The sequence below is a fragment of the Myxococcus sp. AM009 genome (assembly GCF_013372605.1).
In the GTDB taxonomy this organism is placed as follows: Bacteria; Myxococcota; Myxococcia; order Myxococcales; family Myxococcaceae; genus Myxococcus; species Myxococcus vastator.
This window is the reverse complement of the sequence record NZ_JABXEP010000001.1, coordinates 115,047-172,559: the sequence shown is the minus strand read 5'-3', so window position 1 is coordinate 172,559 and position 57,513 is coordinate 115,047. Positions and strand designations below refer to the sequence as shown.

Below are 57,513 nucleotides of genomic sequence, written 5' to 3'. Positions count from 1 at the left end.
CCCCTGTCTTTCCAGCACGGCGTCGAGATGCGAGCCTGCGCGTGAATGCCCATGCTCACGCCGTTGGAGAATCCCGTTGATGCCCTCTGTTGGGTGGCGCCGCCCGCGGAGAACCCCGAGCTGACCTCCGAAGACCCGCTCGCGCTCGACTATGTCTCGCAGCAGGTGGGGCTCTGGGGGTTGCCCACGCTGACGACGCGCTCCAGCAGGGCCCAGGCCTACGCCATGGTGCTCTATGGATTGCAACTCGTGGAGCGGGCCATCGAGCACCATTCCTACCCCGCGACGGACGAGGTGCGGCGCGAGCTCTTCGAGCGCTGGGAGCGCTTCTGGGCCCTGGCCACGCTGGAGTTCAGAGAAGGCCAGCTTCCTCGGGGCGATTGGGATTCCATGCGGGGCGTGCGAGGTGCCCGCAATGCGTGGCGCTCCGGAGCGTCGAGCCTGCCACTCGACTTCCAGCTCATCTCCCGTCAGCAGGAGCTGGGAAACCTGGGTGCCTACCTGGCGCCGCTGCGGCGCTCCGGGCTCGTCATCGAGGGCTCCCTGCGGCCGGGCCCGGGCGCGCTGGCGCTCATCGATGCGTTCTGGGACGAGCCCTCGGAGAACAGACACTGGGGACGATACGAGGAGTACGCGCTGCAGGCGTTGGACAGGAAGTCGCCGCACATCGCGCGGACCCATGGGCGGCTGACGCTGGCTCAAGTGGGGCGGTTCAGCCGTCTGACCTCCCTGGTCGAGCGGGAGCGCACCGCGCAGCAGCACCGGTTGTTCGAGGCCCTCTTTGTACATGCACGGGACCCGCACTCGTTCGCGATGAGCAAGTTGGTCGAGTCGGCCGCGAAGGCCGGGCTCTCTGCTCCGCGAGACATCCTTGATGCGGCGCTGGCGGGCCGGTTGGGGCAGCTCTCAGATGAGATCCTGGCGCTCCTGCTGACGGCGCGTCGCTTCGGTGAGGTGATGCAGGAGCTCGTCGGGGCCTTCGACCGGGTCTATGCCTGTCTGGATGGCGCCGGCTGGGTCGCCCCCCGCGAGCGCATCGGGCGCGAGGCCCTCGATGCGCGGACGCTCGAGTCGCTGAAGGGCGCATGCGCGGCGCTGCTGTCCTCACCGAGCGTCGGCGCGATCCGGCGCCTGCCCATGCATGGCGCCGCCTTTCTGAGATTGGTCGAGGCGCTGGTGGAGGGGGATTCGCTCGCGGCGCTCGACCTGCTGCTGGCCTATCACTCCGATGTCCAGCGCGAGCGGCGCCGCGGCGAAGGCTGGATTCGCAACGAGGCCGGCAAGCTCGTGCTCGTCGTCACGTCGTACACCGCGCGTCCGGAGGCGGCCCGCTTCCCGGCGTTCAAGCTGGATGTGGTCCGCACGTTGCTGACTGACCTGGGACGGCTGCCCATGAACCGGGAGCTGGATGCTCCGGAAGGTGCCTCATGATGCTCGAATCCCGGAGGCTCATCGAGCAGGTCCTCGTCTCCGAGCAGCCCTGCCTGGGAGCCGTCTTCTGCTCCTACACGTTCGACCCTTCCTACTTCGAGGACCGCATCCTGCGTGCGTTGCTGCGCTTGCAAGGGGACCCGGAGGAGGAGGCTGTCCGCTACCACGAAGAGGCCCGCGCGGCGCTCCGCGAGACACCGGTGGCCTGCTTCGTCGACGCCCATGTCCGCCGGGGTGGCCGTCGCCTGCCGTATGACCTCCAGCTCATCCGGGAGCGGACTTTCCACCCAAAGGTCATCCTGGTGCTGTACGACAAGGAGGCGCGCGTCGCCGTGGGCTCGGGCAATGCCACCAGGCCGGGCCACGAGCAGAACGCCGAGCTCTTCTTCACGCGCACGTTGCGCTACGACGTCCCCGTCGACGCGGCGTTCCTCCGGACGGTGGACGGGTTCCTCCGGAGCTGCGCGGCGCTCGCGACCCACCCGGGGACCCAGTTGACGCTGGTCCGCTCCGCGCTCGTGTCGAGAATCGCCGGCACGCCGCCCCCCAGCGGCCACGCGCCGACGGAGGCGCTCTTCGTGGACACCTTCAGCGCGTCCATGCTGGACCAGTTGGGCGAGGCGCTCCCCGAGGACGCGCGAGTCACTCGCGTGGGCATCCTGTCCCCGTTCTTCGAACAGGATGACCTCGACATCGCGAATGACACGAAGGGGCTTTCGTCGGTGCTCTCCAAGCTGCTCGCGCTTCGCCCAGGGAGTCCGCCTCCGCTGGACCTTGGCGTGCCCTGGGAGGACGCACCCCTCGCCCCTCCCATTCGCGGGGCACTGCCCGTGCTCGCGGAGGGCGAAGGGCGGCTGTGGGCCTCGCGCTATCGCGAGGAGGTCGACGGCGAGCGCATCGAGCGCCTGGAGTACTTCGGGCTCAAGCGCGTCACGGCGAAACGTGTGGAGGTCCAGCTCGGCTCCGGGCGGCCCGGGCGGCACGAGCGCGAGGCGTTCGAGCATGAAATCGCCGAGGGGCGAATGTGGCCCGTGGAGCCCCCGACGGTCCATGCGCCGAGGCGAATCCTCGAGCGCATCGTCCGCGAGCACGAGGTCCACCTCTGGCTCCATCCGACGGCGACGCTGACACCCTCCGGGCGCGCGAGCCGCCGCCCCCTGCATGCCAAGCTCTTCCTTCTCACGGTGACGAGCGCAGGCAGGACGCTGACCTATGCGCTCGTCGGGTCCGCCAACGCCTCCGACGCCGCGCTCTCGTCTGGGGTGGAGCAGGGGGGCAATGTCGAGGCGGGCGTCCTGCTCTGCCTGGACGGAGAGGTGCGCCTGCCGGAGCTGCTGCCTTCGCTGGTGTGCGCGCCCTTCGAGTCGGCGCGCTTCGAGGAGCGCGAGGCGCCCGCGGCCGACATCGACTTCTCGGCGTGGCTCGAGGACGTCGTCCATGACGCGGCCGCCCGCACGTTGACCGTCACCTGGAGTCAGCAGGGGCCAGCGGGCCTGGGGGCCTGGTCCTGGTGGTACCTGGACCGGGAGCTCGCGAAGGGCGTGGGGCCGGGCGCGGCTCCGGTGGTGCTCTCCGACTTCGACCTGGCCGCGGCGGGCGCCGAGCTGGAGTTCCGCGCGGCGGGGCGGAAGTGGCTGGTCCCCATCCGCGTCGCGGACCTCGCGATGCTGCCCACGAGTGCCCACCTGGCGGGACTGGGCGTCCGGGAGTTGCTGGCGCTGCTGGGCCGGCGCGTGGGCGCGGAGCGGCTGTCGACCCTGCGCGAACAGCGAGGCGTGGCGGGAGTCGACTCCGTCCTGGACACGGTGTTTGGCGAGGGCTTTGGCCCCACGGATGTCTTCAAGGCCTGGTGGGGGCTGAAGGAGGACCTGCTCGCCGCGACGACGGTCTCCGCGTTCCGTTATCGGCTGCTGGGACCGACGGGGGCCCGGACGCTCTGGGAGCGCCTGCGCGACCTGCCTCGGGACTCCGTGTCCGATGACGAGATCTGGGTCTACGGCTGCGAGCTGCTGCGCGAGCTGGAGCAGTTCGTGTTGCCAGAGAGCGCCGATTTGGAGTCGAAGCAGGCGCTGCTCGCGGAGCTGCGGACCCTGCTGCGCGCGGACCTGACGCGGTTGCGGCCGCGAGGTGCCGGGTGGCTGGACGGTGTGGTGCGGTTCTACGGGCTCGAGGGCACCCATGGAAAGACGTGAGCGGACCTGGTTGCGGGGCTTCCTTCGCCTGGATGCAAGGGCCGATTCAACGGTGCCCCTGCGTGACATCGAGCGACAGGAGGACACCGTCCTCCGCGCGCTGGAGCTGTTCGACGACCAGCCAGGCGTCGTGCTCGCGGACGAAGTGGGGATGGGGAAGACGTATGAGGCGCTCGGCGTCCTGGCGGCCCGGCTGCATCTGATGCCGGAGGCCCGGGCGCTGATTCTCACCCCGGGGCCCGACCTCAATATGAAGTGGGCCAAGGAGCTGCGCGCCTTCAGTGACGTCAGCCGCCCCATGTACCGGGGCTTCGCCGGGCAATCCAAGGCCGCGAGCACCCTGGCCGAGCTCGTCGCGACCGCCCGCGAGACGCGAATCACCATCGCGCCCGTGAACATCTTCGCGGGGAGTCGCTCCCTGGCGGACCAGGCCTGGCTGCTGTCGTTGTGGGCGGATGCACAGGGCCTCGCCGGCAATCAGGTGGCGGCCATCTTCCGTCGCTACCGGGAGGGCGCGGTGGCGCGTGTGGACATCGAGCAGCAGCCGTTCCTCGATACCTTCGAGTGGTCGGTCATCAGGCCCCATGTCCGGGCGACGCTGAGACGGCACAGACAGGGGGCGGGAGACGGCTCACTCGACGCGCTCTGGAAGCGCGAGGCCTACGATGGCTTCGCGAACCAGCGGCGGGTTGATGACGCGCTGATGGACCTGCGCTTCCGTCTGGTGGGGCAGCTCATCCCCGACTTCGACCTGCTCATCGTCGACGAGGCCCACAGGCTGAAGAACGTGGACTCCGTGCGGGCCACCGGGGTGCGCACCATCTTCGAGGGGCGCTTCGACAAGGCCTTGTTCCTCACTGCCACGCCGTTCCAACTCGCCGTCGACGAGCTGAAGCAGGTGCTCTCACTCTTCGCCCTGGCCCGGTCCGCGCCTGCCGACCTGCTGGAGCAGGCCCAGCGCTTGTTGGACGACGTGGGGGACTACAAGCAGGCCTATGGCGAACTCGAGCGTGTCTGGTCGCAAGCGGACGAGGCCGCCATCTCGGACTTCGGCGCGTTGTTCTCCAGGGACCCTCGGCTCGAGGAGGAGCCGGCGGATGCCTCGCTGCGGGCGGTGGTGCGGTGCGCGCGCCGGCTCTTGGCCCTGAAGTCGGAGCGCATCGAGCCAGGCTTCCGGCGATGGATGATTCGGAGCCTCCGGGAGGACAAGCGCGTCTACCGCAGGAGCCACCGCCCCAGGCTGCGCGCCCAGGGAGGGGAGGGCGTTCCCTTCATGCTCTACGAGCGGTTCATCGCGGAGCTCTTCCGGGAGAAGAGCCGCACCCACAAGGCGGCGGTGCAGATCAACATGGTCTCTTCCTATGGGGCCGCGCGTGAGGGGGCGCTGCTCTCCGGGGAGCGGCAGGCACTGCTCGGCGGCGACACCGAGGCCTACCGCGGCCTCTTGCGGAGCGTGTTGGGGGCGCTGAGCGGGGAGCAGGGGGGCCACCCGAAGGTGGACCACGTCGTGCAGGACGCGCTGGAGGCCGTCGCCCGCGACGAGAAGACGCTCATCTTCTGCGCCCGCATCGAGACGCTCCACGAGCTGAAGCGGAGAATCGAGGCGGAGTGGGAGAAGCTGCTGCTGGAGCGATGGAGGAAGGTGTATCCGGCCGCGAGCCACGGCGACATCTTCGAGCACGAGGTGGACGGCAAGCGGGTGGATGGGCATCACTCGCGCCTGCGAGACCGGTTCGGCCGCGCCCAGGATGCGCTCTATCTCGCGCTGCGGGAGCGGTACGTCGGAACGCTGTTGGAGGGCGTGTCGGTAGAGGGGGCCCACCTCGAGCGCGTCATCGCGCGGGCGAACGAGCTTCTGCGCCAGCAGCGCGTCTCGAAGACGCAAGCGGAGCGGATGGACTGGTCCCTGGTCAAGCGCTGTGTCGAGCAGGCCGTGGCCCTCTTCGTGCGAGACGGCGTGTTGGCGGGGGATGTCGACCCGGAGGTGCTGCGGCGCCTGACGGACGCGCGCTTCGTGGCGCTCGGCTTCGACCTGGTCGCCGACGACGTCGAGGACTCCGCCGAGGGAGACAGGACGCCGTCCTGGTCGATTGGCGCCGGGGACGCGGCGCTCGTGCTTCGCCGCGAGCATCTCTGGTCCTATCTCAAGGCCCCCTTGCTCGAGGTGCCTCCCGAGCTGCGGGTCCGCACCGTTGAGCGGCTCGCCAGCTATCTCGTCGCGCGCAACGTCCCGTTCCTCCCGGACCTGCTGGCCTTCGCCAGGGAGCAGGGCGTTGACGTGGAGGCGGTGGAGTCCCGGGCGCTGTCGCCAGTGGTGGACCGCTTCTGGACCACGCCTCGGGGACGGCCCTGGTTCGAGTTGCTGAAGCGCTTCCTGGCCTATGCGGGGAAGCTCGACGAGGAGCGGCGGCGCGAGGTGCTCGATGACGCTGTTCGCGCGGGTGCGCTTGTCCGTCACACCGTGGAGGGTGTGAGCCGGGAGCGGCTCCGTGAGGCGTTCAACACGCCCCTGTACCCGATGGTGCTCGTGGCCAACGAGGTCATGCAGGAGGGGCTGGACCTGCATCACCATTGCCGCCGGGTGGTTCACCACGACCTGGCGTGGAACCCCGCGCAGCTCGAGCAGCGCGTGGGGCGCGTCGACCGGCTGGGATCGCTCGTCCAGCGGTTGCGGGCGCGACAGCCGGACACCACCCTGGATGTTCACCTGCCGTTGATTGCCAACACCATCGACGAGCGTCTTGAGCGAACAGTCCGGCTGCGTGAGCGCTGGCTGGAGTTCCTCCTGGGCTCGGCGCCCCGCATCGAGGAATACGGTCTGGCGGACGAGCCACCGAAGCCGTTGCCAGAGGCCTTCGCGCAGGCGCTCCGCGTGGAGCTGGGGCCCGTCGCGAAGGCTCGTCCTCCAAGCGCGGGCTGATTCAAGGCGGAGCCTTTCCTGTGGACGCCGCGAGGGCCTGCCGGAGCCCTCGCGCGCCCCCTACCTGACGGCGCTGAGGTTCCTGATCTGCGTGTTGATCCAAGGGATGTAATTGGAGACCCGCGCATAGATGCCGGGCAGCCCCGGCCTCGCGCAGCCCACGCCAAAGCTCACGATTCCCTGGAGCACGTACCCTTGGGGGCCCGGTACGACGAGCGGTCCTCCGCTGTCCCCTTGGCATGCGTCCTTGCCTCCTGCCGCGTACCCAGCCCCGAGCATCGCCTGCTCGTTGATGGAGATTCCATGGGGGCGGTAGTAATTGGCCACGGACCGATGATTGAGGGTGGGGACGTTCACCTGCATCAAGAGAGGGGAGACATTCCCTTCCTCCTGTGTCAGGCCCCAGCCCGCGACAGTCGTTGCCGTGTTGTCTGGAACCCGCTCCCCGCTGGCAGGGAGGCAGACAGGTGCGCGTTTGCCTCCAGAGGCGTACTTCGGGGCCTGACTGGGGCGCATGGTGGATGACTGACCGCAGGCACCGGCAACGGCCTGGTTGAACTTGATGGGCTGTTCGAGCTTGAGAACGGCGATGTCGTTCATCGTCGTGTCTGGATTGTACCGTGGGTGGTAGACAGCCCGCTCCACCCGGACCGTGACGTGTCCCGTGCTGGGACGGCCCAGGTCATGAGCCCCTGCGACGGCGGTGGCGCCGGACAGCCCGTCGTAGACACAATGGGCAGCGGTGAGAACGATATCGCTCTCTTCCTTGGCGCCGACCCGCACGAGGGCGCCACCACAGAAGTGGCTGTTGAATTGCTGCAAGCTGACAATCCAGGGGTGGGAGTGAGGCCGAGCCTCGATTCCTCCCACAATCTCCTGGTCCCGGCGGCCGACCGCATCGACCGGGTCCCGCTCCAGCTCCGGACCACCGCACCCCAGAAGACCCACCGTGACGACCGCTCCGCTCATGAATCGCAATGCATCCTCCGCTTCAAGTGCGGAGGGCATCAGCAAGTCACGTACCGGGTGGCTGCCCAACCGAGTCAAGGCCTTAGCCGCGCGACAGCAGGCCTGGCGCGCGTCCTGACACGTCAAGTGGAGGCGCTTGACGCGTCAGTCACGCCGTCTTGAAGAGCGTGGGGCGGGATAGGATGCCGCGCCATGGGAATGAACATCATCGGCGGCTTCATCGTGATGCTCGCCGCGCTCGTCGTGGGATGCACCGGGGATGCGCCAAAGCCAGGTCCAAAGCCAGACGCCGGCGCCGAGGTGCCCGACGCCGGCGTCATCACAACGAAGAGTTCGAAGCGGGGAATCGCCTTCGACCTCTCGACGCCCGAGGACCTGGCGGCCGTCGCTCCCGGCGTGAGCTGGTGGTACAACTGGAGCCCCACGCCGCATCCGGGCGTGCCCGCGGATTTCCAGACGCGCTACGGCATGGACTTCATTCCCATGCTCTGGAACGGGAACTTCGACGCGGCGCACATCGAGTCCATCCTCCGGGCGAACCCGCGCATCCAGTACCTGCTGCTGCTCAACGAGCCCAACCTCACCGACCAGGCCAACATGTCGCCGCGGGCCGCGGCGGAGCTGTGGCCCCGGTATGAGCGTGTCGCCCAGAACACCGGCGTGAAGCTGGTAGGGCCGGCGATGAACTGGGGCACCATGCCGGGCCATGGAGACCCTGTCGTCTGGCTGGACGCCTTCTATTCCGCCTATCGCGCAGCCAACGGGAACCGCGACCCGCACATCGATTACCTCGGGTTCCACTGGTACGACTATGGCCTGGAGCACCACCTGGACCGGCTCACGAAGTACGGCAAGCCGTTCTGGGTCACCGAGTTCGCCAACTGCCACAGCCAGCCGGATGGCGCGCAGATTGACTCGGTCGCCAAGCAGCGGGTGCAGATGACGGAGATGGTGGCCGTCTGCGAGCGGCGCGAGGACGTGTTCCGCTACGCGTGGTTCACGGGGCGGTGGACGAATGACCCGTGCTTCGCGAGCCTGCTCGGCGCCGCGGGCACTTTGACCGAGCTGGGTGAGCACTACGTGTCACTGCCCACCAGCGCGCCATAGGGCCACGTTCGGGGTTGTTCCGCGCCCACCGAGGGGAGAGAGTGGGCGCCGCGATGAGTGAATCCCCTGATGTGTTCCTGCTCGGCATGTTCCAGAAGTCGGGTCTGGCCTTCGGCTCCGTGGACGAGGCCTGGCAACGCTCCGAGCACCTCTATCCCTTGCTGGGCTGGCTGACGGCGCGGTTTCCCGAGCCCACGGCCTTTCAGGTCTGCACGGAGTGGCTGCGACAGGCCGCGACGCGCGTCGAGGGAAGTGCCGCCGCCGCGGACCTCTTCGCCCAGGCCCGCGGTGAGGCACCGCGCCAGGGGCACGTCATCGCGGGGAGGCTGGGGGACCTGCGCAACGCGTCCATCCTCGAACGGAAGCCGGCCGTCGCCGCGTTCGCGGACGCCGCCAGCCACCTGTGTGAAGTCTGGGCCGCGGTGACGACGAACGAAGGGGACACGGAGACGAATCCCTGGGCTCGCGCCAAGGCCGCCGCGGGCGCCATGGTGACGGCCCTGTTGGAGCAGCGAGGTGAGGCCGCGGAGGACCCGGCGGCGAAGGCGCGGGCGCGTGTCGAGCTCACCGAGCTCCTGCGCACGGCCCGGGCCGCCATCACCGCTCGCTGAGGCCTCCGTCAACCCGGCGGCGCGGGTGTTGCCCCGCGGGACCGGTTCTCCCGGCCCCCGAATCCCCCTAGCTTGAGTGCGCCGATTCCTGGAAGCCCAGCTCGGATGCACCCCCACCAGCCGTGTCGCGCCCTCCAGGTCTGGCGCGCGCGGCTGCTTCGCACTCATGCCCATGACACGAACCACTCCATTCCACCCGGAAGACGCCGCGATGCCCGCGGCCGCGCTGCACCCGCTGCGAGACTTCGCCGAGAAGCTCGGGCGTGAGCTGCGCTTCGAGGACCTCCGTTCGGGCGCGTGGCACGCCCGCCTGCTGACCGCCTATGTGCGGCACTACGAGGCGCGGCGCGCCGGTACCTCGTCCACCGTCCGTGCCTCCGAGACGGAGGCCCTCATCCGGCGCGCCAGCAATGAAGCGGCGCTGGTGGGGGCGAGCGCCGCGGGGATCTCCACCAGCGCCGCCGTGTTCACCCTGGACACCGGCTTCGTGGGTGCGCTCGTGGCCGTTCCCGTGGCCGGAGCCGCCATGGGGCTGGACACGATGCTGCGCTCGCTCATCCAGGCCCGGATGATGTGTGACGTGGCGTCCGCGTTCGGCGTGCGCATCGATCCGGATGACCCGTGGGATCTGCTCCACCTGCACGCCATCACCTCGGGCTCGGAGGTGCGGGAGGACGCGGACCGCGGCGGTGCGGGGCTCGTGGGCCGGATGCTGACCGAGGACACGGAGGCGGCGGAGCGGAAGTTGGGCAACCGCTTGATGGGGGAGAGCGTGCTGCGAAACCTCCTTCCCTTCGCCAGCGTCGTCACCTCCTCTGTCACCAGCTGGCGGCGCACCCGGCAGCTCGGACATGCGGCGGTGGAGTACGCACGCTACCGCCGCGCCGTGGACGATGCGTTCTCCGCCGTCCGGGCCGTGGACGCGCGGTGCCTGGAGCTGCTCATCGAAGGCGCCTGGTGCCTGTTTGGAACGGATGGGGTGCTGCGAGCCGAGGAGACGGTCATGCTGGCGCACCTGCTGCGCAGCAGCCCGTCTGCGGCGCGCAAGCGGGTCCTGGAGCGCCTGGGAGAAGATGAGGCGCAGTGGGTCGAGCGTCTCCACGAGGTGCCCGAGGCCGCGCGGGATGCCTTCCTGCACGCGCTGGAGGTGCTTGTCGCGGTGGACCTGTCCATGTCGAACGCGGAGTGGCTGCTGCTGCGGCAGGCCGCCGCCGCGCTCAACCGCCCGCCGCGTCGCGAGCGGGTGCAGGCCCTGCTGAAGCAGCTCCGGGCCCATGGTGTCGTGCTTGCGCCGTGGGGCGACCTGGCCGAGTCCCGCGACGAGCGGATGCCGGTGTCCCGTGGTGCCGGGCTGGGCGCTGACGCCCACGGCGCTCCGGGGGCCCTATGAAGACGACGGTGGCCTTCCTGGCGGGCGTGGCCACCGGCTGGATGGCCCGGAGCACCGTCGACAACTCGCGCGGCGCGGTCGTCACCGTGGCGACGGCGGCGTTCGACCTGGTGGGATGGACGCGGCGGGTCATCGCCACCGAGCGCGAGTTCCTCTCCGACCTGCTGGCGGAGGCGCGCTCGCGAGCGAACCTCCATCAGGCCCATGGCCGGCGTGCGGCGGACAGTGGGGCGCGGCCCGTCGCGGACAGCCGGGAGGGGCACGCATGAGGCTCGACCCGGACTCGGGCGCCATTGAAGGGGAGTGGTTGTTGCTCGTGCACCACTCCCCCGGCCGGCTTCGTGTACGCGCGCGCTGCTTCCAAGCGGACTCGGCCCTCGCGGACCGCGTGCGCGGTGAGCTGGGGGAGACGCAAGGGGTGTTCAGCACCGTCCATTCTCCACTCACGGGCAGCTTGCTCATCGAATACAGCCCGGAAGCGGCCGACGTGGAGTCGCTGCTGGCGGCCATCGTCGACACGGCGGACCTGGACGGCATCGTCGACGCCAAGTTCATGGCGAAGTCGCGCAAAGCCCCCGCCGAGCATGTGGTGAGTGGCGCCCGGTGGCTGGACGGACTGGCCCGTGAGGTGACGGGGGCGAGCCTCTACGAGCTGATTCCCGTGGTGCTGACGGCCACGGGCCTCTACTCGCTGGTGGTGAACCCGTCGCAGAAGGGCTGGCTGCCGCGCTGGGACAACGCGCTGTACTGGGCCTACAGCGTGTTCCGTGACGGCGTCCGAGAGCAGGAACTGGAAGACGCCGCGCGCGTCAGTGGGACGGTGGCCTTCCGGCCCCACGCGTGAGGCCGCGGTGGCACTGCATTCAGCTCGGGGGGGCGTTCATGCGGGCGGAGGTGGAGTTCCTGAGTGGCATGGCGCGCGGCTTCAAGGGGCGCGCGCACGAGGCCCTGGATGGGCATCAGCGGCCCGTGTCGGTCCACGTCACGGACGTGGCTCCGGGCCGGCTCCTTATCCGGGGCGCGGCGGAGGACTCCAAGACGCTGCGCCAGGTGCTCGGCTGGTTGGAGTCCCGCCCCGAAGTCCAGGTGGCCACGTGTCAGCGCAGCACGGGCCTGGTCAAGGTGCACTACCAGGAGGCGTCGCGCCTTCCGGGCGCGTTCGCGCTGCGGGTGCGGGACTTCGTCTTCACGTTGCACCAGCATCCGCTCAAGCCGTTCCAGGTGGAGGTGCAACACGCGCTGCCCGGACGCGTGCGGCTGCGCGCCAGAGGGCTGGAGGACGACGACATCCTCAAGCTGGCGGCCTGGGCCGCGACGCTGCCGGGCGTGCACAAGGCGAGCGCGTCGCCGGCCATCCATTCGCTGGTGGTGAGCTTCGACCCGGAGATGCTCAGCGCCAGCCAGTTGATGGCGGCCCTGCGCACGAGCGAGCCGTCCACCTGGCCCGCCGCGCCCGAGCCGCCCCGGCGGGAGTGGGCCGCCACCGCCTTCAATTCGGCGGTGCTCGCCGCGTGCGTGGTGAACGCGGCGCCCATGCCCATGTTGACCGCGGGCGTCGCGTTGACGAGCCTGCCGCTGGCCCAGCGCGCCTTCCAGGCCGTCGCGGAGCGGCGCATCACCGTGGACCTGCTCGACCTGGTGGCGGTGGGCGTGTCCCTGGCCACGGGGCAGGTGCGGACGGCGGCGCTCATCACCTCCCTGCTGGGCATTGGTGACTTGCTGATTGAGCGCAGCGCGGACCGCGCCCGGTCCGCCATCTCCCGGTTGATGCGGTTGGAGGTGCTGTACGCCTGGCGGCTGCGGGTGGACGGAGAGGTGGAGCAGGTCCGGGCGGACCGGCTCAAGGAGGGCGACCTCATCGTCGTGCACACGGGGGAGAGCGTGCCCGCCGACGGGACGGTGCTTTCTGGCACCGCATGGGTGGATGAGAAGGCGCTCACGGGCGAGTCGGAGCCCCGCGTGCGCGAGGCGGGAGACCGCGTGCTGGCCGCGTCCGTGGTGGGCGAGGGCAGCCTCCGGGTGCGCGTGGTGCGCGCGGGCGTGGAGACCACGGCGGCCAAGATTCTCCACATCCTGGAAGGGGCGGGCGCCAAGCCCATGACGCTGCAGGCGAAGGTGGACTCGGTGGCGAATGGCGTCGTGCTGCCGACCTTCGGGCTCGCCGCGGCGACGGGGCTGTGGACGCGCGAGGCGTCACGGCCCATCAGCATCCTCATCACGGATTTCGGGACGGGGGTCCGCATCGTCGTGCCCGCGAGCGCGCTGGTGGCGATGACGCTCGCGGCGCGTCAGGGCATCCTCATCAAGGGGGCCCAGTACCTGGAGCGGCTGGCCCAGGCGGACACCATCGTCTTCGACAAGACGGGCACGCTGACGTTGGGGGTCCCGGAGGTGGTGGACGTCATCCCCGCGCGGGGCTGGGATGCGCGCCAGGTGTTGTCGCTGAGCGCCGCGGCCGAGCTGCGCCAGTCCCACCCCGTGGCGGAGGCGGTGCGCCGGCATGCCCAGGCGCAGGGCGTGGAGGTGCCGCGGCCCGAGGCGGGCCTGGAGGAGGTCGTCCTGGGGCGAGGCGTCTGCGCCCAGGTGAACGGGCGCCGCGTCTGTGTGGGCAGCGCGCGTTGGATGCAGCAGCAAGGTGTGGACGTGACGGACGCGGGCGCGGCGCTGGTCCGGTCCGTGCCGCGCGAGGTCTCCAGCCTGTGGGTCACCGTGGATGGGGCGCTGGCCGGGTGCATCCGCTACGTGGAGACGCTGCGGCCGGAGAGCGCGGGCGTGGTCCATGCCCTGAAGGAGAACGGGCGTCGGCGCATCGTGCTGCTGTCCGGGGACGCTCCGGCCCGGGTGGCGGAGGTCGGGAGCCGGCTGGGCGTGGACGAGGCCATCGCGGAGCTGCTCCCCGAGGACAAGGCCACGCATGTGCGCGCGCTCCGGCGCCAGGGACGCATCGTGGCCATGGTGGGGGACGGCATCAATGACGCCCCGGCGCTCGCGCTCGCTGACGTCGGCATCTCCCTGCGGGGCGCGACGGACGTGGCGTTGGAGACGGCGGACGTGGTGCTGCTGCGTGGCAGCCTCGAGGACCTGTTGCTGGCGTTCGACGCGGGCCGCGACACCCTGGCCCGCGTGCACCGGGGGCTCGGGCTGGTGCTGGTGCCCAACGCCGTGGCCATGGTGCTCGCGGCGCTGGGGTGGCTGCCGCCTGTCGCCGCCGCCGTGGTCAACAACGGCTCCACGGTGGTGGCGGGCTTCGCCGCGCTGGCGCCGCTGTTCCGCCAGGCGCGCGAAGCCCGGCGCGAGGACGCCAACACCCACTGAGCCTCAGGGCAGCTGGGGAGCGGCCGCCTGGGGCCTGGGCTTCACGTCCGTGTTCTGGCCGGCCAGGATTTGCCACTGCCCGTTCGCGTGCTTCATCACGTAGCGCATCTGAGTGCGCAGCACGCCGGGCTCGGTGTCCTGGACGCCAGGGGGCAGGCCGGGGTGGCCCGTCACCGCGTGCGTGGCGTCGACAATCGCCAGGTCCTCCCGGATGAACTGGACCTTGCGCACCGTGACCTGGCTCTGGCTCCCTTTGAAGATGCTGGCGAAGATGCCCGCGTGGCGCTGCTGGATTTCATCGCGGCCCTCGAAGACGGTGCCCACGATGTTGATGAAGGAGGCGTCCGGGGCGAAGTCCTTGGACCAGGCCACCGCGTCCTGACGGTTCCAGGCCTCCGTCTGGTCACTCACGAGCTGGAGGATGTCCGCCTCCGCTGGCGCCGTGCCGGTGGTCGCGCACGCGGACGCCAGCAGGAGGAGGGTGGCCAGCGAGGGCAGGGGAAGGGCACGGCGCATCATTCGGTAGCCTTCTTTCGGGAAAAGCCGGTTGTCGTGCCCAATCCCATACCACGGCCGGCTTCTCCCGAACGCCTCAGGCGTCTGGCTTGGTGTGTTCGCCGCCCTTCTTCAGCTTCTCCCGGAGGCTCAGCCTCGAGCTCCACATCGCTGGCGTCACCACCACGATGAGGAGGGTCAGCACCACGGTTCCCAGCATCAGCTCCCAGAACATGTCCACGTCGTGACTCCTGTCGTCATTGATTTGAGAAAACAGCGCATTCGGCATGGGGCTCGACGGCGGACGTGTCCCGTTGGCGCGCGCGCTTCGCGCGGGCGGTGCAAGGACAGCCGACATCGAGCGTCAACGCGGAGGCGCTCGGCTCAAATCAGCAACGTGCGGATGCGGAGGAAGACGGGGGGGCCCTGACCTTGAGGTGCGTCCCTGCGCGCGAGGGAAGGCTGTGGCCCGCTCAGGAGCGGCGGGTTGGGCAGCCAGGCGGCGGGGACGAGGATGGCAGGAGCTTGGATGAAGGGGGCGTGAGGGGCGGAGCCCGCTTCGGTGGGCGCGGGCAAATCCCAGTGAGGCGCGTCGCAGCAGTGCGCGTGCAGCACCGGCAGTCCCGGGTCCGCCTCCTCTGAGTGCACGGCCCCGTGGGGGCACTTGCACTTGGAGGCCCGCGACTGGACCTGCTTCTCGCAGTAATGCCCGAGCCCGGCCGCGCCGCTGGCGACAGCCTGCCAGAGGAGCAACAGCGCGAGCGCGAGGATCCGCGAGAGTCCAGACACGATGCCCTGTGTATATGCCGCGGCCGTGCGTGTCGCAATGCGCGGAAGCCTCTCGGCGGCGCTCGCCACTCGGGGCGCGGGTGCCAGGACGCTTCCAGGCGGCTGTTGGCCGTGCTGCGTCGATTCGCCGGGCTCACCCGACGGGGGCCCACGAGGCCCCCCGGGTTGCCCACCGACGCGGCTCAGGCCTTCGCCTTCTCACTGCGTTCGCCGCCGCCAACCTTGATGCGCTTGGGCTGCTCCTCGGACTTCTTGGGGATGCGCACGTTGAGGACGCCGCTCTTGAATTCCGCCTGAACGTCGTCCGTATTCACACCTCGGGGGAGCGTGAAGGTGCGGTTGAACGAGCCATAATCGCGCTCGTAGGCGTAGTAGCGGTCACCCTCCTCGCGGCGCTCCTCTTCCCGCTTGCCGCTGATGGTCAGCCGGTTCTCCGCGAGGGTGATTTCCAGGTCCTTCTCCTCCACGCCTGGGACATCGGCCTTGAAGATGAAGGCGTCCTGGGTCTCCTTCACCTCGAAGTCGGGCGCGAAGCCGCCCTCCCGTGCGCCCTGGGGGCCGAGCATCCGGCCGAGGTCGAAGCCCAACAGCTCCTGCATGCGCTCGAAGGGGTCCCAGCCGCGCGGGGCTCCGAGCATGCCTCCACCTCTACGGGCAGGTAGGTCCGCCATGATTCCGTCTCCTTTCCACCGCGCCCCGTTCGTCGAGGCAGGGGGTCTGAGATTCACGGTAGGGAGACGGCGGCGGAAGGGGAGGCACCGGGAAGCCTGCCGGTGCCTCGTCACGCGCCTGGGGTGGGCGCCCGGCGCCCTGCCTCAGGTCCCTTCGGCGTAGAGGCGGCGGTGGTCGCGAAGCTCCGTCAGCCGGAAGGCACCGGGCGCCGGGGCCACGGCCTCGGGCGCATCCGCCGGCAGCTTCATCAGGCGCTCGTACTCCTCGATGGAGACGCGCTCGCGCCGGGCCAGCACCTCCTCCAGGTCCGCCTTCGCCATCCGCTCAGCGGCCTTCTCGCCCACCGTGCCGGAATAGAATTCGGCCGCGCAGCCGCTGCCGTAGGACAGCAGGCCCATGCGCTGTCCCGCCAGCGCGCCGGCCTCGCGGTGCAGCAGCCCCGCCAGCGCCAGGTAGAGGGACGCGGTGTACACGTTTCCGATGCGCGAGTTGAGTCCCAGGGATGTCGCCACCTGGGCGTCATAGCTGGCGGCCGACTTCGCCTGCGCCTCCCGCGACTCCGCCGTCGAAGCCGCGGCGCCCGCCGCATCCTCCAGGTCGCAGAGGCGCAGCTGGGTGTGCGCCTTCCGGGCCATCTTGCAGAACGGCACGTGGTAGGCGATGCGCGCCAGTTGCTCGCCGGGCAGCGTGTCCGACCAGCGGACCAGTCCCGCCGCCAGGGCCTTCTCGCGCCAGCCCCGGTAGGCGCCGGACAGGGCCTCAAGGTAGCAGGTGATGGAGTAGTGCCCGTCCACCAGCGCCTCCCGCCGGCCCACGGGCCGCCAGAAGTCATACACGTCCATGGTGCACACGCCATTGAGGCCCACGTCCATGGCGAGCAGGTCGGGCTGCTCGGAGACCAGCAGCGCCACCGCGCCGCCGCCCTGGGTGGGCTCGCCCGCGGTGTTCAGCCCGTAGCGCGCGATGTCCGAGCACACCACCACGGCCACCTTGCCCGCGCCCGCGCCGGACGCAATCCACTCCACCGCCGCCATCAACCCGGCGGTGCCGCCGTAACACGCGTGCTGCGTGTCATAGGTCCGCATGGCGCGCGGCAGCTTCAGCAGGCCCTGCACGTGCGAGGCGACGGGCTTCGAGTGGTCGATGCCCGTCTCCGTGCCCACCACCAGCATGCCGATGCGAGAGGGGTCCACGTCCTGCTGACGGATGAGGCGGGCCGCCGCGGTGGCCGCCAGGGCCACGGTGTCCTCGCCGGGGTCGTTGACGGCCATCTCCCTGGCGCCCAGGCCCGCCGTGTACTTGGCCGGGTCCACGCCTCGGGCCCGGGCCAGGTCTTCGATGTCCACGTACCGGGCCGGCACCGCGACCGCCAACGCTTCGATTCCCACGCGCTTCTTCATACGACTCCTCGATTCCTTGTCGTGCTCTGGATTCCAGCCGCCGCTTCGCTCACGCCTCGGGGGGCACCAGCACCAGCCGGCCCGCCACCTCGCGGTTCTCCAGCCTGAAGTGGGCCTTCGCGGCCTCGGCCAGGGGCACCGCGTCCGTCACGAACTGCCGCACGCCGCCGGTGGCCGTCAGGCGCAGGGCTTCGTCCAGCTCCGCCTGCGTGGTGGCGTAGGCCCCCAATATCTCCAGCTCCTTGACGATGACGAGCCCTGGGTTGAGCTGCACCATCCCCGACTCCAGGTTGCCCACCACCACCACACGGCCTCCGGGCGCCATGGACTTCAGCGTCTGGTCGAACGTGGCGCTGCCGACGATTTCGACGGCCACGTCCACGCCCGCGCCCTGAGTGCGCTCGCGGACGGCCGAGCCGAAGTCCAGCCCGCGCGACACGATGACCTCGTCCGCGCCCGCCTCCTTCAGCGCCCGCACCTTCAGCTCGCTGGACGTCACCGCGATGACGCGCGCGCCGTCCAGCCGCGCGAGCTGAACTGCGGACAGGCCCACGCCGCCGCTGGCGCCGGTGATGAGCACCGTCTCGCCCGGGCGCACCTTGCCGCGCGTGCGCACCGTGTGGACCGCCGTGCCCGTGGTGCAGCACACCGTGGCCGCCTCGTTCCAGGGCAGCGACGCGGGCACCCGGCCCAGGCCGCCGACGGGGGCCACCATGAACTGGGCGTAGCCCCCGGGCAGCTCCTCGCCGAAGAAGCGGTTGTCCGTCTTGCAGAGGCTGTTGCGCCCGCCGCGGCACAGGGCGCAGTCGCCACACGACATGCGCTGGAGCGTCGCGGCGCGGTCTCCCGTCTTCCAGCCCGGCGTGTCCGGGCCGACTTCAATGACTTCACCGGCGGCCTCGTGGCCGAGGATCGCGGGCACGCTGGTGCGGGGCAGGTTGCCGCGGCGGTTGATGACGTCGTGGTAGCAGACGCCACAGGCATGCACGCGCAGGAGGACCTCGCCGCGCCCGGGGCGGGGCATGGGGACGCTCTCCATCTTCAGGTTGCCCGCTTCACCAAAGCTGCGCAGTACGACGGCTTTCATCTGGGTGCCTCCGTGCATCTGGATTCGTGGAAGGGGAAGGGCCCGGCTCAGGCGCCGACGAGCGCGTCGCGGTAGCCGCGCGGGTCGATGGCGCGAATGGCCGCCACCGTGCGGGCATCCGGCAGCGGGGTGACGGGCAGCGCTTCGGGGACCTGGAAGGCGAAGCCCGTGCGCTCCGCGATGTGCGCTTCCGAGGCCCACGGGTGCCGCGCGAGCAGCCGCGCGCCGGACGCGCCCAGCTCGAACACGCCCAGGTCGGAGATGAGCGTCACCGGCCGGCGCGGGTCTCTCGTGGTGGCGACCTGCACCTGGGGCACCAGGTTGCGGCGCGACTGGCGCGGCACCAGCAGCACCGGCCGGCGCACCCACTGCCGCAGCGTCGCGGCGCCCGCCACGCCAGGGAACTTCGTCCGCGGCGTGTCCAGGCTGCCGCTGGCCGTCATGTTGGTGCGGCCCTCGGCATCCACCTCGGCCGCGCCGAAGAAGACGGTGTCCACCCGGCCGCGCCGCGCGTGGTCGAACAGGTCCGGAATGGTGATCTCCGCGGACCGGCCAGCCAGGTAGCCCAGGTCCTCGGAGGAGGGCAGCAGCGTGGGAAGCTCCGGGTCCAACGCGCCCACGCAGGCCAGGTACGTCAGGTCCGGCGCATGCGTCGCGCGCGCCACGGCGATGGCCAGGATGGCCAGCGGTGACGCCACGCCCGTGGCCACCACGCCGCCATCCTCAATCTGCCGCGCCAGCAGGGCGACCACGGTCTCCGCCGGGGTGATGTCCAGCGCCGCGCTCATGCCGCCCTCCGTGACAGCAGCGTCTCCAGGAACTCCGCCTCGCGGCCCGTCTCCGCCAGCGACAGGTAGCGGGCCAGCATCGCGTCGTCGTGCGGGTAGAGCCCGGCGCAGCCGGTGGGCAGGGCGCCGCCGGGTGCCAGGATGATGCGGTCCACCTGGAAGCCGGGCAGGGTGGCGCGAGGCAGCTTCGCCACCCGCTCCTCCACCGTGGCAATCACCCGCTTCGCCGCGCCCGCCACCAGCAGGTCCGTGGTCGGGTCTTCCATGTAGAGGTTGCCGCGCTCGTCCGCGGCGCGCGCGTGGATCAGCGCCACGTCCGGATAGAAGGCGGGCTCCACCGCCACGCGCAGGCCGGTGAAGGGGTCCTCCACCATGGGAGGCGGCTCCGCCTGCGCCAGCCCGGACACGTCCGCGTCTGGCGCGGGGATGAAGGGCAGGCCCATGGACGCGGCGCGCAGCCGCTGGACGACGCGGTAGCCGTCATGCTCGCGCCAGGCGAGCGTGCCCTGCTCCATGGCCCGCTTGAGGCAGGGCATGGGACGCACGCGGCCCTGGAGGCTCAGCGCGCCGAAGGCAAGCTCCAGCTTGCCCAGACAGCCGCCCGCCACGAGGAGCTCCGCGGGCAGCGGGTTGGGGAGGGAGATGAGGCCCAGGTCGCGCTTGCCCTGGGCGATGAGCTCCATCACCAGCGCCATGGGGGCGCGGCCCAGCATGAAGCCGCCGGTGGCCAGCGACGCGCCATCCGGAATGGAGGCCACCGCCTCCTCCAGCGAGCACCAGCGCGCCGTCTTCATGCGTCCTCCGAATCCGTGCCGGTGGCCGGCACGCCCGGCACCATGCGCAGCGGCGAGGGCCCGGCCTGTCCGGCGGTGTCACCCGCGGCGGCGAAGGGCGGGAACAGCATGTCCACCATGCCGTCGGCGATCTGCTCGTCCGTGAGGCGCCCGTCCGGCTTGAACCACTTGTAGATCCACAGCACCATTCCCAGGAACGAGAAGGCGCCCACCGTCGGGTCCACGGGGCGGATGAGGCCCTGCTGCGAGGCCTGCGCGAAGGCCTCCTCCAGGAAGGCCACGTACTTCTTCTTCCGGGCGTCGATGAAGGCGCGCGTCTCGCCGGTGAGCGTGGCGTGCTCGTGGAGGATGATGATGACCTCCTTGCTCCACCCCCGCGTCACCAGCAGGATGTTGTGGCGCATGCACGCCCGGAGCCGCTCCAGTGGATTCGCGATGTCCTGCACTCGCGAGAGGACCTGCTCCTCGAACAGGTCCATCCCGTAGTTCATGATGGCGAAGAGCAGCTGCTCCTTGTTCTGGATGTGGTGGTAGAGGCCCGCCTTCGTCATCCGGCACGCGGCGGCGATCTCCTGCATCGACGTGCCCTCGTACCCCCGGTCACAGATGAGCCGCGCCGCCGTTTCCAGGATGGCGCGGTAGCGCTCGCCCTCGTCCGGCTTCCGTCCTCCGGTGTTCGTCACGTCTGCTCCCTCCTTGAGACCTACCGACCGGTAGGTAGCAGCGCACGACGCGGGGTGTCAATCGCCAAAGCAGGCCCCCAGGCCGATGGCCCTCTTGGTTCCCCTGCTATTTCAAGGGGTTGGGGAGGGGCTGGCGGTTAGACTCGGCGGGCCATGCGGTACGCGCTCGTCCCCATCCTGCTGCTCTGTGTCGCCCTCACGACGGTGGGGGTGGGGGTGTTCACCCTGTTGGAGCGCAACCGGGAGGCCCAGTGGCACCAGTTCGCGGTGGAGCGCCAGGCCCAGTTGGATGAGGCCACGCGCGGGGTGGCGGAGACGCTGGAGGACGTGGCGGAGGACCTGCGCTTCGCCGGGGAGCTGATGTCCCAGCCCGGCACGCTGGCGGAGCACCGGCGGGAGATGCGCGCCCTGTTGGAGGCGGTGGGCCAGTACAAGGTCCTCATCGCCTACGACGCCAGCGGCAAGGAGTGGCTGCGCATGTTGGACCGGCGCTTGGGCAAGCAGGTGGCGCGAGCCCCCGTGCTGGCGCAGATGGCGGAGGCGGGACGGCGGGCCCTGCTGCGGCCGCCGGGGGACGTCACGCTGTCACCTCCCATGGAGGATGGCGGCTTTGACTCGCTGCGGGTCATGGCCACGGCGCTGCCCGTGGATGAGCAAGGCCGGCCCGAAGGCGCGGTGGCGGTGCTGGTCGACACGACGTCCTTCTTCACGCCGCTGCGCATCGTGACGTCAGACCCGGACGCGCGGCTGCTGCTCCTGGGCACGTATGGCCAGCCGACCTCCGCGAGCGACCCCACGCTGGCGGACTGGTTCCGGCGGCTGGAGACAGAGGGCTCATGGGTGCCGGGCTTCATGGCGCTGGCGGCGCGGATGCGCGAGGGCGAGCGCGGCGCGTTGCCGCTTCGCGCGGAGGAGGCCGAGCGCTTGGGGCTGGGCCGCTCGGAGGCCATCGCCGTCTTCACCCCCATCCGCGTCCGCGGCGGCAGCCACTGGGCCGCGGCCACGTTGGTGTCCACCGCGACGCTGCGCTCGCATCAGCAGGCGCTCATCTGGCGGCTCATGGCCGCGGCGTTGCTGGTGGCGCTCTTCCTGGTGACGTTCGCCGTGTACGTGGTGCTGGCGCAGCGCCGCGCGGCCGCCTTGCGTGAGAGCCGTCAGCACGCGGACCAGCTGGCGCACCTGCAAGACAAGACGCAGAAGATTCTCGACCACATTCCTTCCGGCGTGCTGGCGCTCACGGTGGATGGGCGCATCAGCGCGGTGAACCAGGTGCTTCGCGAGCGCATGCCGCCGGACGCCATTGGCGCGCCGTTGGAGACGGCGTTCCCCCAGGCGCCGGCGCCGGTGGTGTCCCGGATTCGCGCCCTGGTGGCGGCCGCCGTGAGCGAGTCGCGCGCCCACGGCATCCTGGGAGAGACGCTGGTGCTCTTCGGCGAGGAGGGCCGGTTCAACCTCCACGCGGTGCCGCTGGAGGCGCGCCACCCGGAGGTCCACACGCTGCTGGTGGTGGAGGACCTGAGCAACGTGCGCGCGCTGGAGACGCAGTTGCTGCGCGCGGAGAAGCTGGCCACGGTGGGCGTGCTGGCCGCCGGCATCGCGCACGAGATTGGCACGCCGCTGGGCGTGGTGCGCGGGCGCGCGGAGTACGTGCTGGGCAAGCTGGGCAAGGAGCATCCGCAGGGTCCCGGCGTCGCCGTCATCATCGAGCAGATTGACCGGGTGAGCCGCACGCTGCGGCAGCTCCTGGACTTCTCGCGCCTCCAGCCCACGGCGGTGCGGCCGGTGCCGCTCAGCTCCCTGCTCCACGACGTTCAGGAGCTGCTGCGCATGGAAGTGGAGCGGCGCGGGGTGCGCTTCGAGGTGACGGTGCCGCAGACGCTGCCTCCGCTGGCGGCGGACCCGGACCAGCTCCAGCAGGTGCTGGTGAACCTGGCGCTCAATGCCTGCCACGCGTGTGGTGAGGGCGGACAGGTGACGTTGACCGCGGCGGTGCCGGAGGCGGAGCCGTGGGGGCTGGTGGCGCTCACCCTCCGCGATGACGGCTGCGGCATTCCGCGGGAGCACCTCAACCAGGTCTTCGACCCCTTCTTCACCACCAAGAAGCGGGGACAGGGCACGGGGCTGGGCCTGACGATGGTGGCCCACGTCGTGCGCAATCATGGTGGCCGGTTGGAGCTGGAGAGTGAGGAGGGCCGGGGCACCTGCGTCACCGTGCTCTGGCCCATCGCGAAGCCCAGCGCGGAGGAGCGGTATGTCGGTTGAGGGACGCATCCTGGTCGTCGATGACCACGTGGACATGGGCCTCATGCTGCGGGAGCCCCTCACGGACGCGGGCTACGCCGTGGACCTGGCCACGGGCGGCGAAGAGGCCATCCAGATGGCGCGCGCGCGGGCCTACGACGCGGTGCTGTGTGACTTGCGCATGGAAGGGGTGGACGGCCTGGACGTGCTGGAGGCCGTGCGGGCGCTCGACGCGGACATCCCCGTGTTGATGATGACGGCCTTCGGCGGCGTGGAGAGCGCGGTGGAGGCGATGAAGCGTGGCGCGTACCACTACTTCACCAAGCCCTTTCGCCTGGATGAGGTGCTGCTCTTCCTCGAGCGGGCCCTGAAGGAGCGCCGGCTCCAGGTGGAGAACCGGGCACTGCGGCGCGCCGCCGCCGAGCGCAGCGGGCTGGGCGCGTTGGTGGGCCGCAGCGCGGCGATGCGAAACCTCTACGAGCTCATCGACCGCGTGGCCCATGCCCAGGCGGCGGTGCTGCTGCGGGGCCCGAGCGGCACGGGCAAGGAGCTGGTCGCCCGCGCGCTGCACTTCCAGGGGCCTCGCGCCTCCGGGCCCTTCGTGGCCGTCAACTGCACGGCGCTGCCGCATGACTTGCTGGAGAGCGAGCTGTTCGGTCACCTCAAGGGCGCCTTCACCGGCGCCACCCACGCCCGTCGCGGCCTCTTCGTGGAGGCGGATGGGGGCACGCTGTTCCTGGACGAGATTGGCGACATGCCGCTGGAGCTCCAGGCCCGCCTGCTGCGCGTGCTGGAGGACGGCGAGGTGCGCGCGGTGGGCGCCGACGGCAGCCGCACCGTGGACGTGCGCATCATCGCCGCCACGCACCAGGACCTGGACGCCCGCGTTCGCGAGGCCCGCTTCCGCGCGGACCTGTTCTACCGGCTCAATGTCGTGAGCCTGCTGTTGCCGCCGCTGTCGGAGCGGCGGGAGGACATCCCCTTGCTGGTGGAGCACTTCACGGCTCGCGCCCGCGCGCGCAACCCTCGCTCCCGGATGCAGTCCTTGTCTCCGGAGGCGGTGGCCGCGCTCGCGACCTTGCCCTGGCCGGGGAACGTGCGTGAGCTGGAGAACCTCATCGAGCGGCTGGCGGTGATGGTGGCGAGCGAGGTCGTGAGTCTGGAGGACTTGCGCCCACACCTGCCACCCGAGGCGCCGGAGGTGCAGCCATTGGTGATGGCGCAGCACGCGCTGTGGCCCCTGCGGCGGCTGGAGGGGGAGTACATCGCGTGGATGGTGACACGCTGCGGCGGGAACAAGACGCGCGCCGCGGAGGTGCTCGGCATCGACGTGTCCACCATCCATCGTCGCGAGCGGGAGCGCGGGTAGGGGCGCGCGGGACACCGTGGTAATCCGCCAGGGGCGTCTGGCGTGATGCAACGGTTCGCCCGCATGTCGCCTGGGCGCTCGGGGCGGGGACAGCGGGCATGGGCATTGCTTGATGTCGCAACGTGAAGTCTTCGTCCATCGCCCGTGCCCTCCTGCTCGGAGGGGATGCGTCGCTCAGCTCGCTCCTGAGGGACGTGCTGGCGGAGCTGGGCATCGCGCTGGAGTCGGGCGCGCCGGCCGGTGGGTGTCCGGACCTCGTGCTCGTCCACGTCGAGCGGGGTGAGAGTCTCCAGCGCCGGCTTCAGCGCGCCCGGGAGCTTTCGCCTCAGCGGCCCATCATCGTGCTGGTGCCCTTCGCCGATGAGCGGCTGATGGGACTCGCCCTGCGGCTGGGCGCCCGCGACTGTTTCGCGCTGGGCCGTCCGCTCGGTGAGCTGCGCCGGGTGTTGCTGGCCCACGTTCCAGGTCACCGGAGCTCCGTATTCATCTCTCCCGGCGGGGCCGTGCCGCCGTCGACCGAGTCGCCCCATGATTGAGCCTCTCGCCGTGTCCTTGGTGCCCGCCACTCCCGCGTTTCCGGACCGCCCGCTCGTCGCGCCGTCCGCTCCTTCCGAAGTGCCGCTCTTCCAGGACGCCGGTCTGCGCGTGACGACCGAGCGGGTCGTCGCCCGGGGCAGGACGCTGCTGCTCGCGGACGTCCAGCGGGTGGAGACGGTGCGGCGCACGCCTCGCATGGTTCCCGTGCTGGCCACGCTGGCGCTGTGCATGAGCGTGGGGCTGCCGGCGCTGTCCGCGCTGTCCGTGTCCAGCAGCACGGCGAAGGGTGTCTACGAGGCGGCGCTGGTCGCCGTCGTCATGGTCATCTTCGGGTGCATTGCGCGGCTCGTCCTGGCCGAGGAGTCGTACCGGCTGGTGCTGCATACCCGCGCCGGCTCGTGGCGCGTGCGCGCGAGCAAGGATCCGAAGTCCCTCATGCTGCTCGCCGGGCTCATCCATGACGCCGTTGTGGCGCGACGGAGGCACTGAGCGGGCCGCAGGCGGCGCTGGCCCGGGAGCGCCGGGCGCGCGTGTCTCGCGGCGCTAAAGCCCGCCATCCCCGCGCTGGCGTTCGGCTTCCAGCGCGTCGTGGATGGGACGGCCCCACTGCTCCGCCAGGGCTCGTCCCTGCGATGAGACGCGGCGAGCCTTCTCCTCCGCGTCGTCCTCGAAGGGCAGCACGGGGTTCTTCGCGTTCCGCTCCAGGACGTCGCGCAGGCGCGGGGCGTCCTCCGTCGTCGGCTCCAGGCCGAACAGCTCGGTGAGCACGCGCGGGCCCTCCGGCTGCAACTGCCGGTAGTCCATCAGCCGCGCCTGGCCTGTCCGCGCGCGGTAGCCTCGCAGGCCCGCGTCGCAGATGGCCGCGAGGACGCGCGCGCCGTATTCATCCAGGGGCATGCCTTCCACTTGCCCGGGCTCCAGGTCCAGGTGCGCGGGGGCCAGCAGTCCCGGCAGCATGTGCGCGCCCCGGTGGTTCTGATGCGACGCCATCACCTCCACCGGGTCCCGGTAGAGGAACAGCCACGGCACGCCAGGGAAGGCGCGCTGGAGCAGCGGAAGCTCCAGGACGTGCCACGCGTCCAGCTTGAGGAACACCGCGCGCTCCTCTGGATGGCGCTGCTGTCCCAGGGCGCCCACCACCGCGCGCAGCCATTCGATGCGCTGCGCGTCCGTGACGCCTGGCAGGCGTTGATGCGCGCGCAGCACCGTGTCCACGGGGCCGGCTTCGGACAGCACGATGTGGCGCGGCAGCGCGGCCAGCAGCTGCGCCACCAGCGTGGAGCCGCAGCGGGACATGTGGAAGACGAGCCCGCGCACTGGCAGGCCGGGCTTCTCAGCGTGTCGTGCCACCAGCGCGTCCATGGACGTCTGATGCCGGAAGAACAGGGCGAACGGGTGTCGGAGCCGCCGCTCAAGCGTCTCGTCGAAGAACGGGTCCGTGAAGCGCTGGCCCCCCAGGTGGCACCAGTCCACGCGCGGCTGCCCGTCGTCCACATGGATGCGCGCGGGCACCCAGCCCTCCAGGTCCGGTGTCATATCCATCGCTCCCGCCAGACCCGGCGAGCGGCGCGCAGGGCCTCGTGGACGTCGTCGGCGGTGAAGTGGCAGTCGTGCGCGGCGCCCAGTTCGACCGCGCGTGCCACGAAGGCCGCGGTGTCCGGCGTCTCCCGCAGCGCGTCCTGAAGCGTGACGTCCTCCAGGACGCGGAGACGGAAGCGCTCTAAGGCCTCAGCGGCCATTCACGGCTCCCGTGAAGATGTCTCTCAGCCAGTCATTCACGTCGCAGTCCAGCACCAGGTGGACGCGGTCGGTGTCGCTGGGGTTGTCCACCCGGTGGGGACGGTTGAAGTCCAGGTACCAGCACTCACCGGGCTGGAGGACGACGCGCTCGCCTCCGAGGAAGAAGGCCACGTCGGGGTGCGTGGTGATGGGGACGTGGAGCCGCACCTCGCCGTCCGCGTAGCCCAGGTTGTAGTCCGTGTGCTCGCGGATGCGCGCGCCCGCCGCGAGCTTCAGCAGCCGCGCGGCGCCAATGGGACACTGAAACGTGGCGAGCACGGCGCGCAGCGCGGGGCAGCGCGCGAGCAGCGGCGTGTCGGCGTAGCGCTCGCGCCCCGTGGGGTCCGGATAGATGCGGCCTTCCATTCCGCCAATGGAGCGCAGGGGCACGCCGCTCCACTCGCCCTCGTATTCGCGCTTATTGAAGTGGGGAACCCACGCCTCGGCGGGCAGGGTCGCGAGCTCTCCCTGGAGCGGCGCGGCGTCGAAGTGGAAGGGCAGGCGGAGGCGGTCGGGCACGGGCGTCGACATGCGGTGCTCCTCGTCGCGGTGATGGGTTCCAGCGTGGCTCATGCCAGCCGCGGAGGCCGGTGCGCCGTCTTGGCTCTGATGAGCGCTGCCTGGGCGCGGGCCAGCGTCCCCTGCGGGTCCTCCTCACCCTCGACAGTCACGGTCGCCGATACCACAGCGGGCGCGCCCGAGGTGTCGTGCAGCTTCTGGCGCCGCGCTTCGGCCCGCGTCGCGTCCACGCCAGGGAGGGCCAGGAGGAACGTCCCGCCTTCCCAGCGCACCGCGAAGCCTCCAGGGACGCTCAGGGCTTCGGTGATGCGGGCGCCGTCTCGCAGCGCGGCGTCTCCCGCGTCGAAGCCCTGCGCCGCGTTGATGTGCCCCAGTCCCACCAGGTCCGCGAGCAGCACGCTGAAGGGCTTGCCATCCCTGCGGCAGCGGCCAATCTCGCGCAGCACCCGTTCTTCGCCCACGCGCCGCGAGTCCAGCCCCGTCAGCGCGTCCACCCGGTACTGTCGCTCCCGCTCCTCACGGGCTGGCCGGGTGTGGCCGCTGTCGGCGAGCGCCAGCATCTGCGCCATGCCGCCAGGGATGGGGAAGGGCCGGGCCACCCAGCGCAGCCGGCGCGGCTGGGGACGCTCCAGGACGAGCGTCAGGCGGAGGCCTCGGGAAGACTCGGAGGCCAGGTCGAGCTGCCGCAGCGTGCTCGCCGGGTCCGCGGTGAGTCCCGCGACGTGCTGGCAGAAGGCCTCGAACGTCATGGCCGGGAAGGGCTCTGGCGGCAGGCCGAGCAGGTCCGTCATCGCGGCGTTGCACGCGTGAGGTTTGCGCCCAGGTGCCACCAGCAGCGCCGCCACGTCCAGGGCCTGCACCGCATCGCGCAGGAGCCCCAGGGCCGATGCTTCGGTGAGCGCGGGCTCCGCCTGGGCCTTCCCGGTGGCCTGGTTCACCCGGGCTCGCTGCTCCAGGTCCTCGGCGACGCGGTTCGCGAGCTCCCGCAGCGCGGCCAGGTCCTCGGCGCCCAGGACGAGCGGGCGTGTGTCGATGACGCACAGCGAGCCCAGCACCTCGCCCGTGGACGTCAGCAGTGGCGCGCCCGCGTAGCTGCCCACGACGCCGTCGCGCACCAGGGGGTTGTCGCGGAAGTAGGGGTGGCGCCGGGCGTCCGGCACGACGAGCGGCTCGCGCCCCTGCACGACATGGTGACAGAACGCCCAGTCGCGCGGCGTGCCCCGGTCCTTCGCGAGAGCGGGCGGCAGGCCGACGTGGGCCTTGAACCACTGGCGCTCGCCCAGCACCAGCGTCAGCAGCGCCACGGGGACACCGAAGGCCAGAGCGACTTCCTTCACGAGCTGCTGGAGCTCCGCCTCGGGGGGGCCGTTGTCGACCAGGTGCATGGCCGCGATGCTCGCCAGCCGTTGCCGCTCCTGCTCACCGGACACCTCCGTCGCGGGGGGCTGTGGCGCGAGCTGTCCGGTGAGCACGCGCCGCAGGGTCTCCCGCATCAGCTCCGAGGCGGCCCGGCGGCTGAGCAACGCGTGGATGCCCAGCGCCTCCTTGAGCTGCCATGCGCGGACGCGCAGCTCGTCGAAGGCGGTAATCACCACGACCTGCGTCTCGGCGGAGTCCTCCTGTTCCCGAAGCCACGTCAGCAGCGTGAAGCCGTCCAGCTTGGGCAGCGCCAGGTCCGTGACGAGCAGCAGGGGCGCGCCGCGCTGGCGCATGACGTCCTGGGCCTCCGCACCATCCTTGGCGACGACACCCTCCAGGCCCTCCTCCGTCACCAGGGACAAGAGGCCAGCGGCTCGCTGCGGGTCGGGCTCGGCGATGAGGGCGTAGCGGCGCATGCGGGAGCGGGGATGCTGCCACGGCTGCGGTCTGGCTCAAGGGGCCGTGTGACGCAGGGGCGCCCGGAGCGGTTGTCTGGCTGTCGGCTAGTCCTGGCGCATCGCGTCGGCGCTGGCGCGCTGGGCCGCGGGCTTCCATGCAACGAGGACCGGGCGTACGCTACCAGGGACTCAGCGTCCCTCTAACGAGGCTTCAGGCATGAGCCATCGCGTCTCGCCTCAGGCGGCTTCTGGTTCGTGGCAGGGGCAGGGGATCTCGATTACGGGACTGGGACTGGTGTCCGCCCTGGCAGGCGATGTGGTCACCAGTTGCGCCGCCGCGCGTGCAGGACTCTCCCAATGGGCGGAGCTGGATGTCCTCGTTTCGGATGAGGACGCGCTGGAGAGCGTTCCCTTGAAGGGGAAGTCCATCCCCTGGCTCACCGATGGATTCGAGGGCATTGGCAGGCTTATCCAACTCGGGCAGGCCGCGCTCGCGGATCTCCTGGAGTACTGTGGCCTTGATGCCGTAGCGCTCCCACGGACGGGGTTCCTCGTGCAACTCTCGGGAGGGGACCTCCTGGAGACACACGTCACCCGGAGTCTCGCGGCCCTGACGGATGCGAAATTGCAGGGCAGCGTCCTCGCTGAGTTCCGCGACGAGCAGGCGCGCGCTCGGGCGCTACTCTCACGCCGGGTGATTCCCGAAACACTGCAACTGAACGGGCTGTCCCTTCCCGCCCACGCCATCCAGCAATGCGTGTTCGGCGGGCCCGCGACTTTCGTCCAGATGCTCGCCCACGCCAGCGAGCTTCTGCGGACTCGGCAGCTCGACCGATGCATCGTCGGCGGCATCGACTCCTACGTGGAACTCGACGTCTTGATGTGTGCGTACGAGCTGGGGCTCGTGAGGACCCCGAGACAGCCCGTAGGGTTCTTTCCAGGCGAAGCAGCTGCCTTCGTGTTGCTGGAGCGAACGGAGGAGGCCCGAGCGCGCGGTGGGCGTATCGAGGCGGCCTTGGGGGCCATGGCCCTCCATCGGGAGTCCTTTCACCGGTTCTCAGGTGCAGCTCGCGTGGGCACCGCGCTCTTCAAGTCCATGTCGAGCTGCCTCGAGCAGAGCAAGGACGCCACCCGGCAGCCTGACCTCGCAATTGTCAATCTGAACGGCGATGAGTTCCGCGCCAGAGACTTCGGTACGACACTCGTCCGGTTGGCTGGCGTGGGTTTACCGTCCCACTTCCGGCAATGGTATCCGGTTGAGCAATTTGGAGAGGTTGGCGCGGCCACGGGGGCTGCTTCAATCTGCCTGGGCGTGAGAGGATTTGCTCGGAATTACGCCAGGAGCCCGAGCATCCTCGTGGCCCTGCTTGATGAGCAGGAAGCCCGCGGCGCCTTCGTCCTGGAGAACGCCCACGAGCCGTCTGGCGGGAGGGCCCCATGAGTGGCGATAATGAAGACCACATCGAGAAACTCAAGACTGACGAGTCCCATCAGGATGGGGAGGGCAACGGCTGTGTCACCCGTTGCATCTGGGAGAGGCAGGGAGGCAAGTTCGTCTGCAAGAAGGCAGGGCACGACCACAAAGAGAACGGCTTCAACTATCAGCTCGCCAATGAGGCGGACTGGTACAACCTGGACTTCTACAACCCAGGCGAGGCCCGGCAGCGGTTCGAGCAGATTTTCAATACCCCCATCAAGGCCGCGTACCGTGACCCCACGAAGGTCGACAAGGTCTGGTACATGGGGGCCGGCCCTTATTCCCATCTCAACTTCAAGGGCAGCGACTGGTGGCCCTGGGCCAACAACGCCCACCACATCATCCCGGTTGATGACGTGTTGACGAGTCTCCTGAAATTCGACGAACTCCAGTTGCTCCAACAGGCGAAGTACAACGTCCATAAGGGCGTGAACATCATCTACCTGCCCAAGTCAGAGAGGCGCAGCAGGCTCTATCAACTTCCCAGGCATCCCAAGTATCACAGCACCTACAGCAGGGATGTCCGGCTGGCGGTCGACAGGGTCAAACTGAAGCTCACCAAGGCGAAGGATTCCGAGGACAAGAAGAACCACAAGGCCGTCACCAAGGAGACGGCCCCGGACCTCGCCAATCACCTGCACCAGTTCTCGAAGAGGACTCGCGCGGACCTGCGGGAGTTCGGGCTCAGCAGCCCCGGTTCGCATATCAATCAGCTCTTCGAGTGGATGAACTCACGCTAGCACGCCACATCCCCACGCACGAAACCATGGCCTCATACGTCATCTTTCATGAAGCTTCCGACCCGAAGAACTGCCTCCTCGGAAAGTGCCCCGAAGCATTGGATGAGAAGCGCTGGAGGATTGCGGAAGGGCTGCGGATGGATGAACGCTACCCGCCGGATGTCACGCTGCAGATGGACGAGGAGCACCGGGGCCTCAACGTTCCCGACCTGGTCGCCAACACCCTCCACCTGTGCATCGTCTCCGGCAGACTCAAGGCGCTGCTCGAGCAAGAGTCAGGCGCCAGTATCGAGTTCCTTCCCGCGGCGATCGCCAATCACAAGGGGCGGCGCGTGTCTGGCGAGTACTTCATCGCGAACGTGCTGGATACCTACGATTGCGTTGACCGTGACAAGAGCGACTTCGACACCTTCGCGAGCAATCCCGACGAGTTCACCGGCTTGTTCCGACTCAGCCTTCGCGAGGACGAGCTCCCCGCGAACGCGAAGCTCTTCCGCATCAAGCCCATGGGCACTGTGCTCGTCATCCGCGAGGACTTGCGCGCCGCGCTTGAGGCGAAGGGCATGACGGGAGTCAACTACATCGCCATGGGTAAGCGCTGTAGCATCTACTGACCCCGCTTGCTGGGATCGTTATGTCCTCGCTCCGACCTACTCCCTTGGAAGTCATCCGGGATGACACGCTGTTCTCGCTGGGAGAGGCCCTTCGCTCCCTGCGGGTTGGAGATGCTCGCGAACAATCCGGTGAGGCCTATTCCACGGTGGCGCTCTGCCACCGCCGCCTGGCTTTCTGCGCCCTGCTCGCCCAGGCCGATGTCGGCAGGTTTGCCACCCATCTCTGTCACTCCGGTCGGGCTCGCCTCCAGTTCCTGCAGCTCGTCGCCGCCGGGCATGGAAGTGAGCCCCTCTACCGCTGCGCCAGCAAGGCCTTCTCCTTCATTGATGCGCTGACGGCGGGGCAGCTGGACCTGGCTGTGGAGATTGCCCGCCTCGAAGCAGGCAGGAGTGACCCTTCTCATGAGTACGAGGAGGACTTCCTCCTGCACCACTTCCTGCACCGTTTCACGATGCAGTTGCACGCAGGCGTGGCTTCCGAGCTGTCAGGGATTCTGGACCGGTGGGAGTCCGTGCTCCAAGGCAAGGAGGACGGCTATCTCATGGTCTGCCGGGCGCTGCATGCGCGAAGCGCCCTGGACTTCAACCAAGCGATGGAGGGCGTCATCGCGGAGCGCATCCTCACCTTCAAGAATAAGCCTCGCGACGAGGGGCCCAACGACGAGCTGCGTCGCACTGAGGGGGCCATCTTCATGAACGGATTGGCGCTCCTGAGGCTCGCTGAGTTGTGCGGGCTGGAGACGTTTCGCGAATATCCGACCCTCCCGGGGATGGCCCGCGTTCCACTGGGTGGACGACTTCCCCCCGTAGACGGCTGGCGTGCTCCGCTCACTGGCACCCTTGACTGACAGGGCGGTCAAGTCCCGAAGCTTGTGTCGTGGGTTCGAGGGAGGACAGCGCTTCGGAGGCATCAATCAGCGGCGATGGCGAGCCCGGCCTTCAGGCTCGTAGTCATGGCGTTTGTGTTGGGTTGTTTGGGATTGTCTGGAGTTGTTGCTTCTATTGGTTGGTGCCTCGTGGTGTTGAGGTGGCTTTGTCGGACGTCGATGGTTGAGCAGGCGTGTTTTGATTTGCGTCTACTATCGAGGCCTGGGGGTAGCGGATGAAGAGCCGGCGAAGTGCGCCGCGCTGCCGGCCCATCTCCTGCGCGCGCGACGCCGCGTCCACCACCAGCATCAGCGTCAGACCCACCCACGCGGGGACCAGGGGGATAACCCAGCCCGGGTCCGACGCCAGCCACGCCACCAGCGCCGTGTGCAGGACGGCGAGCGTCACCGCCCACCGGAGGACCGCGCCGGACGTGCGCGCGCGCCGGCAGCGCCTGGCGAAGGCCGCGAGCACCGCCGCGGTCTCCAGGACGCCCAGCAGCGCCACCAGCCCCGAGGAGCGCATCAGCCGACCCGAGCGCAGGTTGTCCAGGGCGAAGGCGTGAATCTCCACGCCGGGCACGGCCACCTGGCCGGGCAGGGTGCTCTGTCCATGCAGCCCCGTGGCGGTGACCCCCACGAAGACCGTCTTGCCTCGCAGCGCCAGGTCCAGGCCCACCGAGCGCGGGTCCGTGTGCAGCAGGTCCGCCAGGCTCACCCGGGGCAGCCAGTTGGGCGCGGGCAGCCGCATCAGCGGCGCGCCATGGTCCACGGCCGCCAGTACGCGCAGGGGCTCCGCTCGCTCGGGCATCAGGTGCAGCGCGGTGGCCAGCGCCAGGGAAGGCCAGGCCTTCCCGCTGACGCCCACGGCGTAGGGATAGCGCCGGATGACGCCGTCGCCGTCCACCAGCATGTTGAGGGTGCCACTGCCCCGGGCCGCCATGCGCAGGGGCGCGATGCTGCCCGCCACCTCCTGGGCCTGGAGCCGCAGCGCCTGGGCGGGCAGGGCCAGCGGCGTGCCCAGGGCGCCGTCCTCGAGGGGCGCCATCACCGGGACGTCGTCCGTGAGCGCGGCGGCTCCCAGGACGACACCGTGCCCCTCCGAAATCGCCTCGGCCAGCCGGGCATCGCCGTCGCGCGCGCGGAGCCGCGCCTCCAGGTCCACCGCCAAGGCTTCGCCCGCGGGCTGCTCCGTCAACCCCGAGCGGCGCAGCGCCTCCAGGATGTCCTCACCCAGCTCCAGCGCGTCACGCGGCCCGGGCTGGTCGAAGACGACGTCCACCGCCACGGCCGCGGGGCGCTGGGCGGCGAGCGCCTGGAAGGCACGAGCCCACGTGGTGCGTGACAACGGCCAACGCTCGCCCAGCGTCGCGAGGGCGCGGTCATCCACTTCCACCAACACCAGGTCCGCGCTGGGCGGCACGGCGGGCAGCAGCCGGCTCACCGCCTGGTCGTAGAGGGAGCGCTCCAGGAAGCCGGGCGCGCCACCCGTGGCCGCCGTCACCACCGCCAGCGCGATGCCCACGCATGCGCCCAGTCCCCGCGCGACGGCGGGCGAGGGCAGACGGAGACCGTCGCGGCGGTGGGGCTCGGCGGGACTGGAGTCCATGGGCGGGGCCTGCTGGCGGACAGGGCCCGGCCATCATGCGTGCGCGGATGGGCGCACGCAACGCAGCAGTCTCAGGGCTGGACGTCGAAGGCGTAGATCTTCGAGGGGAAGCCCACGAAGCCGTCACCGTCCACGGCCATCACCCGCCAGAACCACTTGCCCTGACGGGGCCCGGGAAGCGCCAGCTCGGCGCTTTCGGTGTCATACGTCTGGACCCCCGCGGCGAAGTCCGCCGTGCGAGCCACCTCCACGCGGTACGTCGCGGCGCCCTCCAGCGTCCGCCAGGACACCTTCGGGGGCGTGGCGAACGCGCCACCCCGAGGGCCCACCAGCGTGGGCGCCGGCAGCAGCGGGCGAGGCGGCTCTGGGGGCGAGCCCAACTTCGCGCGCGAGCCATGTCCGCCAGCGACTTCGACCTCTGCCTGCTCCGCGCTGAGGGCCACCATGCCTTCCAGCGTCTCCAGCCGGCTGGTGCCGTCGTCCTGGGCCGACACGCGGAACCGGGTGCCCCGCACACCGGCCACCGCGCCGCGCGTGCGGACCTCGAAGATGGAATCCGCGCCACCCGGCGCCGCGTTCGTCTCCACGGTGCCGCGCAGCAGGTCCAACTGCACCTTGCGCTGGAGGTTCGCCATCAGCGCGATGGTGCCCATCTTGATGAGGCTGTTCTCCACCACGCGCGCAGTGCTGCCGTCCGCCAGGGCCAGCTCCGCCTGGGCGTCCGCGCCGGTGCGCAGCAGCTCACCCGGGTAGAGCGAGTCACCCACCGTCCGCGCGAGGAGCTGGGCCTCCGTCGCGCCCGCCTCCACCTCGCCGCTGGCCGCCCGCAGCCGGGCCACCGCGGGCTGGGCGGGCCGCTCCACGTAGGCGAACTGCAGCTGTGCGGGCTCACCCTCCACGGACGGCGGCGCCATGGCGGACACGCGCGTGCGGGGCACGCCCGCCGCCACCAACACGTCCGCGGCCCGCTTCGCCGCGGCCAGGCCTCGGCCGTCCAGCCGGTCCGCGTCCGGGAGCTTCGCCGCCACCGTCACGGAGCGGATGGCGGGGCGCGCCAGGACCGCCTGGGCCACGTGCGCCAGGCACGCGTCCGTCTCCGCGCCCTGGGGCGCCAGCGGCCGGCCGAACACCATCCGGCCGCTTTCGAAGCGCAGCCCGCCGCACGGCGCCTGCGGCTGCGCGGCGAACGCGGGCGCACCCGCGAGCACCACCGCCATCATCCAAGGGGCTGTCCGCATCAACGCGTGCCTCCTCCCGTCGAAGGCTCGGCGACCTTCACGATGTTGAACTCGACGCGACGGTTGTTCTCGCGCCCCTTGGCCGTCTTGTTGGTGTCCACGGGCTTCGCCTCACCATAGCCCACCGCGTCCAGCCGCTGCGCCGCGATGCCTTCCTTCACCAGGAAGGCCACCACGTTCCTCGCCCGCCGCTGGGACAGGTCCAGGTTCTTCGCGTCATTGCCCTGGGCATCCGTGTGGCCTTCCACACGGACCACCTGAATCCGCGGGTTCGCCTTGAGCGTGGAGGCCACCTGCCGCAGCAGGCTGTGGGACCTGGCCAGAATCACGTCCCGGCCCGTGCCGAAGTACACCTTGTCCAGGATGACGATGCGCGCGCCCTCCACGCGCACCTGCGCCTTGCCCTTGTCCGGGCAGCCGTCGTCATCCTTCACGCCGTTGATGGTCTCCGCCTCCAGCGGGCACTGGTCCACGGCGTCCGGGATGCCGTCCTGGTCGTTGTCGTCGTCGGGGCAGCCGTCCTCGTCCTCGAAGCCGTCCAGGTCCTCCGGCTCGTTGGGGCACAGGTCCTCCGCGTCGAAGATGCCATCCTTGTCGGTGTCCACCGGCGCGGGCGGCAGCGCCAGGGGCGCCGGGGCCGGCGTGGGCTGGCCCGCATCGGAGGGCGGCTGGTGGGCGTTCGGGTCATCCGGGCAGCCGTCCTCGTCCTGGAAGCCGTTGAGGGTCTCCGGCTCGGTGGGGCACACGTCGGCGACGTCGGGGATGCCGTCGCCGTCGTCGTCCGGGTCCAGGCACTGGTCGTCGTCCTGGAAGCCGTCGTAGTCCTCAGGCCCCAGGTCGCAGACCGGCGCCGCGGCGGCGGGGCCTGCCTTGGACTCGAACGGCGTCCAGGCCACATCCGCGAGCACTCGGAAGGACGGGGTGCCATAGCCCCGCGACAGACCCGGGCCCGCGCCCACATGCGCGGCCAGGCCCGGCGTGAAGCGGTACTTCAGCGCGGCCAGGACTTCCATGGGCCGCTCCTCGGAGCTCGTCTCCTTCAGACCCAGCGCACCCGCCAGGGTGGCCTGCGCCGTGAGGGCCCGCGTGAGGGGCACCTCGGCGCCCACCGCGTAGGCGAACTCGTTGCCCACGCGCAGGTTGCGCAGCTGCTCCTCGCGGCGGACGTTGAAGCCCACGTTGGCCAGCAGGCGGACGGCGGTGGTGGCCCACTCCGCCACGAAGCGCGGCTGGAACGTCACCGTGTCCGAGCCCAGGAACTTCGAGCCACCGCCCGTGGGCAACGTCAGGGGCGCCGTCACGGCCAGGTGGATGCCGCTGCCCGTGGAGAGCAGGCGGACCTTCGGCACCAATCGCAGGTCACCCACGCCCGTGGTCCCCACGCCGTTCGACAGGTCTGGCGCCACCGCGGCGGCGGGCTCGGAGGTCGTGTGGGAGATGGGCAGCGCCACGCCGAGCTCCACCCGGTCGAACAGGGAGATGGCGCCCATCAGGTCCAGCGTGAGCTGGCTGTCCACGATGCGGTAGAGGAACCGGTCCGCTCGTGGGTCCACGAGGTTGAGCGGGTCATCCGCGTAGTTGAGCGACGCGCCCAGGTTCCAGGACAGATGCGGCGCGATGCGCGCGCCGTGCATGCCGAGCACGTCATAGGCGCCCGGGGCCGGCTTGTACTGCTGCACGTCGATGGCCTGCGACGCCGCGGGTTGGGCGCTGGCGGTGGCCCAAGCCACCAGCAGCAACGGGGCGGCGAGCCGTGTCACGCGGCGAAGGAAGCTGCGCGGTGCGGACGGTGTGTAGTCAGGAAGGGGCATGGCGGGTCGAGGCAGAGGCGGGCCCCGTCGAGGAGCCGCGAAGGTTGTCACCGGCGGATGACCGACTCAAGAAGCGATGAGCAGGAACATCCGCCGGTGTCGTGACAGAGCGGAGGCGTTGAGTCAGGCGGCCCGGACGGAGCGGCTTCCCGTGCGGCGCGGGCGGCGCAGCAGTGGCAGGGCGAGCAGCCACAGCGCCAGTGGAGCGAAGGTGCCCGCGCCGCCGGTGCTGCAGCCGTGGCCCGCGATGGTGAAGTCGTCGTTGGCATCCAGCGGGTGGGTCCCGCCGGAGACTTCCTCGCCATCGCCGGCGCCGCCGCCATCCGTGTCGGCGTTGTTCGGGTCCGTCTCGCCGTCGTCGAGCGCGCCGTCGTGGTTGGCGTCCTCCACCCCGTCGTTCAGGCCGTCACCGTCCGTGTCCGGATTGAGTGGGTCGGTGGGGTTGGTGCCCTGCACCTCCACACCGTCGCTCAGGCCGTCGTCATCCGTGTCCGCGTCGTTGGGGTCGGTCTCCGTGGCGTCGACGCGGCCGTCGTGGTTGGTGTCCTCCTCGCCGTCCATCAGGCCGTCGCCGTCCGTGTCCGGGTTCTTCGGGTCGGTGGTGGTGGCCGGGTCCGCGTCCGGGCGGAAGTGGGGCGAGTCGCGGTCCGTATCCGCCGGAGCGCTCTCCCGCGTCACGCCCAGCTCCGTGCCGTCCAGGAGGCCGTCGTTGTCGCTGTCCGGGTCCAGCGCGTCGATGAGGCCGTCACCATCCGTGTCGGTGATGCCGTCGATTCCGTCCGGCACGCCGTCGGAGTCACTGTCCGCGTTGTGGGGATCGAGCCCCAGCGCGATTTCGGTCGCGTCGTCGATGCCGTCGAGGTCGGCGTCGAGGTCGTCCGTGGCCAGCCGCGGATCCGTCTCGTCCGGGTCCACCCGGCCGTTGTGGTTGGCGTCCTCGATGCCGTCACGCACGCTGCCACCGTCCGTGTCCGCGTTGAGCGGGTCCGTCACCGTCGTCGGATCCGCGTCCGCCACGAAGCGCGTCATGTCCGTGTCGGTGCCCTGGGGCTCGGTGAGGCCCCGCTCCAGGCCGTCCGACAGCAGGTCGCCGTCGGTGTCCCAGCGCTTCGGGTCCGTCTCACCCTCGTCGACGATGCCGTCGTGGTTGGCGTCCTCGTTGCCGTCCAGGAGGCCGTCGTCGTCCGTGTCGTCGTCGAGCGGATCCGTCCCGGCGACCTGCACCTCGATGCCGTCCGGCAGGCCGTCACCGTCCGTGTCGGGGTTGTTCGGGTCGGTGCCCAGCGCGAGCTCCTCCGCGTCCGTGAGGCCGTCGTTGTCCGCGTCGGCGGTGACCACCCAGGTGTAGGTGGCCGGCGTGGCGTCCACGTTGCCCACCGCGTCCACGGCGCGCACGTGGAGCGTGTGCGAGCCCAGCGCCAGGTCGTTGAAGGTGACCGGGGCCGTGCACGGCGCATGGGCCGCGCCGTCCAGGCTGCACTCGTAGGTGACGTTCGGCTCCGAGGCATCGAAGTCGAACGTGGCCACGGCCGGGGCCTCCGTCAGCGGCGGGCCGCTGGTGATGACCGTCTCCGGCGCCGTGGTGTCCACCGTCCAGGTGAAGGAGGCGGGCGTCGGGTCCACGTTGCCATCGGTGTCACGGGCGCGGACCTCCAACACATGCTCGCCGTCAGTCAGGCCGGTCAGCTCGCCCGGGTTGTCGCAGGCCGAGAAGGGCGCACCGTCCAGGCTGCACTCGTAAGTGACGGGAGCCTCATCCGACGCGAACCCGAAGGTGGCCGTGTCGGAGGCGCTCAGCGCCGGCGGCGTCTGGGTGAAGGTCGTCTCGGGCGGCTCGGCGTCCACGGTGAACGTGTGTGTCACCGCGTCGCTGCTGTTGCCGGCCTCGTCCGTCGCGGTGACGGAGACGGTGTGCGGACCCTCCGCCAGCGTCGTGCCGACCGGGAGCGTCCACTGGCCCGAGGCATCCGCCTCCGCCGTGCCGACGGTGTTGCCGTCGACCACGATCACCACCGTGCTGTGCGGCTCCGCGGTGCCGGTGTACGTCACCATCGCGGTGTCGAGCACTTCGCCGCTGGCGGGGGAGGTGATGGCCACTGCGGGCGCTTCGGTGTCCACCTCCCAGGTGTGCGTGGCCGGCGTCGCGTCCACGTTGCTCGCGCCGTCCACTGCGCGCACCGCCAGGGTGTGGCCGCCGTCCGCCAGCGGACCGAACTGCGCCTGCGCCGTGCACGCCGTGAAGGCCGCGCCGTCCAGGCTGCACTCGTATGTCACCGGGGACTCGTTCGAAGAGAAGACGAAGGACGCGAAGGTCTCGTTCGTCAGCGCCTCCGGGCCACTGTCGATGGCAGTGTCCGGCGCCGTGGTGTCCACCGTGAAGGTGACGCTCGCCGGGGCGCTGTCGTTGCCCGCGGAGTCGGTCGCCGTGACGACGGCCGTGTACGTGTCATCACCCAGCGACACCGGCGGCGTGAAGCTCCAGTTGCCGGAGCCGTCCACGGCGATGGGGCCGTAGGTGGTTCCGCCCAGTGTCACGTGGACGGACACCGCACCCTGCGCGGAGCCGGTGAGCGTCACGGTGCCCTCATCGAGCACCGCGCCAGAGGCCGGCGACGCGATGACCGGCGGAGCTGGCGGCGTCACGTCCACCGTCCACATGTAGGCGGCAGGCGAGGCATCCACGTTGCCCGCGCCGTCCACCGCGCGGACCCACAGGGTGTGCTCGCCCTCGGCGAAGCCCTGGAACGTCACAGGGCTGGCGCAGGCGGTGTACGTCGCGCCATTCACGCTGCACTCGAAGGTGGAGCCCGCCTCGTTGGCGGCGAGCTCGAACGTCGCGGACGTCGCGTTCGTCGGTGAGGTGGGGCCGGACACGATGACGGTGTCAGGCGCCTCCGTGTCCACGGTCCACGTGTGCTCGGCCGGAGTCGGGTCCACGTTGCCCACGGCGTCCACCGCGCGCACGAGGAACAGGTGCTCGCCATCCGCGAGGCCGGCGTACGTCACCGGCGAGGCGCAGGGCGCGAACGACGCGCCGTCCAGGCTGCACTGGAAGCCCACGCCGCCCCCTTCGGAGCGCAGCTCGAAGGTGGCCGACGTCTCGCGCGTGAGCGCCGCCGGAGCGGCGTCGATGAACGTCTCGGGCGCCGTCAGGTCGATGACGAAGCCGTGGGACACCGGGCTGGAGGAGTTCCCCGCCGCGTCCACGCCGGTGGCGATGATGGTGACGGGGCCTTCCGGCTGCGCATCCGGAAGCGTGAAGGTCCAGTCGCCGTTCGCGTCCACCGCGATGGGGCCATATGTGGCGTTGCCCACCTCCAGGTAGACATGGCTGCCCGCGTCACCCGTGCCAGTGAGGGTCGGCGTCGCGGTGCCCACCTCGGCGCCGTTGGGGGGTGAGACGATGGCCGGATCATCCGGCGGCGTCAGGTCCACCGTCCACGCGTGCACGGCCGGTGTCGGGTCGACGGTGCCCAGGGCATTCACGGCCCGCACCGCCAGCGTATGGGGGCCTTCAGCCAGGCCGCTGAACACCGCGGGGCTGACGCAGGACGCGAAGGCCGCGCCGTCCAGGCTGCACTCGAAGCCGACGCCGCCGTTCTCCGTGCGGAGCGTGAAGGTCGCGGACGTCTCGTGGGTGAAGGCCGCGGGGCCGGAGTCGATGAAGGTCTCCGGCGTGGACAGGTCGATGGAGAAGTCATGCGACGTCTCCTCGCTGGTGTTGCCCGCCGCGTCCGTCGCGGTGGCCTCCACGGTGTGCGGTCCCTCCTCGAGGGCCTCCGGGCTGGCGATGCTCCAGTTTCCGTCGCCGTCCGCCGTCACCGTGCCCACCACGTCACCGTCCACCACCACCGTCACTTGCGCGTAAGGCTCTGCGGTGCCCTCAAAGACAGGCGTCGCGGTGGCGATGGTGTCGCCGTCGCCGGGCAGGGTGATTTCCGGAGCGTCCGGAGCCACCGTGTCCACGGTGAAGGAGGTGGGGGCGCTCGGGTCGCTCACGTTGCCCGCGGCGTCCGTGGCCGCCACCGTGACGGTGTGAGCCCCCTGGTCCAACATCACGGGCGGGGTGAAGGTCCAGTCGCCATTCGCATCCACGGGGGCGGTGCCCAGCACGGTGCCATCCACCGTCACCGTCACCAGGGTGCCCGGCTGCGCCGTACCCGAGATGACAGGCTGCTGCGTGGGCACCGAGACGCCGTTGGCCGGCACGTTGATGGCAGGCGCGTCCGGCGCGGTGGTGTCCACGGTCCAGGTCCGGGTGGCGGGCGTGGGGTCCACGTTGCCCGCGGCGTCCACCGCGCGCACCGCGAAGGTGTGCGCGCCGTCCGCAAGGCCCGTCATCGTCACGGGGCTGGTGCAGGCGGCGAAGGGCCCTCCGTCAATCGAGCACTCGAAGGTGGCCGGCGTCTCGCTGGAGGTGAAGCTGAACGTCGCCTCGGTGTCCGCCGTCGCGCCCGAGGGGCCACCGGCGAGGGTGGTGTCCGGCGCGGTGCTGTCGATGGTCCACGAGTAGACGGCCGGCGTCGGGTCCGTGTTTCCAGCCGCGTCCACGGCGCGGACCTCCAGCGTGTGGTTGCCCTGCGACAGCGCCGGGAAGGTCAGCGGGTCGGTGCAGGGCGTGAACAGCACCTCCCCGTCCAGCCGGCATTCAAACGTCACGGTGCTCTCGTTGGCGCTGAAGTCGAACGTCGCGTCCGCGGAGGTGGACAGCATTGGCGGCGTGCTGGCGAAGGTCGTCTCCGGTGCCACCGTGTCCACGGTCCACGAGCGGGTGGCGGGCGTGGCATCGACGTTCCCGGCGGCGTCACGGGCGCGCACCGCGAAGGTGTGGTTGCCCTCGGCCAGGCCGGTGAAGGACGTGGGCGAGGTGCAGGCGGCGAAGGTCGCGCCGTCCATGCTGCACTCGAAGGTGGCGGGGCTCTCCGTGGCGTTGAAGGTGAACGCCGCGCTGCTCGAGGACGTCATGCCGGACGGTCCCGTGAGCAGGGTGGTGTCCGGCGCCACCGTGTCCACGGTCCACGAGCGGGTGGCGGGCGTGGCATCGACGTTCCCGGCGGCGTCACGGGCGCGCACCGCGAAGGTGTGGTTGCCCTCGGCCAGGCCGGTGAAGGACGCGGGCGAGGTGCAGGCGGCGAAGGTCGCGCCGTCCAGGCTGCACTCGAAGGTGGCGGGGCTCTCCGTGGCGTTGAAGGTGAACGCGGCGTTGGCGGAGTTCGTCGTCCCCGAAGGACCGCTGACGATGCTGGTGTCGGGAGCAGACGTGTCCACCGTCCAGGTCCGGCTGGCAGGCGTGGCGTCGATGTTGCCCGCCGCGTCCACCGCGCGCACCTGGAGGGTGTGGTTGCCCTGGGACAGGCCCGTCAACGTCCGCGGATCCGAGCAGGCGGTGAAGGCCGCGCCATCCAGCGCGCACTGGTACGTCACGCCACTCTCATTGGAGCCGAAGTCGAACGTGGCGCTGGCGGAGTTCGTCAGGCCGGACGGGCCGCTGACGATGGTGGTTTCTGGCGCCACGGTGTCCACGGTCCACGCGCGGGTCGCGGGCGTCGGGTCCACGTTGCCACCCACGTCCACCGCGCGCACCAGGAGGGTGTGGTTTCCCTGCGCCAGTGACGCATAGGTGGCCGGCGAAGCACAGGACGTGAAGGCCGCGCCGTCCAGGCTGCACTCGAAGGTGACGGGGCTCTCGTTGGACGCGAAGGTGAAGCTCGCGCTGGTGGAGGCCACCGCCCCGGTGGGCCCGGTGAGGATGTTCGTGTCCGGGGCGACGGTGTCGACGCTGAAGCTCACCTGCGTGGGCGGGCTGACGTTTCCGGCCGGGTCACTGGCCGTGACGGTGGCGGTGTGCGTGCCCTCCGGGAGCGTCGCGCTGGTGCAGGACCAGGCGCCGGTGGTCGCGTGCGCCGTGGCGCTGCAGACCTCGACGCCATCAATCACCACGCTCACGGTGCTGCCGGGCTCGGCCGTGCCGGTGAAGACGGGCGCGCTCGTCACCACGACGCTGCCGGGCGCCGGGGCCGTCACCACGGGCGCGTCCGGAACGGACACGACGATGGTCGTCGGCCCGGTGGTGCTGGGGGAAGGGGAGCTGGTCGCGGAGCTGGCGGGCGCGCCGCGCTCACCCTCCGCGGTGATGGTGGCCTGATTGGCGATGACGCCGGAGGCATCCGCGTTCACCACGGCGCGGAAGCGGATGCTCGTGCTCTGGTTCAGCGCCAGGCTGCCGCCCAGGGTGGCCGTCGCGCCCGTTCCCAGGCGCACGGTGATGACGCCCGCGGCGCTGACCTCACCCACGTCGTCTCCCGACGCATCCGTCACCGCGCCCGCGTTGGGGCCGGAGACCACCTCCAGCGAGCCCGGCATATAGGTGAGCTGGGAGGGGAGCGGGTCGGCGAGGACGGTCTCGATGCTGACGTCGTCACCGGTGTTGGTGGTGACGATGGTGTATTCAATGACGTCGCCGCCGCGCAGCGAGCCGTCCGCGCGGGGATTCACGGGCGACGCCGTCTTGTACGTGTTGGTGAAGTCCGGCCGGAGCGTGGCGATGGACGTCGCGAAGGCGCCCAGGATGTAGGAGTCACCGGAGGACGTCGCGGTCACCGTCATGGACGTGGCGCCGCCCGAGACACGGTCGGTGATGTCCACGATGTCCAGGTCCACGCCGGACATGCTCCCCTGCGCGCCCGTCAGCCGGGGCAGGTCATTGGCATGCGTGGCCGAGCTGCCCAGCTCCGAGCGCGTGCCGTTGAAGAAGTTGTTCGAGGGGTTGCTGCCATCGGAGATGGCCACGCCGTTGACGCGGAACTGGTCGCCGGTGCGCGTGGCGTCACCTTCAAAGGCCAACACGCCCAGCTTGGCGTCGAAGCCAGACGGCGGGACATTGAAGCCGGACAGCGTCACCGTCTGGGGATTGTTATTGCTGACGTAGTCCATGCCATCGAAGAGCGTCAGGTTGCGGATGGGCGAGCCCGGGTGCCGGTAGAAGACGACCAGCGCCCAGGCGCTGAACGGGTCCGTGCTGTTGAGGCTGGCGATGGGGGCCGCATCCACGTCACTGACCTCGAAGACGCCCGTGCCATGGGCGGCGACCAGGCTGGTGACGTCCGCGGAGGATTCGTAGATGTACCGGCCATTCGGGGCGTAGCTGTGCGTGACGTCCGCCGTCAGCATTTGTGAGAACACGCCCGGCCGGCTGAGCTCCGCGGTGGTGTCCGGCGTCCGGTTCGACGTGGTGGTGGACAGGTGCGCCGCCCAGTACAGGCGCGCGTACGTCACGATGGCGCCCGCGGGAATCTGCAGCGCGGCCCGCGTCCGGGCCTGGGTGGCCGACACGGACGTGTCTGCGAAGGCCGTGCCCGTCTCAATGGTCCAGTACACGTCCACGGAGTCATCCGACGTGTTCGACCCGCAGCTCCCCACGGTGCCCACCAGAGGGCTGGGAACTTCGCTGGAGCAGTCCTGGGCCAGCGTGTTGCCCACCATGAGGATGTCGCCGCGCTGATTCGCGGTGTGGCGCAGGACGGGGGCCGCCGTTGCCTGGGCCGCCGATACGGCCACCAGGAGGGCAAGCGCCCAGGACAGACGTGTTGTCTGCCTTCTGGTTTGGGGCCGTGCGGCATAGGCCGAGAAAGCGCCGTGAGGCGTGGAATCCCAGACTAGTAACTGCCGCCGGGGGGAAGGCTCGTTGGGGATCGGGGCTGGCTCAGTCACGCCGAGATGCCAGAGCAACCGGGGTGCCAACGTGAAATAGTGAAGCCTCAGCCGAATTATCTGCGTTTGAAGCCAGCCTGGAACGCAACAGGAGGGTGGTTGTCCGGAGCCTGGATCTGGTTTCTGGAATCTGGAAACGCGTGCGGTGGGGCGCTTCGCGGACACGGCGAACGGAAGTCTGGGATTGCTGATCTGGAGCCCGGGTGGACTCGCGTGCGGCGGCAGGGGCGCGAACTACACCGCGGCGGCGGCGAGCAGGCGGGAGACGTGCTCGGCCAGCGCGGGCAGCGGCTGGGGCTTGGAGAGCACCAGGTCCACGCCCAGCGCCTGCGCGCGGTCGGTGAGCTCCTGGGTGGCGAACGCCGTCAGCAGCACCACCCGCGTCTGGGGGGTGAAGCGGCGCACGAAGTCCGCCAGCATCAGCCCTTCTTCGGAGAGCGTTCCGCTCAAGCGCAGGTCGCTGATGACCAGGTCGTAGCGGCCCGTCGTCATCAGGTCCAGCGCTTCATCCAGCGCGCCCGCCGAGTCCACGCGGTAGCCGGCCCCGGAGAAGAACTGGCCCAACACCCAGCAGAGGGAAGACTCGTCGTCGACGATCAGGATGTTCTGGGCCACGGGGCGGGCCCTCAAGCAAGCTCAGGGCCAGGGACGGGCTTGTCTCGGTTCCATGTAAATTCCGATGCTTGCTCCCGCGCTCCGGCCCGCGACTGCGTGCTGTGTCCAGGCTACGGATCCGGTTTCTGGAATCCGGACCGGTTGATGCCCAGGCGCTTGAGCCGCTCGTAGAGGGAAGAGCGGGGGATGCCGAGCCGCGCGGCGGCGCGCTCAACGTGCCCGTGCTCGCGGCGGAGGATGCGCTCGATGTGGCGGCGCTCCAGCGCCTCGAGGGTGAGGTGGTCGTCGGCGTCGGAGGCGGCCTCGTTGGCGACGGCCTCGAAGCGCAAGTCCTGCCGGGACAGGGGCCCGCCGCCGGACAGCAGCACCGCGCGCTCCAGCACGTTGCGCAGCTCGCGGATGTTGCCAGGCCAGGCGTAGCGGGTGAGGGCCGTCTGGGCGTCGGGTTGCAGCCCCACGCCGCCCCGTCCCCGCGCCGCGCCCAGCTCCGCCAGGAAGTGGTGCGCCAGCTCGATGATGTCCTCGGGCCGCTCACGCAGCGGGGGGACCTGGAGGATGAGCGTGCTGACGCGGAAGTAGAGGTCGCTGCGGAACCGCTTGTCGCGGGCGGCCACGCCCAGGTCCTGGTGCGTGGCGGCGATGAGGCGCACCTCCACGCGGCGGTCCCTCACGTCGCCCAGCCGCCGGAAGCGCTTCTCCTCCAGCACCTTGAGGAGCTTGGGTTGGACGGCCGAGTCCATGTCGCCAATCTCGTCCAGGAACAGGGTGCCCCGGTCGGCGACCTCCAGCAGGCCCTGCTTGGCGGACACCGCGCCGGTGAAGGCGCCCTTCTCGTGGCCGAACAGCTCCGAGTCGAGCAGGTCCTTGGAGAGCGCCGCGCAGTTGAGGTCCACGAAGGGCGCGTCCTTGCGCGGGCCGCCTTCATGCAGCCAGCGCGCGAGCACGCTCTTTCCGCTGCCCGTCTCCCCGGTGATGAGCACCGGGCTGTCGCTTTCGATGATGCGCTCGGCCTGCGCCTGGAGCGCGCGGATGGCCGCGCTGCCACCCACGAAGGGGTCCACCGCCCCACGGGCGATGCGTGAATGCTCCGCCAGCAGCCGCTGCCGCTCGCGGCGCTGCGCCACCAGCCGGTCCAGCACCACCTTGAGGACGGCCAGCTCCACCGGCTTGGTGAGGAACTGCTCGGCGCCTTCCTTCACGGCCTGGACGGCCAGCTCGATGGAGCCATGGCCGGTGAGCACCACCAGGGGCACCGACGCGTCGATGTCCTTGAGGCGCGGCAGCAGCTCCAGCGCGGTGCCGTCCGTGAGCCGGTAGTCCACCAGGGCCACGTCCGGACGCGTGGCGCGGAACGCCTCCTGCGCCTCGGCGAGGCTGGTGGCCTCGTCCACGTCGAACCCATGGGCGGTGAGGAAGCCCCTCATGCCCAGGCGGATGCCGGGCTCGTCGTCCACGAGGAGGATACGGGTACGCGTCATGAAGCCAGGGAGTCTACGTGCTGGGTTGATACAGGCGAAGAAACAGCTGGAAGCAGCAGGGTGACCTCCGCGCCGCCCTCCGGGTGATTGCGCAAGCGGATGACACCCTGGTGCTCCTCCAGGATGCGCTGGACGATGGACAAGCCCAGCCCCGTGCCGCCGCGCCGCTTGCTGAAGAAGGGCTCGAAGACATGGGGCAGGTCCTCCGCGCGAAAGCCCGGCCCGCCGTCCCGCACAGTGCACCGCACCCAGGCCCGGCCCGCCTCTTCCACTTCCTCCGTCGCCACCCGCACCGCGCTGCCCGACGGGGAATGCTGCACCGCGTTCTCCACCACGTTGCGAAACACGTGAAACAAACGCCGGGCGTCCATGCGAACGCGGGGCAGCTCCGCCGCCAGCTCGCGATTCACCTCCACGCCGGCCCGCTCACTGGCCAGGGCGCACGCGGAGAGCGCATCCGCCACCACCGGGAGCACGGGGCCTTCCACCCATTCGCCGCGGGTGGGGCGGCCGTACTCGAAGAGCTCCTGCGTGAGGTGGTTGAGGCGCTTCACCTCGCCGCGCAGCACGTCGACGTAGGGCTTGAGCTCCGCGCGCGCGCCGAAGGTCGCCTCCACCGCGTCCACCACCGCGGAGATGGAGAAGAGGGGGTTGCGGACCTCGTGGGCCACGCCCGCGACGATGGCGCCCATGGCGGCCATCGTCTCACTGCGCCGCAGGCTGGCCTGGAGCTCCAGCAGGCGCGTCACCTCCGTGGCCACCAGGATGATGCGCGAGTCCTCGCCGCCCGCCTCCTCCACCCACGTTGCGGACACCTCCCACGTGCGGCGCGACACCGGGTCGCCCAGCTCGCGGGTGGCGCTGGCGTGGGTGCGGCGCAGCTCCTCCACCAACGGCAGCGCGTGGGACCAGGGTGGGGCGCTGGCGGCGGTGAACAACGGCTGGCCGGACGGGTCCATGCCTCCGAAGAGCGCGATGGCGGCGGCGTTGAGACGCTGGACGGTGCCATCCGCCCCCAGCACCATCAGCGGCGAGGCCACCGCGTCGAAGGTGCGGCGCCACTCCTGGGCGGAGCGGCGGAAGCTGTCATGCAGGCGCTGGCGCAGGTCATCGGCGAGCCGCCGGTCGGTGATGTCGGTGACGACGCAGCCGACATGCAGTTCCCCCTGCGCATCCAGCGCGGACGCGGCGGCGCGGCTGCGCACCCAGCGCACGCGGCCGTCGGCGCAGATGAGCCGGTGCTCCAGCTCCGCCTCGGCGCCGGGCGCCAGGCCCTCGATGCGGGCGCGGTAGCGGGCGCGGTCCTCGGGGTGGATCATCTCCGCCCACAGCGGCGGCGGTCCGCCATCCGGCGCGGGCTGGACGAACGCGGCGGCGGCATAGCCGGTGGTGCGCTCGATGACGGGCGTGCAGTAGAAGTCGCGCAGCCTCCCGCCGCGCAGCTTGCCGCCCCACAGGTAGTCCGGCAGCGAGCGCGTGAGCACGTCCAGCCGGCCCTCATGCTCCTGGAGGCTCTTCTCCGCGCGCATGCGCTCGGTGAGCTCGGACATCGCGGCGATGACACCCAGCACCTCGCCGTTCGCGCCGCGCACGCGCAGGTAGCTGCCGAACCAGAAGCGGCTCTCACCTGGCGCGGCGGGCGTCTCCACCTGGAGCAGGGTGTCCTGGATGGAGGCCCCGGTGCTGAGCGCCAGCTGGAGGCGCGGGGCGATGCGCTTGCCCAGGTCGGGCATCACCTCGGTGACGTGCCGGCCCAGGTGGCGCTCCGCGGGCAGGCCATGCATCGCCGCCAGGGCCGTGTTGACGTGGACGTAGCGCAGCTCGCGGTCGAAGAAGGCGAAGCCCACGGGCGTCACGTCCATGACGGCCTCGCGAAGCGCGCTGGCGTCGTCCGCGCTGCGCAGGGCGGCGTCCCGTGCGCGGTGCACGCGCTCCTGGGTTCGCAGGAGCATCAGCGCCAGGGTGCCGCTGACGAGCAGCCCCACCGCGGCGGTGAGGAGGACGCGGGCCGGGGTGCTCACCGCCCCGGAGTAGCGCCAGACCCCCTCGACGGCCGCGGAGAGCGTCGTGGCCACCAGGACGGCCAGCAGCAGCTGTCGACGGGAAGGGGACTCGTGCATGCGGTGGGCGCGGGAGCTTAACCGCAATCCTCGGCCGGACGGTGGCTTGTCTGGCATTGGCGTGCCGCCCTGGTGGCGTGGCGGGCGAGAGAACGGGTCCATGGATTTCCACAGCCGGAATTTCAGGGCCTGGGACTAGATTGGAGGTCGCCAACCTGGATGCCCTCACCGAGATGCCAAGCCCACCATGACCCTGGCAGTTCCCCTGCTCGTCGACGAAGTGCCGCGCACGTCTCTTCCCACCCCCCACCCCCACGCGCTCGTCGAGCCGGAAGCCTTCGCCCAGGACCTCCAGGCGCTCAAGCAGGAGCTGGAGTCCTCGCTCGGCGAGGAGGACCTGGCGCACGCGCGGAAGATTGAGCGCTGGGGCCGGGCCTGCTCCGTGCTGGGCTACGCGACGGCGTGGCTGATGCCCAATCCCGTGTCGGCGCTGCTCATCGCGCAAGGCAACACGGCGCGCTGGACGATGATGGCCCATCACGTCACGCACCGAGGCTACGACAAGGTGCCGGGCGTGCCGGCGCGCTACACGGGCAAGCGCTTCGCCACCGGGTGGCGCCGCTTTTGGGAGTGGCCGGACTGGATTCACCCCCAGGCGTGGCGGCACGAGCACAACGTGCTTCACCACGGGCACACGGGCGAGACGGCGGACCCGGACCTGGTGGAGATGAACACGGAGTGGCTGCGCCAATCGCGCATGCCCCTGCTGGCCAAGTACGCGCTGGTGGCGTTCTTCGCCTGCACGTGGAAGGTGACGTACTACGCGCCGAACACGTTCCTGGAGTGGCGGCGCTTCGAGCGCAAGCGCGCGGGGGGGCCGGACGAGGCGGGCACGCTGCCCCTCATCACCGCCTTCAACCCGTTCAACGCCGAGGGCCGCGCCTTCTGGTGGACGTGCCTGCTGCCCTACGCGGGCCTGCGCTTCGTGCTGCTGCCCGCGCTCTTCGCGCCGCTGGGCGCGTGGGCCGTCCTCAGCGTCTTCGCCAACAGCGTCTTCGCGGAGGTGCTCACCAACATCCAGAGCTTCGTGCTCATCGCGCCCAACCACGCCGGGGACGACCTCTACCGCTTCGAGGGCCGAGCGCGCAGCGGCGCGGAGTTCTCCGTGCGGCAGGTGGTGGGTTCGGTGAACTACGCCACCGGCAATGACGTGGTGGACTTCCTCCACGGCTGGCTGAACTACCAGATTGAGCACCACCTCTGGCCCAGCCTGCCCATGACGCGCTACCGGCAGGCGCAGCCCAGGGTGAAGGCGCTGTGTGAGAAGCACGGTGTGCCCTACGCGCAGGAGAGCGTCTTCCGCCGCGTGAAGCGGCTGGTGGACATCATGGTGGGGCGGACGTCCATGCGCGCGTGGGGGCCGGCTCCGCGCGGCTGAGGTCCGCTGGGGGGCGCCAGACTCAGGCGGAGGGCTGGGCCTCGCCGGAGGCCTGTTCCCGGGTCGCCTGGGCGAGCAGGGCACGCACCTCGTCGTCCTCCGTCTGCGCGAAGTCGCGGTACCAGAGGCCCACGGAATAGAAGGGCTCGGGCATGCGGACGCAGACGACCTCGTCCGCCACCTGGGCCAGGCTTTCGCAGGACTCGGCCGCGCCCACGGGCACGGCGACGATGATGGCCGCGGGCGCCAGGAGCCGCAGCGCCGCCACGGCCGCCCGCATCGTCGTGCCGGTGGCCAGCCCGTCGTCCACCAGGAGGACGGTTCGCCCCCGCACGTCGGGGAGCGGCCGGCCTTGCCGATAGTTCTCCTCACGCCGCTGGAGCTCCCCGGTCTCGCGGCGGGTCGCGGCCTCGAGCTGTTCGCGGCCGATGTTCAGCTCGTCCACGACTTCGCGGTTGAGCACGCGCACGCCCCCAGAGGCGATGGCGCCCATGGCCAGCTCCTCATGGCCGGGCGTGCCGAGTTTGCGGACCACGAAGATATCGAGCGGCAGCCCGAGCTTCCGCGCGACCTCGGCGCCCACGGGCACGCCGCCTCGTGGCAGGGCCAGCACCAGGGTGCCGGGTTGCCGCGCGTGGCGCCGCAGGTGGTCCGCGAGCACGCGGCCTCCCTCCTGGCGGTCCTGGAATTGGGGCTCTCGCATGCCGCCGCTCCTCGCCGCTCCCTGGAGTGGAACGGCCGCTCGTAAGGAGAAAGCTGGACACGCCAGTGGCCTCGTGGAACGGGGCGGGCGTTCGCGCTGGCACCAGGCGCTCGCCTGGGCTCTGGGCTTCACGCCGAGGGGCGCGCGGCGTGCTCGTCCGCCGCGCACCCGGTGGGGCTCACGCGATGATTGCCGGCTGTCCAGGCTGATTGGGCACCGGCGGGTCATGAATGCCGGGCGGCTTGATTTCGGGCGGCCGCGGCGGCTCGATTTCCGGCGGCTGCCGGGTGGGCGGCTCCTCCTTCGGCGGCGCCTGGGGCCCGGGAGGCTCACGCCCGGGCTGCTTGTCGGGGTCGGGGTCCTTCACGGGCGCGTCAGGTGTCGTCGGTACCTCGGGCATGCCGTCTTGCTCCTCTCGGGTTCACCAGCACGCAAGACAGTGGGCACGCTCGAGCCCGCGGGCACCGGCCCCGTTGAGCAGTCAACGTGAGGCCCTCCGGGCCCTGGATCGCCCGGTCGGCGGCCAGGCGGCCTTCACGGACGCGAGCAGGGCAGCCCCCTCCCGTCTGCTGCACCGCGCCATCACCGCCGTCACGTTCCGTGGAGCGAAGGACACGAGCCAGAAGGAGGCGAACGATGAGAGCTGCCCTATGGGGAATCGGTGGCGCGGGGCTGGGCCTGGGGCTGATGTACTGGACGGATCCACGCAGTGGCCGCTGGCGCAGGTCCCATCTGCAGGGGAAGGCCGTCCACGCGGCGCATGAGGCGGGCGGCGCGGTGGGCGTCGTCGCTCGGGACCTCTCGCAGCGCTCGCGCGGCGTCTATTTCGAATCGCTACGCAAGCTGCACCGGGCACCGGTGGAGGACCTCATCCTGGAGGAACGGGTGCGCTCGGCCCTGGGCCGGGTGTGCTCGCATCCCGGGCCGATTCGCGTGATGGCTCGGGACGGGATGGTCCGGCTGGAGGGCCCCATCCTCCGCGAGGAGCTCCGTCGCGTGCTGCTCCGCATCGGCAAGGTGCAGGGGGTGCATGGGGTGGACAACCAGCTTGTTCCGTATGCGGAGGGTTCGGCGCACCCGGCGCTTCAAGGAGGCAGCATGCGCTCGGGTGAGTCGAGGCTCTTCTTCCAGGAGCACTGGTCTCCTACCGAGCGGCTCTTCGGGGCGCTGGGCGGCCTGACGCTGACGGCCTGGGGGCTGGGACGCCGGGGCCTGTCGGGCACCCTGGCGGCCCTGGGCGGCGTGGTGCTGGGCACGCGGGCCTTCACGAACCTGGGGCTGCGGCGGCTCACGGGGCTGGGCGCGGGGCGGCGGGCCATCACCCTTCACAAGGACATCAACGTGGACGCGCCGGTGGAGGAGGTGTTCGCCTTCTGGAGGGAGATGCAGAACTTCCCCCGGTTCATGACGCACGTGGATGAAGTGATTCCGGGCATCGAGGGCCGCTCACACTGGAAGGTGCGCGGGCCCGCGGGGCTGCACTTCGAATGGGACGCCGTCGTCACGAAGTTCGTGCCCAACAAGGTGCTGGCCTGGAAGAGCGTGGAGGGCACGGCGGTGGAGAACCTGGGCGTCATCCACTTCGAGTCCACGCCGCGCGGCGGCACGCGGGTGGACATCCGGCTGTCCTACAACCCGCCGGCGGGGGCCATTGGCCATGCCTTCGCGAAGCTGCTGGGCGCGGACCCCAAGAAGCAGATGGATGACGATCTGCTGCGCTTCAAGTCGCTGCTGGAGCGGGGAAGGGCCACCGGGCACGAGACGGTGACGCGCGAGCAGGTCGCGCCGCGGCCCATGGTGACCCGGGGCACCCTCACGCACTGAGCGGAGCGGGGCTCTGCCCGCGTTGCCCGCACGGCCATGGCTCACGGGACGGCCCGTCTTCTCCCGTTCGCAAGCACCCAGCGGGCCTCCGGCGCGTCCTTGGAGAACTCCAGCTTCGCGCCGTGGCCCAGGTCGTAGACGCGCGGCCCCGTCTTCACCCGATTGAGTGAGAAGCCCACCTCCAGAAGTCCCCGCGGCTGGGCGGCCTCACGCACCTGCCAGCGCAGGCCTTCTCCTTGGAGGGCGAACACGTCTCCAGGCGAAGAGACCTGCTGGTAGCCCAGCGCGACCAGCTCGCGGATGAAGGTATGGGCGCGCCGTAGGGACAGCTCCAGGGAGATGCGCTCCACGTTGCGCAGCAAGCGCTCGGGCTTGAAGCGGGGCCCCAGCAGGGCCCGCCGGCTGACGTCATGAGCACTCCACGGCCGGTCGGGATACAGGGCCTGGAAGAACTCGGGGAGGTACTCGCTCACCCACAAGTCCAGCGACGTGTCGGGTGCGGAGGGCTCGCGGTAGAGGGCGTCGTACCAGGGGACCTCACCCCGGCCTTCGAACTTCCGCCGCGTGCGGGTCTGGTGCACCTTCTGCCCCAACGCGGTCCGCAGTGGCCCCGCCAGGCGTGACAACGTGCCTTCTTGCTCCACGCTCAGGCCCACGCCGACCTTGCCCACGGGCTCGCCAAAGGCGTTTCCGGGCCCCAGCAGCTCCAGGTACGTGTCCTGACCCCGCACATAGAGGACTTGGGCGCTGGCATCGGGCACCTTGAAGGCGGGCAGGCCGCCATCCACCTGGGCGAACCCGTCCGAAAGGAAGTCCAGTGCTCGCAGCGACGCGAAGGCCTCCGCGGGGAGGACGACGTAGAAGTGGTTGAGGACCACCGGGGGCGCACGCGGCGGGGCCACCGCGGGTTGCGCAGGCAGTGTGTTCGTCACCTGCCCCAGGGACACGAGCGGTTCACCCGGATTCACGGGCGGCGTCGTGACCACGTACAGGACCACGCCCGTGAAGGGGGCCACGGGAACCGCGAGCGTGCGTCCGAAGGCATCCTTGATTTCACCGAGCCGAGCGCCGGCCTCGACGCGTTGGCCCGGCCTCACGCCGGGCGTGAAGAGCCCATGCACCGGGCTCATCACTGACTCCGACCAGGTGACGAAGCGGGGCTTGCCCGGAGCGGCCGCGCCTCCGGCGACGACGCCGAGCTGCTTGAGGACGCGAAGCAGGCCCGCCTCCACCCGGTTGAGTTCTTCCGGGGATGCGCGTGCCTCGCCGCCCCATTCGACGCCGATTGCGGGGACGCCTCGCGCCGTGGCGGTCGCGGAGGTGTAGCGGGTGGGGCCAGCGAAGTCCGGCCAGAGCGGCTTCACCGTCGGCGCTCCAAAAGCCATCGCCATGGCGCGCGAGCGCTCTGTCACGCTCGGGTCAGGCGCATTGGCGATGAACGCGACATATGGCGAGAGCGCCTCGTTGCCATCACCACAGTGCACGTCCACCACCGAGTCGACCCGGTCGAACACCTCGTGGGTAAGCACATGCGCGATGCGCTCCGTGGGCGTGCCAGAGGCGTTGCCAGGAAAGACGCGGTTGAGGTTCTTCCAGTCGTCCGGGCCGTAATACACGGTGCGCCGCTGGAAGGACGGCACGTTGGCGATGTGGACGATGACCACCGTGCCACGCATCGTCTCGGGTTGGAGCTTCGCGGCGAGGCGCTGGAGCGTGAGGATGGGCACGTACTCCGCGCCGTGGATTCCCGCCATCAGCGCGACCACGGGTCCTGGCTTCGCGCCCCGTATCACCGTGACTGGCAACGGCGGCACGTCTTCATCGCCACCAGGGACGGGCAGGTAGCCGTGGGCACGCTGGCCAGGTGCCGCCACCGCGCTTCCCCAGGTCGCCGCCGTGCCGTCCGGAGCCACCTGCGCGGCCAACACCAGGTTCAAGAGCACCATCACCGCCAGCACGTCGACCTCCCGGGTCCAGGACTTTCCACGCCCTGTCGCATGCCAGGGATGCTGCCAGGGGAATGGTGTTTATGCAATCGAGTTGCGTTTGTTGTCGGGTCTTCGTTATGGAGATGACCCATGCTTGAAGCGAAGAAGCTGTCAAAACGCTATGGCCAGCACCTGGCCCTGGAAGGACTGGACCTGTCCATCGGGGCGGGCGAGGTGTTCTGCCTGCTGGGTGCGAACGGGGCGGGGAAGACCACCACGCTGAACCTCTTCCTGGGCTTCATCACCCCCACGCAAGGCGAGGCCCGCGTCGCGGGGTTGGAGGTCCAGCAACACGAAGCCCAGGTGCGCGGGCTGCTGGCGTACGTGCCCGAGTTGGTGATGCTCTACCCTCGGCTGACAGGCCGGGAGAACCTGGCCTACTTCAACACCCTGGCGAGCCGCCCGGCGCTGTCCACCCAGGAGTCCACCGGGTGGTTGGCGCGCGCGGGGCTGCAACCGGGGGCGATGGACGTCCCCGTTGGCCGCTATTCGAAGGGCATGCGGCAGAAGGTCGGCATCGCCATCGCGCTGGCGAAGGGCGCGCGGGCCTTGCTGCTGGATGAGCCCACGTCCGGTTTGGACCCGCTGGCGTCCAACGAGCTCTCCGAGCTGCTCCTTCGCCTGAGTGGTGAAGGCATGGCGGTGCTCATGGCGACCCATGACCTGTTCCGCGCGAAGGAGTCCGGCACGCGCGTGGGCATCATGAAGTCGGGCCGGCTGGTGGAGACGCGCGCCACGCGGGATTTGGGGCACGCGGAGCTGGAGCAGCTCTACCTGGCGCACATGCGTGGCTGAGGACCGACGAATGATTCGAGCCATCGCCCGAAAAGAGTGGATGGAGCTGTCGCGCGACGGACGCTTCCGTGTCGCGGGAGCCCTGGTGTTCTTGCTGGCCCTCGTGGGCATCGCGGTCGGCGCGCTCCATGTCCGGGACTCCCGTGCCGAGCGCGAAGCCGGTGCTCGCCTGACGCGCCAGCATTGGCTGGAGCAGGGAGAGAAGAACCCGCACTCGGCCGCGCACTACGGTGTCTGGGCGTTCAAGCCCGAGTCCGTCCTGGCCGCGTTCGACCGCGGCGTGGAGCCGTACCTGGGCGTCGCCGTCTACCTGGAGGCGCACAAGCGGAACGCCACCCAGTACCGACCCGCGGCGGACTCCACGGCGGCGGCGCGCTTTGGAGAGCTGACGGGGGCAGGGGTCCTCCAGCTCCTGGTGCCGCTGCTCATCATCCTGCTGACCTACTCCGCGTTCACCGCCGAGCGGGAGCAGGGGACGCTGCGCTTGCTGCTGAGCTCTGGCGTGCGTCGTCATCAGCTCGTGTTGGGCAAGGCCCTGGGCGTAGGGCTGGCGCTCGCGGCGCTGCTGGTGCCCCTCTTCGTCGTGGCCGTGGTGTTGGTGGTGGGCCTGGGGAGCGGCGCGGGCGTCTCGTCGGGCGAGCTGCTGGGACGCCTGTCGGGGCTGGCGCTGGGGTATGCGCTGTACCTGGCGGGCTTCGTGTTCCTGGGGCTGGCGGTCAGCGCGTGGGCGCGGACCTCCCGGGGCGCGTTGGTGGTGCTGCTGGGCGTGTGGATGGTCAACGCGCTGCTGGTGCCCCGGCTCGCGGTGGAGGCGGCCCGGGCGTGGGCGCCGGTGCCCACGGCGCAGGACTTCGCGCGGCGGTTGGCGGAGGACTACGAGAAGGGCCTGAGCGGTCATGACCCGGCGGACCAGCGACAGGCGGCGCTCGAGCGTGAGACGCTGGCGCGCTACGGCGCGGCGTCCCTGGAGGCGCTCCCAGTCAACTTCCGGGGCATCGCGCTCCAAGCGGGAGAGGAGTACAGCAACCGCGTGGGCGCGCAGCGCTTCGGCGAGCTGGAGGCGCGCTACGGCGAACAGGAGCGACTGCACCGCTTCTTCGCGCCGCTGTCTCCCATGTTGGCGCTGCGGCACCTGTCGGCCTCGCTCGCGCGAACGGACCTGTCCGCGCACCTGCGCTTCACGAGGCAGGCGGAGCAGTACCGGCAGGGGCTGGTGAAGCAGATGAATGACACCATCACGCTCCGCTCGAAATACGGCGACGCGGACTACAAGGCGGACGCGTCGCTGTGGCGTGAGGTGCCGGAGCTGAGCCTGGACGAGGAGCGGCTCCCGGATGCGCTGGGCGCGCAGGTGCCGGGGCTTCTCCTGCTGGGATTCTGGCTGGCGTGGACCACCTTCTTCGCGTTGCGCGCGTGCGCACGCCTGAGCGCCGTTTGAGGCACGAGGAGACCCTGAAGATGTCCTTGCTTCGACACGAGTGGTTCCTGCTCCGGAAGGACCGGATGCTCGCCTTCTCCGCCGCGCTCCTGCTCGGCTTGATGGCGTTGGGCCTCTACAACGGCTGGCGCTTCACCCGGGACTTGCGGACCTACCAGCAGCGCCTCGTCGCACAGGAGACGGAGCGGCGTTCCCGTCTGGCGG

The 57,513-nt window shown here is 70.5% G+C and carries 46 protein-coding genes (1 of these 46 cut by a window edge); 22 read left to right on the top strand and 24 right to left on the bottom strand.

Going from position 1 to position 57,513, the window contains the following annotated elements:
- Positions 1–51 precede the first annotated feature (51 nt).
- Genes HV824_RS00710 through HV824_RS00700 form a run of 3 tightly spaced genes read left to right on the top strand, consistent with a single transcriptional unit; the run spans position 52 to position 6,543 of the window.
- Positions 52–1,431 carry a hypothetical protein gene (locus tag HV824_RS00710; protein ID WP_255207637.1) on the top strand — a complete coding sequence of 460 codons (1,380 nt, stop codon included), beginning with the start codon at positions 52–54 and terminating at the stop codon, positions 1,429–1,431.
- On the top strand, positions 1,428–3,623 hold the full coding sequence (locus HV824_RS00705) for a hypothetical protein (protein ID WP_255207636.1): 2,196 nt from the start codon (positions 1,428–1,430) through the stop codon (positions 3,621–3,623). The genes HV824_RS00710 and HV824_RS00705 overlap by 4 nt, the downstream gene beginning before the upstream one ends.
- Complete coding sequence (locus tag HV824_RS00700) at positions 3,610–6,543, top strand: helicase-related protein (protein ID WP_255207635.1); 2,934 nt, start codon at positions 3,610–3,612, stop codon at positions 6,541–6,543. Before HV824_RS00705 ends, HV824_RS00700 begins: the two co-directional genes overlap by 14 nt.
- 60 nt (positions 6,544–6,603) lie before the next feature.
- On the opposite strand, the gene HV824_RS00695 is transcribed toward HV824_RS00700, so the two are convergent.
- Positions 6,604–7,512, bottom strand: a complete 909-nt coding sequence (locus tag HV824_RS00695) for a serine protease (protein ID WP_255207634.1) — start codon at positions 7,510–7,512, stop codon at positions 6,604–6,606.
- 192 nt (positions 7,513–7,704) lie between these two features.
- On the opposite strand from HV824_RS00695, the gene HV824_RS00690 reads away from it, so the two are divergent.
- From HV824_RS00690 to HV824_RS00665, 6 genes are all read left to right on the top strand, one after another.
- Complete coding sequence (locus HV824_RS00690; RefSeq protein ID WP_176415072.1) at positions 7,705–8,619, top strand: glycoside hydrolase family protein; 915 nt, start codon at positions 7,705–7,707, stop codon at positions 8,617–8,619.
- Between the two features lie 53 nt (positions 8,620–8,672).
- Positions 8,673–9,230 carry a hypothetical protein gene (locus HV824_RS00685; RefSeq protein WP_176415071.1) on the top strand — a complete coding sequence of 186 codons (558 nt, stop codon included), beginning with the start codon at positions 8,673–8,675 and terminating at the stop codon, positions 9,228–9,230.
- 172 nt (positions 9,231–9,402) lie between these two features.
- On the top strand, positions 9,403–10,620 hold the full coding sequence (locus HV824_RS00680) for a hypothetical protein (RefSeq protein WP_176422427.1): 1,218 nt from the start codon (positions 9,403–9,405) through the stop codon (positions 10,618–10,620).
- Positions 10,617–10,889: a hypothetical protein gene (locus HV824_RS00675; RefSeq protein ID WP_176415069.1), complete on the top strand. Its 273-nt coding sequence runs from the start codon at positions 10,617–10,619 to the stop codon at positions 10,887–10,889. The genes HV824_RS00680 and HV824_RS00675 overlap by 4 nt, the downstream gene beginning before the upstream one ends.
- Positions 10,886–11,464 carry an HMA2 domain-containing protein gene (locus HV824_RS00670; RefSeq protein ID WP_176415068.1) on the top strand — a complete coding sequence of 193 codons (579 nt, stop codon included), beginning with the start codon at positions 10,886–10,888 and terminating at the stop codon, positions 11,462–11,464. Before HV824_RS00675 ends, HV824_RS00670 begins: the two co-directional genes overlap by 4 nt.
- Before the next feature lie 38 nt (positions 11,465–11,502).
- Positions 11,503–13,935 carry a cation-translocating P-type ATPase gene (locus tag HV824_RS00665; RefSeq protein ID WP_176422426.1) on the top strand — a complete coding sequence of 811 codons (2,433 nt, stop codon included), beginning with the start codon at positions 11,503–11,505 and terminating at the stop codon, positions 13,933–13,935.
- Positions 13,936–13,938: 3 nt separating this feature from the next.
- Here HV824_RS00665 and HV824_RS00660 read toward each other — a convergent pair whose 3' ends face one another.
- From HV824_RS00660 to HV824_RS00620, 9 genes are all read right to left on the bottom strand, one after another.
- On the bottom strand, positions 13,939–14,454 hold the full coding sequence (locus HV824_RS00660) for an SgcJ/EcaC family oxidoreductase (protein ID WP_176415067.1): 516 nt from the start codon (positions 14,452–14,454) through the stop codon (positions 13,939–13,941).
- Between the two features lie 73 nt (positions 14,455–14,527).
- Positions 14,528–14,671 (bottom strand): hypothetical protein, encoded by a 144-nt coding sequence (locus HV824_RS00655; protein WP_176415066.1) that lies wholly within the window; start codon positions 14,669–14,671, stop codon positions 14,528–14,530.
- Between the two features lie 143 nt (positions 14,672–14,814).
- Entirely contained in the window at positions 14,815–15,219 is a 405-nt protein-coding gene (locus tag HV824_RS00650) for a hypothetical protein (RefSeq protein ID WP_176415065.1), read from the bottom strand.
- A gap of 182 nt (positions 15,220–15,401) precedes the next feature.
- A complete protein-coding gene (locus HV824_RS00645) occupies positions 15,402–15,890 on the bottom strand; it encodes an Hsp20/alpha crystallin family protein (protein WP_176415064.1) in 489 nt (162 codons plus the stop codon).
- Between the two features lie 144 nt (positions 15,891–16,034).
- Positions 16,035–17,291: a hydroxymethylglutaryl-CoA synthase family protein gene (locus HV824_RS00640; RefSeq protein ID WP_176422425.1), complete on the bottom strand. Its 1,257-nt coding sequence runs from the start codon at positions 17,289–17,291 to the stop codon at positions 16,035–16,037.
- Positions 17,292–17,340: 49 nt separating this feature from the next.
- Positions 17,341–18,378 (bottom strand): alcohol dehydrogenase catalytic domain-containing protein, encoded by a 1,038-nt coding sequence (locus tag HV824_RS00635; RefSeq protein ID WP_176422424.1) that lies wholly within the window; start codon positions 18,376–18,378, stop codon positions 17,341–17,343.
- A gap of 47 nt (positions 18,379–18,425) precedes the next feature.
- Positions 18,426–19,166 (bottom strand): CoA-transferase subunit beta, encoded by a 741-nt coding sequence (locus HV824_RS00630; protein WP_176422423.1) that lies wholly within the window; start codon positions 19,164–19,166, stop codon positions 18,426–18,428.
- Entirely contained in the window at positions 19,163–19,960 is a 798-nt protein-coding gene (locus HV824_RS00625; protein ID WP_176415060.1) for a CoA transferase subunit A, read from the bottom strand. The genes HV824_RS00630 and HV824_RS00625 overlap by 4 nt, the downstream gene beginning before the upstream one ends.
- Positions 19,957–20,643 (bottom strand): TetR/AcrR family transcriptional regulator, encoded by a 687-nt coding sequence (locus tag HV824_RS00620; RefSeq protein WP_176422422.1) that lies wholly within the window; start codon positions 20,641–20,643, stop codon positions 19,957–19,959. Before HV824_RS00620 ends, HV824_RS00625 begins: the two co-directional genes overlap by 4 nt.
- A gap of 153 nt (positions 20,644–20,796) precedes the next feature.
- Between HV824_RS00620 and HV824_RS00615 the strand changes: the two genes are divergently transcribed.
- The 4 genes from HV824_RS00615 (at position 20,797) to HV824_RS00600 (ending at position 25,279) form a co-directional block, all read left to right on the top strand.
- A complete protein-coding gene (locus HV824_RS00615; RefSeq protein WP_176422421.1) occupies positions 20,797–22,905 on the top strand; it encodes a nitrogen regulation protein NR(II) in 2,109 nt (702 codons plus the stop codon).
- Entirely contained in the window at positions 22,895–24,253 is a 1,359-nt protein-coding gene (locus HV824_RS00610) for a sigma-54 dependent transcriptional regulator (protein WP_176415057.1), read from the top strand. Before HV824_RS00615 ends, HV824_RS00610 begins: the two co-directional genes overlap by 11 nt.
- A 122-nt stretch (positions 24,254–24,375) precedes the next feature.
- On the top strand, positions 24,376–24,789 hold the full coding sequence (locus HV824_RS00605) for a DNA-binding response regulator (RefSeq protein WP_176415056.1): 414 nt from the start codon (positions 24,376–24,378) through the stop codon (positions 24,787–24,789).
- The gene (locus HV824_RS00600) at positions 24,782–25,279 is read left to right on the top strand and encodes a DUF6232 family protein (protein ID WP_176415055.1); all 498 of its coding nucleotides are present in this window, start codon (positions 24,782–24,784) and stop codon (positions 25,277–25,279) included. Before HV824_RS00605 ends, HV824_RS00600 begins: the two co-directional genes overlap by 8 nt.
- Positions 25,280–25,333: 54 nt before the next feature.
- On the opposite strand, the gene HV824_RS00595 is transcribed toward HV824_RS00600, so the two are convergent.
- The 4 genes from HV824_RS00595 to HV824_RS00580 are packed head-to-tail and all read right to left on the bottom strand — an operon-like array spanning position 25,334 to position 28,923.
- On the bottom strand, positions 25,334–26,332 hold the full coding sequence (locus tag HV824_RS00595) for a sulfotransferase family protein (protein WP_255207633.1): 999 nt from the start codon (positions 26,330–26,332) through the stop codon (positions 25,334–25,336).
- Entirely contained in the window at positions 26,323–26,529 is a 207-nt protein-coding gene (locus HV824_RS00590; protein ID WP_176422420.1) for a Nif11 family protein, read from the bottom strand. Before HV824_RS00590 ends, HV824_RS00595 begins: the two co-directional genes overlap by 10 nt.
- Entirely contained in the window at positions 26,519–27,100 is a 582-nt protein-coding gene (locus tag HV824_RS00585) for an aspartyl/asparaginyl beta-hydroxylase domain-containing protein (protein ID WP_176415053.1), read from the bottom strand. Before HV824_RS00585 ends, HV824_RS00590 begins: the two co-directional genes overlap by 11 nt.
- 38 nt (positions 27,101–27,138) lie before the next feature.
- On the bottom strand, positions 27,139–28,923 hold the full coding sequence (locus HV824_RS00580) for a GAF domain-containing protein (protein ID WP_176422419.1): 1,785 nt from the start codon (positions 28,921–28,923) through the stop codon (positions 27,139–27,141).
- 199 nt (positions 28,924–29,122) lie between these two features.
- On the opposite strand from HV824_RS00580, the gene HV824_RS00575 reads away from it, so the two are divergent.
- Genes HV824_RS00575 through HV824_RS00560 form a run of 4 tightly spaced genes read left to right on the top strand, consistent with a single transcriptional unit; the run spans position 29,123 to position 32,584 of the window.
- The gene (locus HV824_RS00575; RefSeq protein WP_176422418.1) at positions 29,123–30,346 is read left to right on the top strand and encodes a hypothetical protein; all 1,224 of its coding nucleotides are present in this window, start codon (positions 29,123–29,125) and stop codon (positions 30,344–30,346) included.
- A complete protein-coding gene (locus HV824_RS00570) occupies positions 30,343–31,122 on the top strand; it encodes an AHH domain-containing protein (RefSeq protein WP_176415050.1) in 780 nt (259 codons plus the stop codon). Before HV824_RS00575 ends, HV824_RS00570 begins: the two co-directional genes overlap by 4 nt.
- Before the next feature lie 26 nt (positions 31,123–31,148).
- Positions 31,149–31,736 carry a DUF1629 domain-containing protein gene (locus tag HV824_RS00565; RefSeq protein ID WP_368670818.1) on the top strand — a complete coding sequence of 196 codons (588 nt, stop codon included), beginning with the start codon at positions 31,149–31,151 and terminating at the stop codon, positions 31,734–31,736.
- Between the two features lie 44 nt (positions 31,737–31,780).
- Entirely contained in the window at positions 31,781–32,584 is an 804-nt protein-coding gene (locus tag HV824_RS00560) for an immunity 49 family protein (protein ID WP_255207631.1), read from the top strand.
- A 151-nt stretch (positions 32,585–32,735) separates the two neighbouring features.
- Here HV824_RS00560 and HV824_RS00555 read toward each other — a convergent pair whose 3' ends face one another.
- The 7 genes from HV824_RS00555 to HV824_RS00525 all read right to left on the bottom strand — a co-directional run bounded on the left by HV824_RS00555 (position 32,736) and on the right by HV824_RS00525 (position 49,183).
- Positions 32,736–34,211: a CHASE2 domain-containing protein gene (locus HV824_RS00555; RefSeq protein WP_255207630.1), complete on the bottom strand. Its 1,476-nt coding sequence runs from the start codon at positions 34,209–34,211 to the stop codon at positions 32,736–32,738.
- 71 nt (positions 34,212–34,282) lie between these two features.
- Positions 34,283–35,449: a FecR domain-containing protein gene (locus tag HV824_RS00550; RefSeq protein WP_255207629.1), complete on the bottom strand. Its 1,167-nt coding sequence runs from the start codon at positions 35,447–35,449 to the stop codon at positions 34,283–34,285.
- Complete coding sequence (locus HV824_RS00545; RefSeq protein WP_217916978.1) at positions 35,449–37,260, bottom strand: OmpA family protein; 1,812 nt, start codon at positions 37,258–37,260, stop codon at positions 35,449–35,451. The genes HV824_RS00550 and HV824_RS00545 overlap by 1 nt, the downstream gene beginning before the upstream one ends.
- A 123-nt stretch (positions 37,261–37,383) precedes the next feature.
- Positions 37,384–44,817, bottom strand: a complete 7,434-nt coding sequence (locus tag HV824_RS37920; RefSeq protein ID WP_176422415.1) for an Ig-like domain-containing protein — start codon at positions 44,815–44,817, stop codon at positions 37,384–37,386.
- Positions 44,818–45,204: 387 nt separating this feature from the next.
- The gene (locus HV824_RS00535; RefSeq protein WP_368670805.1) at positions 45,205–45,585 is read right to left on the bottom strand and encodes a response regulator; all 381 of its coding nucleotides are present in this window, start codon (positions 45,583–45,585) and stop codon (positions 45,205–45,207) included.
- A 110-nt stretch (positions 45,586–45,695) separates the two neighbouring features.
- Positions 45,696–47,063, bottom strand: a complete 1,368-nt coding sequence (locus HV824_RS00530) for a sigma-54 dependent transcriptional regulator (protein WP_176415044.1) — start codon at positions 47,061–47,063, stop codon at positions 45,696–45,698.
- Positions 47,060–49,183, bottom strand: coding sequence for a PAS domain-containing protein (locus HV824_RS00525; protein ID WP_176422414.1), 2,124 nt, complete (start codon positions 49,181–49,183; stop codon positions 47,060–47,062). Before HV824_RS00525 ends, HV824_RS00530 begins: the two co-directional genes overlap by 4 nt.
- Before the next feature lie 187 nt (positions 49,184–49,370).
- Between HV824_RS00525 and HV824_RS00520 the strand changes: the two genes are divergently transcribed.
- Entirely contained in the window at positions 49,371–50,561 is a 1,191-nt protein-coding gene (locus HV824_RS00520) for a fatty acid desaturase (protein ID WP_176415042.1), read from the top strand.
- A 22-nt stretch (positions 50,562–50,583) separates the two neighbouring features.
- On the opposite strand, the gene HV824_RS00515 is transcribed toward HV824_RS00520, so the two are convergent.
- The gene (locus HV824_RS00515; RefSeq protein ID WP_176415041.1) at positions 50,584–51,264 is read right to left on the bottom strand and encodes a phosphoribosyltransferase; all 681 of its coding nucleotides are present in this window, start codon (positions 51,262–51,264) and stop codon (positions 50,584–50,586) included.
- Between the two features lie 178 nt (positions 51,265–51,442).
- Complete coding sequence (locus HV824_RS00510) at positions 51,443–51,664, bottom strand: hypothetical protein (protein ID WP_176415040.1); 222 nt, start codon at positions 51,662–51,664, stop codon at positions 51,443–51,445.
- 236 nt (positions 51,665–51,900) lie between these two features.
- On the opposite strand from HV824_RS00510, the gene HV824_RS00505 reads away from it, so the two are divergent.
- Positions 51,901–53,088 carry an SRPBCC family protein gene (locus HV824_RS00505; RefSeq protein WP_217916977.1) on the top strand — a complete coding sequence of 396 codons (1,188 nt, stop codon included), beginning with the start codon at positions 51,901–51,903 and terminating at the stop codon, positions 53,086–53,088.
- Between the two features lie 41 nt (positions 53,089–53,129).
- Here HV824_RS00505 and HV824_RS00500 read toward each other — a convergent pair whose 3' ends face one another.
- Entirely contained in the window at positions 53,130–55,046 is a 1,917-nt protein-coding gene (locus HV824_RS00500; protein WP_176422413.1) for a DUF5829 family protein, read from the bottom strand.
- A gap of 120 nt (positions 55,047–55,166) precedes the next feature.
- On the opposite strand from HV824_RS00500, the gene HV824_RS00495 reads away from it, so the two are divergent.
- The 3 genes in view from HV824_RS00495 to HV824_RS00485 are tightly spaced (at most 20 nt apart) and all read left to right on the top strand, a layout consistent with a single transcriptional unit that may run on beyond the window.
- A complete protein-coding gene (locus tag HV824_RS00495; protein WP_176415037.1) occupies positions 55,167–55,871 on the top strand; it encodes an ABC transporter ATP-binding protein in 705 nt (234 codons plus the stop codon).
- A 10-nt stretch (positions 55,872–55,881) separates the two neighbouring features.
- Complete coding sequence (locus tag HV824_RS00490) at positions 55,882–57,309, top strand: DUF3526 domain-containing protein (RefSeq protein WP_176415036.1); 1,428 nt, start codon at positions 55,882–55,884, stop codon at positions 57,307–57,309.
- A 20-nt stretch (positions 57,310–57,329) separates the two neighbouring features.
- Positions 57,330–57,513 carry the 5' end (the start) of a DUF3526 domain-containing protein gene (locus HV824_RS00485; RefSeq protein WP_176415035.1) on the top strand. It continues 1,232 nt past the right edge of the window, so 184 of the gene's 1,416 nt are visible here — the first part of the coding sequence; its start codon is at positions 57,330–57,332; its stop codon lies off the right edge, out of view.

Bases quoted from the DNA above. Each gene is read 5' to 3' on its own strand.
- HV824_RS00690 (WP_176415072.1), top strand. From the start codon at position 7,705: ATGGGAATGAACATCATCGGCGGCTTCATCGTGATGCTCGCCGCGCTC.
- HV824_RS00555 (WP_255207630.1), bottom strand. From the start codon at position 34,211: ATGGACTCCAGTCCCGCCGAGCCCCACCGCCGCGACGGTCTCCGTCTG.
- HV824_RS00705 (WP_255207636.1), top strand. From the start codon at position 1,428: ATGATGCTCGAATCCCGGAGGCTCATCGAGCAGGTCCTCGTCTCCGAG.
- HV824_RS00600 (WP_176415055.1), top strand. From the start codon at position 24,782: ATGATTGAGCCTCTCGCCGTGTCCTTGGTGCCCGCCACTCCCGCGTTT.
- HV824_RS00700 (WP_255207635.1), top strand. From the start codon at position 3,610: ATGGAAAGACGTGAGCGGACCTGGTTGCGGGGCTTCCTTCGCCTGGAT.
- HV824_RS00630 (WP_176422423.1), bottom strand. From the start codon at position 19,166: ATGAGCGCGGCGCTGGACATCACCCCGGCGGAGACCGTGGTCGCCCTG.
- HV824_RS00585 (WP_176415053.1), bottom strand. From the start codon at position 27,100: ATGTCGACGCCCGTGCCCGACCGCCTCCGCCTGCCCTTCCACTTCGAC.
- HV824_RS00670 (WP_176415068.1), top strand. From the start codon at position 10,886: ATGAGGCTCGACCCGGACTCGGGCGCCATTGAAGGGGAGTGGTTGTTG.
- HV824_RS00490 (WP_176415036.1), top strand. From the start codon at position 55,882: ATGATTCGAGCCATCGCCCGAAAAGAGTGGATGGAGCTGTCGCGCGAC.
- HV824_RS00675 (WP_176415069.1), top strand. From the start codon at position 10,617: ATGAAGACGACGGTGGCCTTCCTGGCGGGCGTGGCCACCGGCTGGATG.
- HV824_RS00610 (WP_176415057.1), top strand. From the start codon at position 22,895: ATGTCGGTTGAGGGACGCATCCTGGTCGTCGATGACCACGTGGACATG.
- HV824_RS00660 (WP_176415067.1), bottom strand. From the start codon at position 14,454: ATGATGCGCCGTGCCCTTCCCCTGCCCTCGCTGGCCACCCTCCTCCTG.
- HV824_RS00645 (WP_176415064.1), bottom strand. From the start codon at position 15,890: ATGGCGGACCTACCTGCCCGTAGAGGTGGAGGCATGCTCGGAGCCCCG.
- HV824_RS00580 (WP_176422419.1), bottom strand. From the start codon at position 28,923: ATGCGCCGCTACGCCCTCATCGCCGAGCCCGACCCGCAGCGAGCCGCT.
- HV824_RS00565 (WP_368670818.1), top strand. From the start codon at position 31,149: ATGGCCTCATACGTCATCTTTCATGAAGCTTCCGACCCGAAGAACTGC.
- HV824_RS00510 (WP_176415040.1), bottom strand. From the start codon at position 51,664: ATGCCCGAGGTACCGACGACACCTGACGCGCCCGTGAAGGACCCCGAC.
- HV824_RS00615 (WP_176422421.1), top strand. From the start codon at position 20,797: ATGCGGTACGCGCTCGTCCCCATCCTGCTGCTCTGTGTCGCCCTCACG.
- HV824_RS00685 (WP_176415071.1), top strand. From the start codon at position 8,673: ATGAGTGAATCCCCTGATGTGTTCCTGCTCGGCATGTTCCAGAAGTCG.
- HV824_RS00710 (WP_255207637.1), top strand. From the start codon at position 52: ATGCTCACGCCGTTGGAGAATCCCGTTGATGCCCTCTGTTGGGTGGCG.
- HV824_RS00550 (WP_255207629.1), bottom strand. From the start codon at position 35,449: ATGCGGACAGCCCCTTGGATGATGGCGGTGGTGCTCGCGGGTGCGCCC.
- HV824_RS00590 (WP_176422420.1), bottom strand. From the start codon at position 26,529: ATGGCCGCTGAGGCCTTAGAGCGCTTCCGTCTCCGCGTCCTGGAGGAC.
- HV824_RS00665 (WP_176422426.1), top strand. From the start codon at position 11,503: ATGCGGGCGGAGGTGGAGTTCCTGAGTGGCATGGCGCGCGGCTTCAAG.
- HV824_RS00640 (WP_176422425.1), bottom strand. From the start codon at position 17,291: ATGAAGAAGCGCGTGGGAATCGAAGCGTTGGCGGTCGCGGTGCCGGCC.
- HV824_RS00695 (WP_255207634.1), bottom strand. From the start codon at position 7,512: ATGAGCGGAGCGGTCGTCACGGTGGGTCTTCTGGGGTGCGGTGGTCCG.
- HV824_RS00635 (WP_176422424.1), bottom strand. From the start codon at position 18,378: ATGAAAGCCGTCGTACTGCGCAGCTTTGGTGAAGCGGGCAACCTGAAG.
- HV824_RS00625 (WP_176415060.1), bottom strand. From the start codon at position 19,960: ATGAAGACGGCGCGCTGGTGCTCGCTGGAGGAGGCGGTGGCCTCCATT.
- HV824_RS00545 (WP_217916978.1), bottom strand. From the start codon at position 37,260: ATGCCCCTTCCTGACTACACACCGTCCGCACCGCGCAGCTTCCTTCGC.
- HV824_RS00530 (WP_176415044.1), bottom strand. From the start codon at position 47,063: ATGACGCGTACCCGTATCCTCCTCGTGGACGACGAGCCCGGCATCCGC.
- HV824_RS00525 (WP_176422414.1), bottom strand. From the start codon at position 49,183: ATGCACGAGTCCCCTTCCCGTCGACAGCTGCTGCTGGCCGTCCTGGTG.
- HV824_RS00505 (WP_217916977.1), top strand. From the start codon at position 51,901: ATGAGAGCTGCCCTATGGGGAATCGGTGGCGCGGGGCTGGGCCTGGGG.
- HV824_RS00520 (WP_176415042.1), top strand. From the start codon at position 49,371: ATGACCCTGGCAGTTCCCCTGCTCGTCGACGAAGTGCCGCGCACGTCT.
- HV824_RS00495 (WP_176415037.1), top strand. From the start codon at position 55,167: ATGCTTGAAGCGAAGAAGCTGTCAAAACGCTATGGCCAGCACCTGGCC.
- HV824_RS00515 (WP_176415041.1), bottom strand. From the start codon at position 51,264: ATGCGAGAGCCCCAATTCCAGGACCGCCAGGAGGGAGGCCGCGTGCTC.
- HV824_RS00570 (WP_176415050.1), top strand. From the start codon at position 30,343: ATGAGTGGCGATAATGAAGACCACATCGAGAAACTCAAGACTGACGAG.
- HV824_RS00575 (WP_176422418.1), top strand. From the start codon at position 29,123: ATGAGCCATCGCGTCTCGCCTCAGGCGGCTTCTGGTTCGTGGCAGGGG.
- HV824_RS00680 (WP_176422427.1), top strand. From the start codon at position 9,403: ATGACACGAACCACTCCATTCCACCCGGAAGACGCCGCGATGCCCGCG.
- HV824_RS00595 (WP_255207633.1), bottom strand. From the start codon at position 26,332: ATGGATATGACACCGGACCTGGAGGGCTGGGTGCCCGCGCGCATCCAT.